This window comes from Flagellimonas myxillae, from assembly GCF_023502235.1.
GTDB lineage: Bacteria > Bacteroidota > Bacteroidia > Flavobacteriales > Flavobacteriaceae > Flagellimonas > Flagellimonas myxillae.
Map to the genome: position 1 here is coordinate 1268776 of NZ_JAMFLY010000001.1, position 57671 is coordinate 1326446.

Below are 57671 nucleotides of genomic sequence, written 5' to 3' on the forward strand. Positions count from 1 at the left end.
CGGTAATTTCCCGATGTTTCGGGGTATAGCCCATTTGTTGGATCATACGCTCCACCAAACTCCAGGTAGACCAAGGATTTTGCCCGGTAATCAGGTTTTGATCATGACTTACATTTTCCAAATACATGGTTCCTTCATTGAAATTGGCACCTTGCTCCACCATTTTATCCTGAAGAAGAAATGGAAAAACGGTACGGGCATCGGAGATCAAGAGAAGCTCCTCTTCGTTAGTAAACCCACTAACCGTTTTGTTCTCCAATAGAGGGCGACCATTATCCAAGGTTACATTCACCAAGGCAGCAGGGCCATGGCATACTGCACCAATAACCTTATTCGATTGATAGTATTTTTTTACCAAGGATTGAATGGATTTATTATCTGGAAAATCGTACATGGCCCCCTTGCCCCCTGCAAAATAGACCGCTAGATATTCCTCCGCTTTTACAGCCGTCATGGGAATGGTGTTTTCGGCTTTGTACTGCGCAATGGAATCATTTAAAAAGGCAAAGTCGAAGGCACCCATATCTTCATCGTCAATGACCACGGGGGGCTTCCCTCCTTCCGGACTTGCAATATCCACTTCAAAGCCATTGGCCTCAAAAGTGTAGTACGCCCGGGACAACTCGGTTAGCTCGTAGCCTGTACTTTTTCCGCTACTGCCCATAGTATCCGTGCTGGTCACAACCACCAATACTTTACCCCTATGCGAAACGGGATGTTCCGATAAATAGGACAGATTTTTTACAGTGGTGGTTTCAAGGGAAGCCTCCCTTGGGGGAATCAAGCTTTTGAACCAAAACCCAAAAGAGACTACTAGTACAATTAAACTAAGAACAAAGATTGACACCCATTTGAGTATCCGATATTTTTTAAACATAACATTTGATTTATAATTCTTGGCTAAATAATGGCCGGGAGCCCGCAAAAGCTGTCGAAATGATAATTCCGTCAGAGTAAAAGATGATTCTGGGAACCGAGCAATCCTGCTTTTAAATCAAAAAATCCAGCTAAAAAGGTTAATTGCAATTAGCATTCACCTGCTGGTAATCGGATAGTTTAAGGGTTGGAATATCTTGGCCAGTCTCGACTTGAATACAGTGCAAATCCGGGTTTCTGTTAGCGCTTAAATAGTCAAGTTTGTCAAAACCACTTACGTCCAAGTTTTCAAGTAGGTTGCTAAAACAAGAAAGGTATATGAGGTTGGCTTTGGACCCAAAATTGATTTGTGTCAATTTATTATCGCCAACATCGACCGTCTCCAAAATTGTATTCGCACTAAGATCCAAATCGGTAATCTGATTGGTGACCAAATAAAGACTTTCAAGACCGCTGGCCTGACTTGTGTCGATCGAAACCAACTCATTATGGCTCATTAAAATATTGGCCAGGGTTGGGTTTTCAATGGTGAATTCCTCGAAAAAGTTAAAGGAAAGGTTTAACCATTTTAAGTTGACTGCATTGGACAATCCAGAAATGGAAGACAGGTCATTCACTTTTAAGTCAACCATCAAAAGATCTTTGTTTTTGCTTAAATCTATGGAAGACAGGTCGTTTCCTGAAAGGTCCAAAGTGTCCAAAAGCGTATTATGGGTTAAATCTATCGTGGATAAGCGATTCCCTATGGCTACCAATTTCTTCAATTTTGTAAAGCCCTCTATTCCAGTCAAATCGTGAATTTCTTCGGAGGTTGATGCACTGGAAATTTCCAACTCTGCAACATTTTCAACATCAGCTTTTAATACTTTACTATCTAGTTTTCCTTCGGAATCAATTCCCAAGGCTATCAATTTTGCTTCAAATTGCGCGTCTGGTACCTTCAGGTACAGGGAAGCGTCAAAATTATCAGCATCTTCTGAGTCTGAGCAGGAAATAAACAATGAAATAAAGGGTAATAAAACGACTGTTTTCTTAAGGTTTGTAATCATGTTCTGTTTTGTTATTTGATTTTTAAGATGAAGGAACTTCGTACCAAAAACCATACCCAAAACCACCCGATTTTTGTAACCTTGGCAATGAGGAAATTAGCATTGTAGCGTGCTGTCTTTTTGACAGCATCTAAATTTTCTAAAGGAGTTTATGTATGCAAATTGCCCTGATGGGACTTGCTGACCAACCCAAAAATGATTAGGTCGATACTTACCGCTTAGGGTTGACTTTTGGTGTAGTCGTTTCCGGCAGCACTGGCCTCTTGGGACACTTTCCATTGGTTCCATTCAGCAACCATCTGCTTTAAAATGTCAGGATATGTAGCTGCTAAGTCCTCGGATTCCGAGGGGTCATTGGCAAGGTTGTACAGTTCAAAAGTGTGGCCGTCATCCTTGCTGTAGATTTTATAATCCCCATTGATTAAAACCGCTTGTTTATTAAATCTAAATGCAAGATTCTTATCCCGCTTTTTAGCGGCTCCTGAAACTATAGGCAACAAATCTACGCCATCAAAAGGTCGATTGAATCGATTCATGTCAATATCCAATATTTGTGCAATGGTTGGGAAATAATCAGAAGTGAAACATGGTGTTTGCACTTGCAATCCCGAGGGTATTTTTCCAGGCCATTCCATAATTCCAGGCACCCGTATTCCACCTTCATACAGACTTCTTTTCCTTCCCTTTAGGCCCTTTGTGGTTCCTTGGGTCCGTCCTTTTGTTGATTTACCTTCTGGCCCATTATCGCTGGTGAAAAACAAGACAGTGTTCTCGTCAACTCCCAATTTCTCTAAGGTATTGCGTAAGCGGCCAATCTGTTCATCCATGGCCGTGAGAGTCCCGTAAAAGTGTTGCTGATCTTCCGATAGGTCGCCGTAGGGGCTTCGATAGTTCTCGCCTGTTAGTACAGGGAGGTGCGGTGTATGGAACCAAATTATACTGAGAAAAGGTTGTTTGTTTTTGGAAGCATTTTCAATAAAGGGTATTACCCGGTCCATAATCACACGGGAATCGTCCCCATCAAGGTTTTCAGTAACTATTTCTCCCGGTCCTGTCCAATAGGAAGTATTAAATGGCTTTCCGACCTCCAAAGCCATGGACACGTCACCAGCTGATCTATCAGGGGTTACCATTGGGTCCCAAGTGGGTACCTTGGATTCCGTAACAAAACTGGTGTCAAAACCATGTTCCCATGGTGGTGCGTAGTGCTCGTGATGTTGAGGTCTTCCGCCTCGGTTCGCTTCAATGGTATCCTGGGTCAGGGTTCCCAAATGCCATTTGCCAAAATGCCCTGTGGTATATCCAACCTCCTTGACCATTTCGCCCAAAGTAATCTCCTCAGGTTTAATGTGTCCGCAATTCGCAGTACAAATACCATAACGAAGCGGATGGCGTCCAGTCATGACACTTCCACGGGTTGGGGAACAAACAGCCGAGGCTGAATAAAAGCGATTAAACACCACTCCCTTGGCGGCCATGTCATCCAGATTGGGTGTTTTTAGATGGGGATGACCATTATATCCGGTATCACCCCATCCTTGGTCATCAGTCATGATCAGGATAATATTGGGCCGCTCCTTGGTATTCTGACTTCTTTTTTCATTTTCGGCACAACTAATAAAAAGACTAGTAAGCAATAAGGCTTTCAGAATATAAAATGGTCTCATTTGAATATTGGTAGCTTGGTATTGGCAATTAAATATATAGTTTTTGATACAGACCATCTCCAAATCGTCTTCCAAAAGGCCAATCCTATTTTAAAAATTTGGATATTGTACCTTCTCGTTCAAACCATACGACATGGGTAACAAAATATCTCGTTTTATACTTATTCTTTGCTGGATTTGCTTTTCGATTTCCCTACAAGCGTTTCAACAAAAACCAAACATTATCCTTATCAATGTAGACGATATGGGATGGAAAGATGTTGGGTTTATGGGCTCGGAATTCTACGAAACCCCGAATATTGACCAGTTGGCGGGTCAAGGGATAATATTCACAAATGGCTATGCAGCAGCAGCCAACTGTGCCCCGAGCAGAGCCTGTTTAATGACGGGTAAATGGGCACCCCGCCATGGGATTTACACAGTCGCAAGTTCCGAACGGGGAAATTCCAAACATCGGAAAATCATTCCCACCAAAAACACCACAACCCTAGCAAGGACACACCAGTTGCTCCCAGAGGTATTGCAGAAAAATGGGTATGCAACCTGCCATGCAGGGAAATGGCACCTGAGTGATAACCCATTGGAATACGGTTTTGATGTTAACATTGGAGGTGGCCATAACGGGCATCCAAGCAGTTATTACCCGCCCTATAAAAATGTTAGCATTGAAGAAGGTAACAGCAAACACCTTACAGATTTGGTCATGGAAAAAACGCTGACTTTTGTAGATACCATAAACCGGCCCTTCTTTTTGTACTACGCGCCCTATGCCGTTCATACGCCGATTCAACCCATTGATAACTTGTTGGATAAATACCAAAACAAACCTGCGTTTAATGGACAAAACAACCCGGAATATGCCACTATGGTGGAAAACTTGGACCGAAATATAGGACTGTTGGTTTCCAAGCTTAAGAAGAAGGGATTGTTCAAAAACACCTTGATCGTTTTCACTTCGGATAATGGTGGGTTGTACGGAATTACCCAGCAAAAGCCGCTTCGGGCAGGTAAAGGGAGTTATTACGAAGGGGGCATAAGGGAGCCATTTTTGTTTGTATGGAAAGATAAAATAGCTCCAAATACTTCAAGTGACATCCCTATTACGAATCTGGATATTTATCCCACCCTCCTCTCGATTGCAAACATCCCTAATGCGGATATTGGATTGGACGGCACCAGTCTAACCCCAATATTTATGGGCAAAGGTGCAATAGAAGAACGTGCTTTGTACTGGCATTTTCCCATTTACCTACAAGCCTATGATGTGGAAAACAATGAGAATCGTGATGCTTTGTTCCGAACACGGCCCGGTTCCGTGGTGCGATATGGGGATTGGAAACTCCACTACTATTTTGAAAACAATGATATGGAACTCTATGACCTTGCCAATGATATTGGTGAGCGTAACAACCTTGTATTAACGGAATCTGAAAAAACGAAGGAGATGCTGGGTTATTTGAAAACATGGTGGGACGAAACCGGTGCGCCTATTCCACAGACCCCAAATCCTGAATATCAAGATTAAACTAGGCAGGTTGATATTGAAGGATTTCTGGATTTTTGGAATTCCATCAATTAGGTTTGTTCTTTTCCTCAATCCATTTGCCCATATACTTGGTAGCAGCCAGGCCCTGTTGTTGTAACATCTTGCCCACTAGATTTTGGGTTCGATGTATTTCCAATTGGTTTCCAAGATTTTCCAATACCTCTTTTAACTTAGCTTGCAGCTTTCGTTTTGCGTATTGGGAATTGATAATCAAGATTCCTTGGGTTTGAGCTTGCTTCCATTTTTCCTGGTTTTGGTACAGGTCTATGGCATCTTGGGCAAAAAGTTCCAGATTAGGGCAGATAACTCCAGGCCACATGACATTGTCGTGCATTCCCTCTGCTCCAATGACAGTGGTTATTGATGGAGTGCCATTTTCCATGGCTTCAATCAATTTTCCTTTAATGCCAGCTCCAAATTGGATAGGAGCCAATAAGAGTCGTGCCTTTTGAAGAACACAACCTAAATCCTCTATCCAACCGATAATTTCAAAGCCTTCTTTGGGATTGTGCATTTCCAACACTTGTTGTGGAAGGTATGCGCCATAAATGCAAAGCCTTGCTTTCGGCAAAGCTTTTCGTATGCTGGGCCAAATATTCTTTTTCAAAGTTTTTATGGCCTCCACATTCGGGGTATGCTTGCCGTTGCCCACGCAGACAAAATCCCTTCGTGTATCAAAACTAGGCCAAGACAACACATCATCAGGGTAAAGTTCCGCTGACATAAGGGGCAAATGCAGCAACAAATTCTTTGGTACTACAGCCTCTTGGGTAAGAAGCTGCATTTCATAAGTAGAAACCATCAACGATAAATCGGAACGATAAATGCTGGCCATTTCCCGTGAGGTCAAGGGGTGGTTCTTCCAATGATTCATACTGAACTCCTCTCCTACTTTATAACAATCTTCCCTGGATTTACGCAAGGAGTGCAAATCTTCAGTGTTCAAAACCCTAATGGCCTGGGGAGCACACTCCGCTACGCGCCATCCAAATTGCTCTTCGGTCATAAAGCGGTCAAAAACAACGATATGAGGTTTTAAGTCCTGGATAAATTCGTTAAAACTGGAATGGTTCATTTGCAAGCCTACTGACTCAATTTGCATTGCCTCCAAATTCAAGCTATATGGAGTTGGTGATGACGTGGAACCAAAAATAACTTGATAACCAAAATCCCTAAAGGTTTCCAAAAGCTGCATCATCCGCTGACCCGCAGCTGTAGTAGTTGGCTCTGGCCATACATGTCCGATGATGAGAGTCTTTTTCAACTTCAGTGATTAATTAACAATGAGCAATGTACAATAAAGGAAACTTTAAATTTGAAAGTGGAAAATTGGGATTGGGGCGGATGCTAGAGGTTTGAGGATCAAAATTAAATAACTAATAACCAAATAACTGATAACTGACATCTGATTACTGATTACTGATTACTGATTACCGAATAAACCAAATTGAACCCCTGTTTCCAACAGTCCAACTATCGAACAATCGAACAATCGAAAAAAACTACATCAAAGCTGCAAACTTCTTGGAAATACTGGACCTAAGCTTTCGTTCGTAGTCTTCTTCCAGCCATTCTTTGTAGTTCTTGGTGTTGTTCATGATGCAATAGGAATATTGTCGTACGCGATAAGCGATTTCCTCTTTGAGCTCCTTTGCCAAAATCCGGGCATCGAATACGTCCTCACTGTTTTCCACACAGATTTGGGCATGTTGTTCTATACTTCGTTCCAACACCTCCTTGGATTTTTTACCTTGGGCAAACACCTTTTTGTACTCTTCCTTGATATCAAAAGTGATATTTTCAGACTTGCTGAACTTGGCTTTCAGCTCGTCAGGCATTTCGTAGACAAACTCCCGCTCAATATCCTCATCATTCTTGATGTTCTCGAGATAAAAATCCGGAAAATGAAAGATTTCCTGCCAGTCCACCGGGGCATCCCAAGGGCCGAAACGGGCAATGTTATTTCCTAAATCTACCACAGAAAACTCATCTTTCCCTGGCAATACCCGCGAACCACGCCCAATCATCTGGAAATAGAGGGTAAGCGAGCGTGTAGCCCTATTTAGGATAATGGATTGTACACTGGGTTCATCAAAACCTGTCGTCAAAATACTTACCGAAGTAAGAATGGCTTCAGGGGTATTGGCAAACCAATCCAGGATTTCACGCCGCTCCGTGGCCGTGTTTTTATTGTCCAGATGTCGAATATTGTACCCTGCCTTTTTAAAAGTTTCGTATACATATAGCGAAGTACTTATCCCGTTGTTGAAAATCAATGTCTTGGTCCCTTTGGCAACATCCTCGTAGGCTGTGAGCAATTTTCCAAGCATGCTGTGGTTACCGTAAAACTCATCTGAAGACTTAACGGTATAATCCCCGTTGATACCTAATTTCAAGGTGCGCAAGCTAACATCGTAATTATAGAGATTGGCCTTGGCCAAAAACCTCTTTTCAATCAACGATTTAATGGACTCCCCAATGATCAGGTGCTTGTAATTGTCCTTCATGGGAAGTTTAATGTTGGAACTCAAGGGGGTTGCGGTAACTCCAAGTATGGTAGACTCCTCAAAATATTTGAAGAGCTTTCTGAAAGAGTTATAGTGCGCCTCATCAATAATGACCAAACCTATATTATTGAGCTTGACCTTTTCCTCTTGTAACCTATTATTGAGTGTTTCCACCATGGCCACAAAACACTGGTACTCGTCCTGGTCGTAGAGCTCCTTTACCTCGCTATTGATGATCTTATTGGCCACACCAAAACCGTGCAGCATTTTCGACGTCTGACCGCTTAACTCAATCCTATGGGTGAGCACCATTACCTTTTTGCCGGTCTCTTGGATGTACTTACGTGTAATTTCGGAAAAGACCACGGTCTTTCCTCCACCGGTGGGCAATTGGTACAGGATATTGGTGCCTTGGGGCAGCTCGTTGACGTGCTTGAAGATTTTCTTTAAATCTTCCTGTTGGTAATCGTATAAGGTTTTTTTACTGACTGCTTTTTCTATCTGCAACGGAAAAAATGGATTAAATGTTCCAAAATATCAAACCTTACAAAATTAGCGGTTTTTTATGCTCAGACACGCTTTTGTTGTCGCAATTATATCAAGATACTATCAACAATTCCCTAGGGCACTGATAATGAATCACTTTGGGGCTTTGTAATAACATTTTGATAACAATAACAGTTGGCGCTTGGAAAATTGTGTTTTAAAGTGTATTATGAATGCTTAAAATAACCGCAACCTTAACACAGCAATTTTTCATACCACATGAGGCAATTAAAGATAATCAAGCAGGTCACCAACCGAGAATCCAAATCCCTAGACAAGTACCTTCAGGACATTAGCAAGATTGAACTGATCACTGCCCAGGAAGAAGTGGAGTTGGCCCAAAAAATCCGTACTGGTGATCAAGCGGCCTTGGAAAAATTGACGAATGCAAACCTTCGGTTTGTGGTTTCGGTTGCCAAACAGTATCAAAACCAAGGACTTACACTTCCCGATTTGATCAACGAAGGCAATTTGGGCTTGGTAAAAGCGGCGCAGCGCTTTGACGAGACACGGGGATTTAAGTTTATCTCCTATGCGGTATGGTGGATTCGCCAATCCATTTTACAGGCTTTGGCGGAACAATCCCGTGTTGTGCGATTACCATTGAATAAGATTGGCTCAATCAACAAGATCAAAAAGACGTTTTCCTATTTGGAACAAGCGCACGAACGACCACCTTCGGCCGAGGAAATTGCTAAGGAATTGGATATGACCGTTTCGGAGGTTAAGCAATCCCTAAAAAATACCGGTCGGCATGTGTCGATGGATGCTCCGCTGAAAGAAGGCGAGACCTCCAGCCTTTATGACGTTCTAAATTCTTCAGAATCCCCGAAACCGGACAAAGAGTTGATGCACCAATCCCTGTATACAGAGATCAACCGGGCATTGGAGACATTGTCCCCTCGTGAGGCCGATGTGGTCCGGTTGTATTATGGCATTGGGGACCAACAGTCCATGACTTTGGAGGAAATTGGCAGTACCTTTGACCTGACCCGGGAACGGGTAAGACAAATTCGAGAAAAAGCAATTCGGAAATTACGACATACTTCCAAGAGCAAGATTTTAAAATCTTACCTTGGTTGAATACTACTAACTCAAACTATAAAGAAAAAGGGCTGCAAATTGCAGCCCTTTTTTAATTTTTTGCCCCGGTCCATTCTCATGGACGACTTATTTGACTAATGTTAAAATCGATCAACATTTGATTTAAATCTTGAATAAAGCTCAAGTACGCTGTGTTTTCTTGGTTTTGATTTTTCATGAACTAAGGTTTTGGGGTGTTTGTTCTATAAATAATCCAACTCTGCGAGTTCGTTTAAGCTCAAAATTTCATTTAATTCCTGAAGAAATGCCAAATATTCTTCACCGTAGGTATCGTATAACATAATATTTAAGTGGTTTTTGTTTGGGGTTATACTTATAACGTGAACTTAAGGGAAACATTATGAGGGAGCAATAAATTGTGGTAAAAACCGGAATTTTAGTGGTAAAAATTGTTAATTGGATTTGGTGGTGGATGTTGGAAGTTGGGAGAAAGGTAAAGGGTCAAAGCACTTTAAAGAAATTGGAATTTGGCGTTTGGGATTTGAGATTTGAGATTTGGAATTTAGCATTTGGGGCTAGGAATCCAGTATATCCAACGGAACGCCGAAATCCATGTCCAGGTCTGGGTCAATGTCGGAGGGCTCAATATCAAACTCGTTGTAGATAAAACAAAGGTCCATTGGAAGTTTGGTCTTTTCTGATGGATCCGAAATCCCAAGTTTTTCGAGTAGGGCACATCGAATTTCAAAGGCCTTACTACTGATTTTATGATTGGGGTCGGTTTCCAATTCTTCCAGTAAGGCTAGGTCTTTTATATCCCCGATCTCCAGCATTTGCTCAATGAGCATGAGCTTACAATCCAAATCGGAGGCATGCTCTAACAATGGATAAAACACACTTTGGTGATATTCGGGAAGGTTTTTGACCATCTTTTAAGTTACATATTTCTAAGGACATCAATTTCAAAGTCAACCAATTCCTCAACTTTCGGGTACTCCACTAAAAATTGTTGGTATAGGAAATTCAAGTATTTGATGTCGTTATCTGTCTTACAAACCGTGCTCATTTGCTCCGTAATCTCAAGTAAACTAACGGTTTTCATCATTTTGAGGCAGGCCTGTATTTTTTGGCATGCAAAGTCGACCCCCCTAAAATTCTCTGTTTGGAGGTGTACTTTTATCTTTCCGATGAACTCCAGAATGTTCTGCTTATAAATGCGAACAAGTTCTTCCAAAAGCTCCATCTGTCCCATACATTCGTCCAGAACAGGCCTTAGATTTACCTTTTGGGTAGTTATAAGAGACTCCAAATTCTGTTCCACACGGTTTGGGCTAGCTTGTTTTTTGGGCTCATCCAGGCTGGTGCCCTTCAAACGTTTTCCAACTTTATGAAGCGCCATGACCAACTCTCTTTGCCTCTGATCTAGGTTTGTTTTATCGAGCAAAGCAATCAAGGTCAACAGTTGTGTCACCACATTGGATTCCTTTGTGGACTCACTTTCCAAATGAGATACCCCTTGGATACCCACTTGTTCGCAAATCACGTCCAACTGTTTCATTTCAGGAACGCCAAAAACTTTGTCCTCCAAGCCAATTCTAAACTCATCAAAGGACCGTTTTAGTTTTCCTGCTTCCTCGGTTCCCAATTCCTCATAAGAGAAACTGCTCAACCCTATTTCCAATTTTTCCAAATACGTCAATAATTCCCTAGTTCCCAATATGCCAATGCTTAATCGTTCTTATTAGCCTGAATATGTACATTCCAAAGGGCATCAACAACTAAATGTTCCGTAGCGCTTCCATATTGTTGTCAAAATGCGTTATTTGTAGGTGTAAAAATCTGTACCATGCGATATTTCCCAATTTTGTTCTGTCTTACTTTACTATTTTCATGCGCCGAAAAGAAATCTGAGAAACAAGAGACTTTGGAAGAAAAAGCCCAACGCATCCATGAAAAGGTGATCACAATAGACACCCATGACGACATCAACGTGAACAATTTCACAGACAGTATCAACTACACCCAACGGCTGGATACCCAAATAAACTTGCCGAAAATGGAAGACGGGGGATTGGATGTCGCTTGGTTAATAGTTTACACAGGGCAAGATTCCTTGAATGCCGAAGGCTATGCAAGTGCTTCAGATAATGCCATTGCCAAGTTTGAGGCCATACATAGGCTTTGTGAGCAATATGCCCCGGATAAAATGGAGTTGGCCCTTACCTCTGCCGATGTTAGAAGAATTGTTGAATCTGGTAAAATGGTGGCCATGATCGGGGTTGAAAATGCCTATCCCATTGGGGAGGACCTTTCCAAGTTCGAAGAATACCATAAACGAGGTGCCCGCTACATTTCCTTGTCCCACAACGGGCATAGCCAGTTTTGCGATTCCAATACCGGTGAAGCAGATGATGAATGGTTACATAATGGTTTAAGTGATTTAGGTAAAGAAGCTGTAAAAGAGATGAATAGGATTGGAATCATGATAGACATCTCCCATCCTTCCAGTGAATCGATGAAGCAAATGGTGGCCCTGTCCAAAGCCCCAATTATTGCTTCCCATTCCTCCGCTAGGGCACTTTGTGATCATAGCCGCAATTTGGACGACGAGCAGCTCCTGCTACTCAAGGAAAATGGCGGAGTGGTTCAAACAGTTGCCTTTAGTTCGTATTTAAATGCCGAAAAACACGAAGCCAGAGCCGCTTATATGAAAGATGTGAACCAAAAAGTAGCAGATTCATTAGGGATCAATTGGTACGAACGTTCCCAATTCTTCTCCTTGAGCAAAGAAGAACAAGATGAATTCATGAAGAACTATCCCAAGGTTTTGAAATTGGGCAATGCCATGGCCGCGAAAGACCCCTCTGCCCCTGTTGCAGTAGGTGTTACCGATTTGGTGGACCATATCGACTATATGGTGAAGCTAATTGGTATTGATCATGTGGGGATTAGCTCCGATTTTGATGGTGGCGGTGGTATAGAAGGCTGGACTGACGCTTCTGAAACCTTTAACGTTACCCTGGAACTGGTCAAAAGGGGATATTCGGAAGAGGAGATAGCCAAGCTTTGGGGTGAAAACTTGCTACGGGTCTTGGATGAGGTCCAAGCGGTTGCGGCAAAATCTTAATGAAAACTTCCTAGGAATTTATCCCATAATTGGATTTCCTACTTATCAGACCTTATTTCCTACTGATAAGTGTTTGGGGTATAGTGAGTGTGGAACCTATCCGGGCGTTTAGTTGTTCTATAAAATAGGCCGATAACAATGGGGATTCCCTTTCCAAATTTTGGTGCACGAAGAAATGGATATTTGCCAAACCCTGATTTTTCCACTGCTCCAGGCGGTTAACCCAATCCACTACCCTATCATAATCCGATTCGTGGTTAGCGCCCACATAACGGATAAACGCTTCATTATTGCTCAAGCGCATATGCATCATGTCTCTCCTACCGGCCGTATCCACCAAAACATTGGCAATATTGTTTTCCTTCAGCAGATGATATAATTCATTGGAAACTTTTTCATCCGTAAACCAATCCGTATGTCTAAACTCCATAGCAAGAGGAAACTCCTTGGGCCAATAGTTGACAAACTGTTCCACCCTATCCCAATTTTTTGGACCGAAATTATTGTGCATCTGTAAAAAAATAGTACCCAATTTTTCCTTGAGTTGGGAGGTCACTTCCAAATAGCGATCGGAAATTTCGTAAACCTTATCATTCAGCCTTCTCAAGTGGCTTACCGCATTGGTCATCTTGGGAAAGAACTTGAACCCCTCCGGAGTTTTATCATACCATTTTTGATATTGTTCCGCTGGAAAAATCCGATAAAAAGTTGCATTCAGTTCGATGCTATTGAACTGGGATGCGTAATAGACCAACTCATCCTTGGTGCCCCTAGGGTAGAAATTTTTAAGGTCCTGACGGTTCCATTTGGCACAGCCCACGAAAATATCGGGAACACCCTTTTGGGAACGGGAAGACAGTAATAATGTGGTGTCAGGGTGGTCATCGGGAATAGTGAAATCAACGAGTTCTGGGTGATCTACCTTGCCAAATTTCATATGGATTAAGCGTATTTGAAAACGAAGTTATGAATAAAAAATCCCTGTTCATAACATCGTTAAAAACTATTGAGCACCCGTAATATGTGCGATTTACGATTGTGTAACTTTAATAAAACTTTCGACCATGGATTCAAGATCCGAACATCTTCTGGACATGCGTCCGGAGATTGGGCAAGGTAATTTCCACGCCGATATGAGCCCCGATGAACGTTTTCAAAACCAAACTTTACGTCCTATTATCAAGCTTCAAAACGATTTGATCATAGAGGTTTTCAAAAACTATATTAGAAAGCATAAAGGTGCTTTTTACGACCTTTCCCTAGAAAAAAGACTGCTTTACATTGAGAACTCCATCCAAAAGGATATTAAGTTCAGAAACTCCCTCAAGGGTATGATTATTGGGCATTTTACCGTTCAAGAGTATCGGAGCTATATCCTGAATTCCTCAGCCTTGAACAAACGTATGATGAACATGGTGATCAACCGGCTTAAGGATCAGGTGCAGCTGTTGGAAAACGAAGTATTAGTCTAATAGGGATTCCCCATTGAGATTGGTGGTGAGGATATCACTCATTAAATCGAAATAAGGGCGTATTGCCCTGAAGGACTTGTCCACTTCACTCAGAAAATTTTTGGACAACACCTCTTTGTCAGAGAAATTCCGGACAAAAATAAACTGCTTCTTTTTGATCAAGTCAATATCAGGATGTGCTTTGTCAAAACCTTTAGGAGCTGTTTTAACTTCATCCCCTTCTATTTCCCCCCAAACCGATTTCAGCGGGCTTGCTTGGATCACATTGCGAAATTCAGTAGCATCCATTTCAAGTTCTTTCCGGATTCGGAAAAGATCCTCCTTGTTGGGCTCCCAGAAACCTGTTGCAATAAAAGTGCCTCCTGGTTTAAGATGTAGGTAGTACCCGCCACGTAGGTGCGCACCCAATCTAGAAAATGAACCACCGAAATGGGTTTTATAGGGTGTTTTGTCCTTCGAAAACCGAACATCCCGATAGATCCTGAACATTTTCATTTTCTCAATCTCGTCATGCGCGTTCAGATGTTCCTTGATGTTTTCGTAGAAGGACTTTACATCCGCTTCGTGTTTTTTAAAAGTGGATTTATGTTCTTGAAACCATTCCTTAGTATTGTTCTGGGCAAGGTCTTCGAGAAAATTGAACGCTTCTTGGGATATTAAGGAATTATTCACAGTAGTGGTATCAGATGTTATTTTTAAGCTAAAGTTAGCCAATTCTATAACCGGGTGGTAATCATTTGCATATTTTTAGGCTTTATTTCTGAACATGGATAAGCAAACCATTATCGAAGAATTGAATAGGCACAAGAAATTACCCTATTTAGACTATAGACTTAAAGAAGAAACAGAGAATTTTACCAACCTCCTTTTTCACACTTTGTTCGATGTGAATACCCCGGTAGCCGAGAATTTGGAAGTTTTGGAAAAAAAATTCAGCCGACTAGTGGACCTCGCTTGCTGGGATTTGGAACGTCCGTGTGTAAAAGTTTGGGACAATTATGTACAGACATTGCCAAGCATTTTGGAGAAGCTAAATCTGGATGCCGAAGCCATTGTAAATGGTGACCCAGCCTCTATATCGCTCCAAGAAGTGTATATGGCCTATCCAGGGTTTTATGCCATTGCCATATATCGGTTGGCCCATGATCTTTACCAACAGGGATTTCCCTTGGTTCCTAGATTGATGACCGAGTATGCCCACAGACAAACGGGTGTGGATATCAATCCTGGAGCGCAGATAGGAAAATCGTTCTTTATCGATCACGCCACCGGAGTGGTTATTGGCGAAACTGCAGTAATTCACGACAATGTCAAAATCTATCAAGGGGTAACTTTGGGCGCACTTTACGTCGCCAAAAATCTTCAAAAAACCAAAAGGCATCCCACGATCATGTCCAACGTGACTATCTATGCCAATGCCACAATTTTGGGGGGCAAAACCGTAATTGGTGAGAATTCAGTAATTGGTGGAAATGCCTGGTTAACGGCTTCCGTCCCTCCCAACTCTACCGTTTTTCATACTTCCGAAGTTAAAATAAAGACCATTACGGATGTCTAAAAGCATTTTGGACCTTGTGGGCAACACACCCTTAGTGGAATCCAAGGTATTGAACATCAATCCCAATATTAAGTTGCTGTTTAAGCTGGAAGGTCAAAACCCAGGTGGAAGCGTAAAGGACCGACCTGCGCTCAACATGATCAGAAGCGGATTGGAACGTGGGGAAATCACCCAACGGACCAAGCTTATCGAGGCAACTAGCGGAAATACCGGAATTGCCCTGGCCATGATTGCTGGAGTATTTGGCTTGAACATTGAGTTGGTAATGCCCGAAAACTCAACTAAGGAACGTGTACAAACCATGAGGGCCTACGGAGCAAAGGTTACCCTCACTTCCTCGGATATAGGGATTGAGGGAGCAAGGGACTATGCCGAGGCCAAGGTGAAAAATGAGGGCTATAAAATGTTGAACCAATTCGCCAATGATGACAACTGGCGGGCTCATTACAAGTCAACTGGCCCAGAGATTTGGCAGGATACCCAAGGTGGCATTACCCACTTTGTTTCCAGTATGGGAACCACAGGTACCATAATGGGCACCTCCACCTATTTAAAGGAACAAAATTCCGATATACAGATTGTCGGGGTACAACCCACGGATGACTCCCGGATTCCTGGGATTCGGAAATGGCCGGAAGCCTACTTACCAAAAATCTTCAATCCACAAAAAGTGGACACGGTGATGGAAGTAAGTCAAACGGAAGCAGAGGAAATGGCAAAACGATTGGCCAAGGAGGAAGGCATATTTGCCGGAGTGAGCAGTGGTGGTGCCGCTGTGGTGGCCTTGCGACTGGCCAGTACCCTTGAACAGGGAACCATTGTTTCCATTGTGTGCGACCGGGGCGACAGATACCTTTCCTCGGATTTATTCTGATGATTATTCCAATTCCTTTTTTATCCCATTTTGATAGATTTCAAATTGGTCTAGGTCGTTATGTTGCCCATTCGGTATGGTGTACATTATTTTATCCTGCTGCTGGATGGATTTAAATAGTTTCTCTCCAGAAGCATAGGGTACTATCCTATCCTCGGTACCGTGAAAAATTCGGATAGGGGCGCTTACCGATTCCAAATATTTGTGGGAAGGTAACCGGTATTTCAGCATGTAATTTACAGGCAAAAAAGGGAATCTGCCTTGCGCCACCTCCAACAGGCTATAATAGGGAGTTTCCAACACCAATTTTTTGGGTTTGTTATTGGAAACCAAATGGGAAGCAATTCCAGTCCCAAGAGATCGTCCATAAACAATGATCTTTTCTTCTGGGTGCTTTTCTTTAGCTAAATCATAAAAGCGCTGCGCATCTTCGTACAACAACTCTTCACTTCGCTCACCGGTGCTTTTCCCATACCCCCGATAGTCCATTACAATTACCTCGTATCCCAACTCCGTAAATGTGGAAGCTATTTGCCCCCATCTGGATAAGTCTCCCGCATTCCCATGGAAATAAAGGATGAGTCCCTTTGGATTCTCCAAAACAAAGTGAAGCGCATTCAATCGAGATCCATCAGGAGTGTCCAAAAAAAGTTCTTCAAAGGGTTGGTCAAACGAATATTGATAATCTTGGGGCAACTGTGTTGGCAGGAAAATCAGTTTTTCTTGAAATGTGTAAAACATAAAGGAAATTAAAATTGAAGCGGTCAGCAGAACCCAAAAAATCCGTTTAAGCTTTTGCATTGGCTCTTTTTGAGGAGTGTTTTACGTGAAAACTAGAGCCTTCCAAATCCACACTTTTAGGTTTCGTCGTTAAAATTTCGGTCAACATTTTGTGATAGGATTCAAAGTTGTTCAGGTTTTTGTGCCCCCCTCCTATTACCGTATATAGTTTGGTCAACTTTGGTCGAATCTTGGAAAGTTTGACACTGGTTTTATAGGGAATCAGCTTGTCGTCGGTTCCGTGGATAATATGGATTGGGCAATTCACATATTTCAACCATTTGTAGGTAGGCATTGGAAATTTAATCAGTACGGACAAGGGCATAAAAGGGATATACTTTTTTGCCACCTTGCTTAAACTGTAATACGGGGCATCCAAAATCAACATTCGGGGATTGTTCATGGAAGCCAACTTGGCCGCGAATCCGGATCCCATAGACCGGCCATACAGAATAATATATTTTTCATGGACCTTTTCCTTGAGCTTATTGTAGATGACCTGCATATCGCGTTTTACCGCTTTTTGCGTTCTTCGACCAGTACTTTTTCCGAATCCACGATAATCTACCATGATTACGTCGTACCCGTGTCTCGTAAAATCCACTGCAAATTTGCCCCACCCTTTAATACTCTTGGAATTTCCCTTTAGGTAGAATACGACTCCCTTGGGGTTTTCCGTCCTAAAACGTAGGCCGTTTATAATGGCTCCGTCCCTAGTTTCCACATTGTATTCCTCAGTTTCCTGATTGTCGTAATAAAATTGGAAATCCTGGGGAAGTTTTTCGGGTTTGAAAAGGAAATAATCCTGAAGAAAATACAGTAAAACACTGATCAGCACATAGACTGCGATGACAATGATTAAGATAAATACCCAGTTTGCCATGTGCTGTGTTTTTCCCAAAATACAAAAAAAGAAATGTCGGGTTAAAAAATTTTGGAATTCAACGCCATCTTAATTGGATGCTTGGGATATTGTCCTATACAAAAACAGGCTCAAAAAAATGGGCAAAGTTGTTGTTTCACAACAGTTTTTTCAGCTTACCCAACATTGCTAACGGTTCATCGAATAGATAAAAATAAAATGATTTGGAATGCCGTTCTTTGGATACATATTGAGCGTCCCAAATCTCAAAAATACATGAACCTAGTGCTGAACATACTTACCTGGCGGAGAAACAATATCCTTGTCTTTATTGTCTTAGTGGCCTTGGCCATTTCTAATTTCTATGGTCTTTACACCAACAAGTTTTATTTTTTTAAACCGGACAACTACATATTTCCAATACTCTCCATAGTACATTTTATTTACCTCTATGTGCTCTGGTTTAAAATTACGGAAGGGGAATTGCCCGATCCCAAAATGAGAAATTTGGAATATATTCTCTACGCAATAATGATTGTATATGCGTTTAAAATCTACGATACGGTAAATATCCTTACCTCTTATACAGAAGTTGAGAGCTATGTAATGCCAGCCACCTTTAAACCAGTGGGTACGACTACCTTGGTTTTATACTGTTTATTGCCATTATTGACCTTGGTTTCCTTCCATCATCGAAAGCGGCTTGTCGGGCGGTATAATTTTGAGAACTACAACGACAATCTGAACATTTGGATGTAAGCCTTAAAGCCCTCGGATATAGCTTCCGTATAAATCCTTAAACTGATACCCCTGCGTAAACCGATGTTTACTCAATTTTTTATGGGCTACCAATCCCCAAAGCAATAGCTCTTTAATAAAATAGGTGTCCTCTTTTGCCAGTGAAGGATGGTACTCCCCAACAAGTGCATTTAACGGGGCGATGGAATCCAATTTATTCTGATATTCCTCATCGTTGTCTTCATCCAAGAGATCAAACCCTTCGCCCTCAAAAAACCAATGGATCAATTCGTCGTAGACAGTTTCCGCGTCCTTGCGTTCCAATTTGGCAATTTTGGGGAAATAATTGGGAAATAAGGATTTGATGGCTTCGTCAACCAAAATTTCAGCCACGGTTCCGGCTCCTTCCTGTTCACCCTCGTAAACCAGTTCAATTTTTCCCGTGATGGATGGGATTACTCCCATAAAATCGCTCAGTCGCACAGTGGTCTTTTTTTCCTTGGCCCGAATCATCCTACGTTCGGCCGCACTCAAGAGATTTTCAAAAGCCGTTATGCTCATTCGGGCACTCACTCCGCTTTTGGCATCTACATACTCACTTTTTCGTGCCTCAAAACTAATCTGTTCCAATACATCCAAGGCAAGTTCCGGCACATAGATCACATCCTTCTGTCGCGAATCCAACCTGGATTCTTGCAAGGTGATCTTTTTGGCAATTTCCAAGTTTTCCGGATAGTGGGTCAATATTTGAGAGCCGATACGATCTTTTAATGGAGTTACTATACTGCCCCTATTGGTATAATCCTCCGGGTTCGCCGTAAACACAAACTGGAGATCCAAAGAAAGGCGAAGTTTAAATCCCCGAATCTGTATGTCCCCTTCCTGTAGGATATTGAACAAGGCCACTTGGATTCTAGCTTGAAGATCGGGCAATTCATTTATCACAAAAATACTGCGGTTCGCCCTAGGGATCATCCCAAAATGAATGACCCTGTCATCTGCATAGGACAACTTGAGGTTCGCGGCCTTGATGGGGTCGATATCCCCAATTAAATCCGCCACGGTTACATCTGGGGTGGCCAGTTTTTCATAAAAACGTTCCTCCCGGTGAATCCATCCGATTGGGGTGTCATCCCCCTTTTCCTTAATCAATTCCGTTGCATATCTGGAGATGGGGGCCAGTGGGTCGTCATTGATTTCAGAACCCTCAACAATGGGAATCCACTCGTCCAGCAATTGTACCATCAGCCGGGCCAATCTGGTCTTGGCCTGTCCGCGAAGCCCTAAAAGATTGATATTATGTCGGGATAAAATCGCACGTTCCAATTCAGGGATAACGGAATTCTCATACCCCCAAACCCCTTGAAACGTATCCTCTCCCTTACCAATTTTGACCAATAGGTTTTCCCTCAGTTCGTCCTTGATACTTTTACTTTTATAGCCCGAAGCCTTAAGTTGGCCAAGGTTTTTAATCTTATTGTGATCCATTTTTATTCTGCGCTTATCGGTACAAATTGTACCGGTAGATTTTTATTCTATTTGATTCTTTTTCTTCTATTTTGTTCGTAATCTTCAAAAATCATTTCACCCAAACCCTTTAGTCCGGTATAAAAAGCCTTGCCCTTATTCGCTTTGGTAAACTCTCGTACAAACCGCATCAGGTAAGGGTCTTCGGCGATCATAAACGTGGTGATTGGAATGTGGAGTTTTCTTGCCTGTTGTGCCATGGTATAACATTTTTCAACAATGTAATCGTCCAGGCCAACGCTGTTTTTGTAATAATCCCCATTGGGAAGCCTCAAACAAGATGGTTTGCCATCCGTAATCATAAAAATTTGTTTGTTGGTATTCCGCTTCCTTCGCAGCATGTCCATGGCCAGTTGTAATCCGGCTACGGTATTGGTATGGTAGGGCCCCACCTTTAAATAAGGTAATTCCTTTATGGAAATGGGCCATGCATCATTACCAAAAACAAGGATGTCCAAGGTGTCTTTGGGATATCGCGTGGTGATAAGTTCTGCCAAAGCCATAGCCACCTTTTTGGCTGGGGTAATGCGATCTTCACCATATAGGATCATGCTGTGGCTGATATCGATCATTAGCACCGTACTCATTTGGGCCTGGTATTGTGTATCCTCAACCACAAGATCTTCCTCGCTTAGGGAAAAATTGTCCAAACCATGGTTGACCTGTGCATTTTTGAGGCTTTCGGTCATTGAGATATGCTCCAGGGCATCCCCAAAACGATATTCCCGAAACTCCCCAGTATGCTCATCTCCCCTGCCCGATTTTCCGGTTTTATGGTTTCCGGCACCGCTTCGTTTCAGTTTACCAAATATTTGGTCCAACGCCCTTTTACGCAACATGCGTTCCAGTTTGGCGGTTATCGACAAACTGCCGCCATTACCTTCGCCCTCTTCACCCTCTTCGCCTTCGCCCTGCTCCCCATCCGTATCAAATTCTTCCCGGATAAATCCCTTGGCCTTTAGGTCCTCAATAAAATCATCGATGGTGTAGTCGTCATCGGTAAGTTCATACTCCTTGTCCAGTTCCCGCAACCAATCCAAGGCTTCCTCTACATCACCGGAAGTATGTGTGACCAATTCTTGAAAAATCTCAAAAAGTTTTTCAAAAGGAGTTTGATGGGGCGCTTCATAAGTGGTGAAGCGAAATCCCTTTCTAGTGTTCATAGCCATTACATAAAAATACGGCATTTCTATGTAATCCAAAGTGGTTTAGAGAAACCTTAACGCTGGTTCCAGCTTGCTATTTATGCCTTTTTCGAAGGGTTTGCACAATGTCTTCCAACTCATATCCCTTAGCTTGGAGCAATATCAGAAAATGGAACAGTAAATCGGCGCTTTCGTTAAGAAATAGTTCTTCATTATCGTCCTTGGCCTCAATAACGGTTTCCACGGCTTCTTCCCCCACCTTCTGTGCAATTTTATTGATGCCTTTTCGAAATAGGGAAGCCACATAGCTGTCTGGATTTTCCTGATCGACCTTTCTTGAGGTAATAATGTTTTCCAAAGTGGAAAGAAAACCATAGTCCTGAATATTATCTTCGCCCCAACAGGTTTCGGTTCCTTTATGACATGTAGGTCCTGCAGGATTTACCTTGATCAACAAGGTGTCCTTGTCACAATCGTTACTGATACTGATCAACTCCAAAAAATTGCCGCTTTCCTCCCCTTTGGTCCAAAGGCGTTGTTTACTGCGACTGTAAAAAGTAACTTTTTTGGTCTTCAGTGTAGATGCTACTGCCTCTTGATTCATATAACCCAACATCAACACATTTTTAGTTTTTGCGTCTTGTACTATTGCCGGGACAAGTCCGTCGCCGTTTTTGTTGAAGTCTATTTCCATAATTTATTTTCTTGACCGTTCGCTATCACAAACGAACCGGTATTCCTTCTTCTTTTAATTCCGTTTTTAAATCTTTTATGGCGATTTCCTTAAAATGAAAAATACTTGCGGCAAGGGCAGCATCGGCTTTTCCATCTGTAAAAGTATCTGTAAAGTGCGAAATCGCTCCAGCACCTCCGGATGCTATGATTGGGATATTCACCAAATCCGATAATTTGGCAAGGGCTTGGTTGGCAAACCCATTTTTGGTTCCATCGTGGTCCATCGAAGTAAACAGGATTTCCCCTGCGCCCCTTTCTTCCACTTCTTGCGCCCATTCAAACAAGTCCCGTTCCGTAGGAACCTTACCACCAACCAAATGTACCTTCCAATGGCCATCAATTTGTTTGGCATCTATGGCCACCACAATACATTGGGAACCAAACTTTGCTACCAACTCATTGATCAATTCAGGGCGTTTTACCGCAGAGGAATTTATGGACACCTTGTCGGCCCCATTCTGAAGCAATATGTCCACATCTTCGATAGATGAAATTCCACCCCCAACGGTAAACGGGATATTGACCTTTTCCCCAACATGATAGACCAGCTCGGCTAAAGTTTTTCTTTTCTCCTCAGTGGCTGATATATCCAGGAATACCAATTCGTCGGCACCTTCTTGAGCATAGATTGCAGCAAGTTCCACAGGGTCTCCTGCATCCCTTAAATCTACAAAATTGACCCCTTTTACGGTTCGGCCATCTTTGATATCCAGACAGGGTATGATTCTTTTTGTTAGCATGTTCTTAAGTTAGAAGTACGACATATCAAGTACAAGGTGTTACTTGCTTATTTGGTTTTTTCGTGTTGTTTTGATTGATGCAACAATTATCGCCAGTATTTCTTGAGCCTCCTTATGTAACTCCTTGATTTCTTCATGATTCGAATCGGAGATTTGTAAAAAAAGTTCCAGCCAATAAGCGGACTCATCCGCTTCCTCTTCAACTATTTTCAATTTATTAATAAAATCTGCCGTGGATTTTGCTCGTTGCGAAGCTCTATAGTTGGCCCCCACCGAACTAGAACTGCGCAATAGTTGATTTACATAATTGGAGAACTCCCTAGTCTTTGGAAGCTTGGTGCAAAGTTCCCAACAGTTCACTGCAAATGTCTTGGTTCTCAATTTTAAATCCTGCATATTTCTAACCTCTAACCTCTAACCTCTAACCTCTAACCTCTAACCTCTAACCTCTAACCCTCATTCTTCGCATTCAAATCCATACCATCATAAAAACCCAAATCGGAATCGTTAAGCATTTTGGTCCAGAGGGCAATTTGTCCTGTGTGGTAAGAGAAATGCTCTACCACATGTACCATATTTCCAATGCCTGAAAACTCGAAACCTTGGACCGATCGTTTCCTCAACAACTCCCTCAAAGGGGTATTTGTAAACGCAAGTTTGGCCTTGGCCACCGTTTCACTCAGTTTTTGGAACAATTCCATTTTATTATAGCCTTCCAACATTGTAAATTCTTTATCCCGGTCTCGATTGTCCTCCAATCCTTCCAAGGATGCAATCCCATATTGCGTGATGTTGCCGCAGAGATGCAAGATCAAATTCCCGATACTATTGGTAAAGGAATTCGGTTTCTTCCAAATGGCATCTTCTGGAAGTTTATCCAAACAAATTTTGACCATACGCAGACTTTCATCCATTCTGTACGATACATTCTGTATGAATTCTTGTTGCAATTGTTCAACCTGTTCCATGTTCCAATATAAAGTTTTCAAGCTGCTTTAAACTTATCCGGTTTTCATAAATGGCCTTGCCAATTATGGTTCCCTCACATCCCATTTCAGCCAGTTTTGGAAGTTCATCATAGTCCGAAATGCCTCCGCTGGCAATAAGTTGTATCCCAATAACTTCTTTATCCTCGACGCCGCTACCACTAATTTTGGTTTCAATCTTCTTGGTCTTATCCAAGATTTTCTGGTAAAGGTCGTAACTGGGACCTTTGAGCATCCCATCTTTGCTGATATCGGTACAGATTACGTATTTAATTCCATTTTGTTGATAGGACCGGATGAACGGAACCAGGGACTTGTCGGATTCTTCCAGCCATCCTGAAACAGCTACTTTTTCGTCCATAGCGTCGGCCCCCAAAATGATCTTTTCCGGACCGTATTTGTGCAACCATCCCAAGAACACTTTTTTATCCTTAACGGCGATACTTCCCCCGGTAATCTGCGAAGCCCCAGATTCAAAGGCGATATGCAAATCCTCGTCAGACTTGAGGCCACCACCAAAATCAATTTTTAATCCTGTTTTGGAAGCAAGGGTCTCAAGAATCCTGTGGTTGACAATGTGCTTGGATTTAGCACCGTCCAAATCAACTAAATGTAAATATTGGATTCCGCTGTCTTCAAAAGCTTTGGCAACTTCCAACGGATTTTCATTGTAAACCTTTTTGGTATCATAATCCCCTTTGGATAGCCGGACGCATTTACCGTCAATAATATCAATAGCTGGAATAATCCTCATTTTTCAATCGTATTTTGCTTGGTCTTTTGCCATCCACATTTCGGAATCCCCTACTTTATTAAATCCAAAGGATTCATAGAGGCCATGGGCGTCCTTGGTCTTTAATGCAATGGTATGAACATCTTGAATATCCGGAACATTCAAAATGTGTTGCATTAGCTTTTTTCCCAAACCCTGTCCTTGGTATGGCTCAAAAATAATGACGTCCATGATATAGGCAAAGACCAATTTGTCTGTGATCATGCGTGCAAAACCAAGCTGTTCGCCCCTATCGGAATACATTCCAAAACAAATGGAATTCTCAATGGATGTTTTGGTCATTTCAAATGTCCTGTACCTACCCCAATACGATGCTTTGATAACATCATGTATTTTTTGGATATCCAATTTGTCCTTATCTGATGATATTTTATAGCCCATTTTAGAAGTTTTCCAAAAAGTTCTGCAATATTTGACTCCCTACATCACTGCTTTTTTCAGGGTGAAACTGAACCCCATAAAAATTTTCCTTTTGTAAAGCTGCACTATATTTAAAGGCATATTCACTGGAAGCAATGGTTTCATTTCCCAAAGGGGCATAGAAGCTATGTACCAAATAAATATGGGATTTTTCCGGAATGTTTTGGAACAAATCTGACCGAAGCCCCTCAATTTGGTTCCACCCTATCTGCGGAACTTTCACTGAATTGGGAAAGCGTACCACATCCAAGTCAAAAATCCCAAGCCCCGCGGTATCGCCCTCTTCGGACCAATTGCACATGAGCTGCATTCCCAAACAGATACCCAAAACTGGCTGTTTTAGCTGGGGGATGATTTTATCCAGACCACTGGACCTCAATTTTGTCATTGCAGAACTGGCTTCCCCAACCCCGGGGAATATCACTTTGTCCGCTAAGCGGATTTCTTCCACATCATCAGTCAGCACGGCTTCATAGCCCAAGCGCCGAATGGCGAATTTTATGCTTTGGATGTTTCCAGCTCCGTAATCGAGTATAACGAGTTTCATTTTATACTTACATTCAAATTTTCCGTGGTCTGCCACTAATTTCACGAATGGGTAGAAGGGATTTTCTCCTCAATTCCAACCAGCATCAGCCCTAAAGCATTCCCTTGGTTGATGGTAATACCATTTTATCCACATCCCTTTTTATGGCCACCTTTATAGATTTTGCAAAAGCTTTAAAAATGGCCTCTATTTTATGGTGTTCGTTGGTGCCTTCTGCCTTTACGTTCAAATTGGCTTTAGCCCCATCTGTAAAGGATTTAAAGAAATGGTGGAACATCTCGGTCGGCATATCTCCCACTTTTTCCCTTTTAAAATCGGCATCCCAAACCAACCAATTCCGACCGCCAAAATCAATGGCAACTTGGGCAAGGCAATCGTCCATAGGCAAACAAAAACCATAGCGCTCAATTCCCATTTTATCCCCCAACGCCTTATAAAACACCTCGCCAAGGGCAATACCGGCATCTTCAATGGTATGGTGTTCGTCCACATGGAGGTCACCTTTTACCTTGATTTCCAAATCCATTTGTCCATGCCTCGCCAATTGGTCGAGCATATGATCAAAAAAAGCAAGTCCAGTATGAATATTGCTCTTTCCCGTTCCGTCTAAATTCAGTTGTATCTGGATATTGGTTTCGTTGGTCTTTCGAGTGATTTCTGCAGTTCGGTTTTGAAGCTTTAGAAATTCATAGATTTTTTCCCAATCATTGGTTTCAAGGGCAATACAATCATCGAGTTCCTCTTTCTTCACCGTAATTTCTGAAGTGCCCAAATGTGTTTCATCATTGATGAAAATCCCCTTCGCTCCCAAGTTTTTAGCCAACTCCACATCGGTAAGACGATCACCAATCACAAAGGAATTCTCCAAATCATATGCTTCCGAAAAATACTCGGTCAACAGTCCGGTGCCCGGCTTTCTTGTATCGGCATTATCCTTGGGGAAAGTCCTATCGATAAAGACCTTATCGAAAACCACCCCTTCATTTTCAAAGGATTTAAGGATGAAATTATGGACGGGCCAAAACGTATCCTCGGGAAAAACCTCGGTTCCCAACCCATCTTGATTGGTGATCATGGCCAATTCATAATCCAATTCCTTGGCAATCCGACCCAAATATGTGAAAGCTTTTGGGTAGAAAATCATTTTGTCAAAGGCATCAATCTGCTCATCAACAGTTTCTTTGATGATGGTTCCGTCCCGATCAATAAATAGTACTTTCTTCCCCATTATTGTAGTTTTTTTAATGTGGCAATCAATATTTTATTTTCTTCTGGTGTACCTACCGTTAGCCTCAACGTGTTTTCACACAGGGGTTGGTTGCTTCTATTTCGAACCACCACCTGGGCATTGATCAATTGGGTATATCGGCTATTTGCGTCATCCACTTTAACCAACACAAAATTGGCATCGGAAGGATAAATTTTCTCCACAAACTCCAGGTTTTCCAAGGCATCCACAAGAGCGCTTCGTTCCGAAAGAATTTGTTGTACCTCCATTGTAACCGCATCCGTATCGGAAACCCTGATGTAAGCTCTTTCCTGGGTCAATTGGTTGACATTATACGGCGGTTTTATCTTGTTAAGCACCTCGATGATTTCTTTGGAAGCATAACAAATACCAAGACGAATCCCGGCCATACCATAGGCTTTTGAAAGCGTTTGGGTAACTATAAGGTTTGGAAAGTCGGAAAGCCTGGTCAACCAACTTTCGGAATCGGAAAAATCGATATACGCTTCGTCCACAACCACGATGCCGTTAAACCCTCTTACGATTTCGAGTACTGCATCCGTTTTGAAGGCATTGGCTGTTGGGTTGTTCGGGGAGCACAGAAAAATCAGTTTGGAGTTATTATCTGTAGCTGCCAAAACCTTTCCTGCATCGGGTTCAAAGTTAGGTGTAAGCAATACTTCCCTATTTTCCACGGCATTGATTCCAGCCAGAACCTTATACATTCCATAGGTGGGTGGCAAAGTGATGATATTGTCCTGATTGGGTTCGGAAAATGCCCTAAAAATCAAATCCAAAACCTCGTCACTTCCGTTGCCCAACAAAATGTTGTCCATGGAAACACCTTTTTGCTTGGCCAATAGCGCTTTTAGCGTCCGTTGTTGCGGGTCTGGGTATCTATTGACCCCATTTTCAAAAGGATTTTCATTGGCATCCAAAAACACCATATCCGTTCCATCTGAAACGTACTCATCCCGAGCGGAGGAATAGGGCTTTAATCCCTTTACGGTTTCCCTAACTAAATTTTCTATATTGAATGTTTTGAGCATATGATTATAATCTCGAGTCCGCTTGACCTAACAGGGGTTATTTTAGTTTATTCAGTCGGAGGGTTGCAGCATTTTTATGGGCCTGTAAACCTTCAGCTTCGGCCATAAGTTCAATTGCGCCTCCAATTTCTGCCATTCCTTCCTCAGTGATTTTTTGAAACGTCATGCTCTTCATAAAACTATCCAAATTTACCCCACTGTACTGTTTGGCGTAACCGTTGGTAGGTAGGGTGTGGTTGGTTCCAGAGGCATAATCCCCTGCGCTTTCAGGAGTGTAGTTACCAACAAACACAGAACCTGCATTGCTTATATTGTCAATGTAAAACTCCTCATTTTTGCTGCAAATGATGAAGTGCTCCGGCCCATATTCATTGATCAAATCCATGGCTTCTTGATCATCCTTCAACAAAATAAGTTTACTGTTTGCAATAGATTTTTCGGCAATGGTCCTTCGCGGCAATTTTTGGATTTGTGCATTCAATTCCAAAACTACTTCCTCAAGCAGTTCCCCAGAGGTGGATACCAAAATAACCTGGCTATCCGTTCCATGTTCCGCTTGACTGAGTAAATCTGAGGCCACAAAACTAGCATCTGCAGTAGTATCCGCCACCACCAAAAGTTCGCTTGGTCCTGCGGGCATATCTATAGCGACACCATATTTGGTGGCAAGCTGTTTGGCCACCGTCACGTATTGATTGCCAGGACCAAAAATCTTATACACCTGAGGTATGGATTCGGTACCAAAAGTCATTCCAGCAATGGCCTGGATACCCCCAACTTTGAAAATCTGGGTTACCCCACAAAGTTTGGCTGCATAAAGAATTGTTGCGTTTACCCTTCCCTCTCTATCTGGTGGAGTACACAAAACTATCTCTTCGCACCCCGCTAGTTTGGCCGGAACGGCCAACATTAAAATGGTAGAAAACAAGGGCGCCGTTCCTCCTGGGATGTAAAGTCCGACTTTTTGGATAGGGCGTTTTTCCTGCCAACATTGCACACCAGGCATGGTTTCCAAAACCACTTTATCCGTTTTTTGAGCCCCATGAAACTTGGCTATATTGTCCTTGGCCAAGGTAATGGCCGACTTTAAATCTTCTGGAACTTGTTTAATGGCCTCATCAAATTCTTCCGGTTGGACCACCAAGGATTTTAAGGTTACCTGGTCAAATCTTTTGGTAAATTCCTTTACGGCGGCATCTCCAGCGATTTTGACTTCCTCAAAAATTCCGGTCACTGTTCCTTCAATATCAGCTACAGGAGAGGTTGGCCGTTTTAGTAGTTCCTCCCAAGTTTCCCTATTTGGATAATCGAACCGCTGCATTAGATGACCATTTTTTCAATAGGACAAACCAAAATTCCCTCTGCTCCTGCTCCCTTAAGTTCATCTATTACCTCCCAAAAGGTATCCCGATTGATAACCGTGTGCACAGAGCTCCATCCTTCTTGTGCCAAGGGCAACACCGTGGGGCTTCGCATACCAGGTAGGATTGCAATAATTTCATCCAACTTGTCATTTGGAGCATTCAATAGCACATATTTGTTCTGCCTTGCCTGAAGAACGGATTTGATGCGGAACTGAAGTCTTTCCAATATCTTTCTGCCCTCTTCGGAAATCTTTGGGGATACGGCCAATACCGCCTCACTCTTCAGAATTATTTCCACTTCCTTGAGGTTATTTTTAAACAGGGTACTACCACTAGAAACAATGTCACAAATACCATCTGCTAAACCAATGTTCGGTGCAATTTCCACAGAACCATTGATAATATGCAGGTCGGCGGTGACACCTTTTGATGCCAAATAATCCTTTACCGTATTGGGATAAGAGGTGGCTATCCGTTTCCCTTCAAAATCCTTAATCGAATTGTATTCGAAACGTTTGGGAACCGCTAAAGACACCCGGCATTTAGAGAAATTCAGCTTTTCCACCACTGAAATGTCCTTTCCTTTTTCAACCAAAACATTTTCACCGATTATAGCAATATCCACTACACCATCCCTCAAATATTGGGGAATGTCACCGTTGCGTAGGTAGAACACCTCTAGCGGAAAATTTCGCGCTGTCGCTTTTAATTGGTCTTTCCCATTATCTATGGAAATACCGCAGTCCTTCAAGATTTTAAGGGAATCGTCGTTTAGCCTCCCACTTTTTTGTACTGCAATTCGAATCTTTGTCATTTTTCTATGGTTTTGTCCGGAAACCAAACAGGCTTAAAAACAAAACCCGTTTGATTTCTCAAACGGGTTAGAATATATTTTACAAACAACAATACATCTCTATCTCGCTTGAGGGCAAGTATAAAAATGATGATGTGTGTTTCTGTTTCTCATTACGGATTCAAAAGTAGTATATATTTTTTTATCAAAAAAGGGCGATTTAGTTATTTCCCAAAATCAAAGGTAATCCATCCCCGCTTGAGCCCACGACCACAATTTTTGAATTTGGAGATTCCGAAAGCTTTAAAGTAGCCTCGATTCCTTTATCCTGTAAAATCTTATCCGTTAAGGATGCGCTCAAAATTTTATTGGCATCTGCCTTACCCTGTGCTTCGATACGTTGGCGCTGCGCCTCTTTTTGTGCAGTTACAAGTCTAAACTCATATTCCAAAGACTCTTGTTCCTGCTTTAATTTTCTCTCAATGGCTTCTTTTATAGTTGGTGGGAGCGTTACATCCCTAACCAATACCTCGTCCAATGAGATATACTGCTTACCAACAATTTTTTCGGTTTCTTCAAAAATTTCTTGCTGAATGGCATCCCGTTTACTGGAATACAATTGCTCGGGGGTATATCTCCCCACAACACTACGTGCTGCCGACCTAATGGTAGGAAGAATAATACGTTGTAAATAATTTTCGCCAATTTCTTGATGTAGTTTTCCCAAATCATTATAGTTGGGTTGATACCAGGCCGAAGCATCCAATTGAATATCAAGTCCGTTCGAGGAGAGTACTTTCATCTTCTCGAAAATCTCCTGTCTTCGCACTTCGTAAACGTAGACTTTATTCCATGGGGCGACCAAATGAAATCCCTCACCCAATGGTTTTTTATCAGTAACAACCCCACCGCCAAAACGCTTCCAAAGCACGCCGGCCTCACCTGCACTAATGTTGACTGCAGAATTCGAAACGATAAAAATCAAAATAATAAAGGCAACAACTGTAGGTAGTGCAATTTTTGGTAATCTTTCCATGTGAAGTATTGTTTAAATTAATCCGTTGTATTTTCTAATGAACCATTCCATTGATAGTGCCAAGGCTATTATACCCAACAGCACCTTAAAATCTATTAAAGATACGACATTTTGCCTGCTTTTTTGGACGGGAGCGTAGCGTTGTGAATTACTAAGTTCGCTTATTAATGCATCCATTTGGTCAGGGAAATATAGGTTTCCGTTGTTGTTCTCGGCCAATTGGCTAAGTTGAGCAAAATTTGAGGAAAGCACCTGATTTTCGGGATTAAAATCAAGAATCTTAAAACTCCCGGACTTTTTCACATTATCGTCCAGGACGGTAACCGTAAATGTATATTCACCCGCTTGTAAATCGCTTAGGTCAACTTCGTAAAATGAGCCTTTAAAGACCAATGGAGCTTCCCGAGTAAATCCATTTTCCGTGCCTGTAATCTCAATTCGAAGACTGGCATTGGAATCAAACCCATAACTCTCGTCGTAATAGGAGGCCCGAATCCTAGCAAGACTGCTACCGTCAAAAACAATATCATAATCGAGCTCCAGGCGGCTTCTACGATCGCTATTGGACAAATAAACCATGAGCTTGCCCACAAAATTGTCAAAATCAGAAAAATTTTGGCTGTTCCGGAAATTTTGGGCCCTCCATCTCCAGATGTTTTCGCCAAACAGCACGGCTTCCCTTCTATTTCCTTCAGTTAACAATGCAAACAAAGGAGTTTCAAGGTCAACTCCTCGAATCCGCTGGAACATAATGGTTTCCGTTTCCTTCTTAAAATCAATATCCCCCAATTGTCCCTGGAGGGGCGGAAAACCATCCACCGAAAATTCCCCTAGCCCAAAAACTCCAAACCCTTTGTTCAAAACAGGCAGGAGTTCCTCTCTTTGATTCAGTCGCTCTTTAAAAAAACTATTTTGAACCTGATTGACAAAGAGCCAGTCTGTCTGGGTCCCCGCGATGGTAAACTTGTTCCCTCCAACGCGTTCGATATAATCGTATACATTTTTAAATCGTCTATTGGGCTGATACAAAATAAACAGGCCCACATCCTGAAACTCCTCCTCGGCATCCTCGGGTTTCAATAAAACAACGGTTCGTTGCTCGTTGGTTTCTATGGATTTTTTAAGCGCCCCAATATCCGGGTGCATAAGACTTGCCACAATCGCAATTTTTGTCTTTTCATCTATGACCTCTATGGCAGTTTCTCTAGTGTTGTTGGAGGTGTTTCGTTCATTTTCCAAGGCCTGGGCTCTAATTTGCAAGGATTTGACACCAACGCTTTGTGCCTCGATAAGGGCATTGATTGTCTGACTATTTTTTGCGGCATTGAATCTTACGGATTCCCTATGCACTGTTTTCCCGTCCATCACCACGGAAACCTGACGGGACACTTCCCGGTCTCCTGTATAAACGAGCTGTGCCTCGACCGGAAATTTATTATTGAGAAAGGCATACTTGTTCGTGTTTACCCTGCTAACCAATATATCTTCATAATGTGTTGTATCGCCAACCACAAAGGGATGCACAATGGCATTCCCATTGAGATTCAGATGCGCATAATCCCTTCCCAATGTCTGGTTGCCATCCGTAAGCAATACAATTGTTTTGTGGGATTTTCCAAAAACCTCTCCTATACCGGTTAGGGCTTTGGAAATATTGGTGTTCCTATCGTTGAACGAAATTGAATCCAGTAAGCTTAATTGCTCCGCGAACCCATATTTCTGGATATCGAAACGATCTTCCATATCCGGATTTGAAACCAATAGGGCCAACAATTCGGATATTTCCGTTGAATCCACACTTTGCGCCATGGAGGAGGACTCATCCACAAGTACCACAAGATTGGATTTTTCAACAAAGTAATCCTGTTTAACAAATTGGGGATTAATTAAAAGTAGAAGCGCTCCAAATACGGCCAAAAACCGCAATGCAGCCAAAATTATCTTTTGGGAACCTTTTCTTGGGTTTTTATGGAAGTACTGAAAAAATACAACGGTAAGAGCGACAATGGCCGCCAATATAATAAGTAGTACCGTTTGTATTTCCATTCAGCTTAGGTTAGCATGCCGCCGTCCACATTCAGCACTTGGCCCGTTACATAAGCGGAAAGGTCTGAAGCCAAAAACAAACAGGCATTGGCCACATCTTCAGGGCTTCCGCCGCGTTTTAAAGGAATAGCATCCCTCCAACCCTGCACTGTTTTTTCATCCAGTTTATCTGTCATTTCGGTCTCGATAAACCCAGGTGCAATGGCATTACAGCGAATATTTCTAGAGCCAAGCTCCAAGGCCACCGATTTGGTGAAGCCTATCATACCAGCTTTGGAAGCAGCATAGTTGGCCTGACCGGCGTTACCTTTTACTCCCACCACACTACTCATATTAATTATGGATCCTTTACGCTGCTTCAACATGGTGCGTTGCACGGCTTTGGTCATGTTAAAAACGGATTTCAAATTGATTTCTATCACTTTGTCGAAATCATCCTCGCCCATTCGCATCAAAAGATTGTCCTTGGTGATTCCAGCATTGTTAATCAACACGTCGATGCCACCAAAATCTTCCAAAACTTGTGCAACAAGTTCTTCGGACTCGGCAAAACTACCGGCATTGCTTTTATAGGCCTTGGCCTTAACCCCCATTCCGGAAAGTTCCTTTTCCAATTCCAATGCGGGAGCCTCACTGGAGCTATAGGTGAACGCCACATTGGCGCCTGCATTTCCGAATACTTCTGCGATACCTTTACCAATTCCCCTGCTCGCTCCGGTAATGATCACATTTTTGCCTTCCAATAGTTTCATAATATTCCAAGTTAGTTTTGAACGGTTGATATTCAAATATAGTTGTTGTTTTAGGTTTTAGCGAAAAAAAATCCCGTTAGAAACGGGATTTACAATAGTTTTAACGGTTGTGTTACCCAACTACTTCCTTGACTTTTACCCCAATCTCAGCGGGGGAGTCAACAACATGGATTCCACATTCGCGCATGATGCGTTTTTTGGCCTGGGCGGTATCATCACTTCCACCAACAATGGCTCCTGCGTGCCCCATGGTTCTACCTGCCGGGGCGGTTTCGCCAGCAATGAAACCTACAATGGGCTTGGTGCTTCCACTTTCCTTGTACCACTTGGCGGCATCAGCTTCAAGTTGGCCTCCAATTTCACCAATCATGACCACACAATCCGTTTCAGGGTCGTTGATCAAAAGCTCTACAGCCTGTTTTGTGGTTGTTCCGATAATAGGGTCACCTCCAATACCAATAGCAGTGGTAATACCCAAACCTTGTCGGACTACCTGGTCGGCTGCTTCGTAGGTCAACGTACCCGACTTGGAAACAATACCAATATTTCCTTTTTTGAAAACAAATCCAGGCATGATTCCCACTTTTGCTTCTTCAGGGGTGATTACTCCTGGGCAGTTTGGACCTACCAAGGTACAATCCAAATCCTTGATGTAATCGTTGGCCTTTACCATATCGGCAACGGGAATACCTTCTGTGATTGTAATAATAACTTTGATTCCAGCACTGGCAGCTTCCATGATGGCGTCCGCAGCAAAGGCTGGGGGTACAAATATGATAGTGGTGTCCGCACCTACCTTATTGACCGCTTCCTCCACGGTATTGAAAACAGGTTTGCCCAAATGCTCTTGGCCACCTTTTCCTGGGGTAACCCCACCAACAACATTGGTTCCATACTCGATCATTTGACCTGCATGGAAAGTTCCTTCACTTCCGGTAAACCCTTGGACGATAATTTTTGAATCTTTATTTACTAGGACACTCATATTTTCTATTTGTTAGCCTCGACAAAAGTATGTCATTGGCTCTAAAAGTTAAAGTATTTTATCAGCTATTTCCGGTTATCTTTTTTAGCATGGCCGGAAGGTTTTTTATGGTGTTGATTTCCCTCATTTTGGTACGGGCTTCTTCAGCTGGGCTACCAAAATAAGCCTTGCCTCCTTCCAAACTCTTAGCCACCCCGGATTGGGCGTAAACCACTGCGCCCTTTCCAATGGTAATGGCGCTTATAACACCTACCTGACCCCACAATATAACTTCATCCTCGAGAACAACACAACCTGCAATACCGGTATGGGATGCAATTTGACATCTTCTTCCGATTACCGTATCATGACCTATTTGAATCTGGTTGTCCAATTTGGTCCATTCCTTAATTGTGGTATCCCCGGTCACTCCCCTATCAATGGTACAGGATGCGCCAATATCCACATGATCTTCGACAACCACCCTTCCACTGGAGAGTAGGCGTTCAAAGCCAACCTCCCTTTTCTTATAGTAAAAAGCATCCGACCCCAATACGGTTCCACTATGTATAGCAACATTATCTCCGATGATACAATTGTCATAAATGGAAACGTTGGCATGAATTAGGCAGTTTTTGCCGATTACCACATTGTTTCCAATAAACACATTGGGTTGGATTACCGTACCCTCTCCTATCTGGGCAGATTCGGCTATTGCAGCACTGGAACTTTTAAAAGGGGCAAAATGGTGGGTCAGCTTATTGAAATCACTGAAGGGGTTATCCGAAATCAATAGGGCCTTGCCCTCAGGACACTCGACCACTTTGTTGATCAGCACAACTGATGCTTTGGATTCCAAGGCCTTATCGTAGTATTTGGGATGGTCCACAAAAACGATATCCCCTTTTTCCACCACATGAATCTCGTTCATGCCCAGCACCGGGAAGTCCTCACTCCCAACAAATTTGGAATCAATTATCCCCGATATCTCTTTTAGGCTATAAGGTCTAGGAAATTTCATTCCGGCTTATTCTTTTACCCGCTCCTGGTAATTGCCCTTTTCGGTATCCACCTTAATTTTGTCCCCTTCGTTAATGAACAAAGGAACATTAATGCGGGCACCTGTTTCCACAGTGGCCGGTTTAGTGGCATTGGTCGCTGTATTTCCCTTTACCCCAGGTTCTGTATGCGTTACTTCCAAAATCACGCTCGCCGGCATCTCAACGGACAATGGCATACTGTCTTCCGTGTTGAAAAGGATGGTCACAACCTCTCCCTCTTTCAACAGATCAGGGGCATCCAAAGAATTCTTCTCCAAGGAAATTTGATTGTAGTCGTCCGTATTCATAAAGTGATAGGTATCACCTTCTGCATATAGATATTGGTACGAACGGGTTTCCACCCTCACATCTTCAATTTTATGTCCTGCAGAAAAAGTATTGTCAATGACTTTTCCGGTGGTGACACTTTTGAGTTTGGTTCGTACAAAAGCTGGTCCCTTACCCGGCTTCACATGAAGAAATTCAACAATCTTGTAGATGTCGTGGTTGTATTTAATGCACAGTCCTTTTCGTATATCGGATGTATTTGCCATAATCTTAATTTGAACTAAAGTATCCTTTCATGATTCCACGTTGGGAATCTCTTATAAATTGAAGAATTTCGTCTCTTTCAGGAGTTGCCACCATCTCGGCCTCTATAATGGAAGCTGCCTGGGTATTGTTATAGTTTTGTTGATATAGAATCCTATAGACATTTTGGATTTCCCTTATCTTTTCTGATGTAAATCCTCTTCTACGCAATCCAATGGAATTTATTCCCACATAGGAAAGAGGCTCTCGTGCTGCCTTTACATAAGGGGGAACATCTTTTCTTACCAAGGAACCACCAGTAACAAAAGCGTGGTTACCTATGGATACGAATTGGTGCACCGCGACCATTCCCGCCAAAACCACGTTGGTTCCTATGGTCACATGACCCGCCAAAGTGGAATCGTTGCTAAAAATACAGTTGTCACCAATAAAGCAATCATGGGCAATATGACAATACGCCATAATAAGGCAATTTTTTCCAATGACTGTCTTCATTCGGTCTGCGGTACCTTTATTGATTGTTGCACATTCCCTAATGGTTGTATTATCTCCTATGTGAACCGTAGTTTCTTCCCCTTGGTATTTTAAGTCCTGAGGCGTGGCAGAAATAACGGCACCTGGAAAAATATTGCAGTTTTTACCAATCCGTGCACCTTCCATTATGGTTACGTTGGAACCAATCCAAGTCCCCTCGCCAATGGTAACATTATTATGTATAGTGGTGAAGGGTTCAATCACCACATTTTTTGCAATTTTTGCCCCCGGGTGGACGTAAGCTAGCGGTTGATTCATATTATTCTCCCTTTACTTTAGTGATTTGAGCCATGATTTCTGCTTCCGAAACCAACCTTCCGTTGGCGTAAGCCCTACCCACCATCTGGCAAATTCCTCTTCTGATTGGAGACAATAGGTCTAACTTAAAAATAAGCGTGTCCCCGGGCACTACCTGATGTTTATATCGAACGTTGTCGATTTTCAATAGGTAGGTAAGGTAATTTTCTGGGTCGGGAACGGTGCTCAACACCAAAATACCACCAGTTTGTGCCATGGCCTCAATTTGCAAAACTCCTGGCATTACAGGTGCTCCCGGAAAGTGCCCTACAAAAAAGGGCTCGTTCATCGTTACGTTTTTTAACCCAATTACATGTTCTTCGGATAGTTCCAAAATCTTGTCAACCAGCAAAAAAGGTGGTCTATGTGGGAGCATATCCATTATCTGGTTCACATCCTTTACGGGCGGTGCACTCAAATCTACATCAGGAACATAGTTACGGCGCTCCTGTTTTATAATCTTTTGAAGTTTTTTGGCGAACTGTGTGTTTACAAAATGTCCTGGTTTGTTCGCAATAACCTTTCCTCTAATTCGGGTTCCGGCCAACGCCAAATCCCCAACAACATCCAACAGTTTATGTCTTGCTGCCTCGTTTGGGTGGTGCAGGGTTAAATTGTCTAGTATACCATTGGGTTTAACCGAAAGTTTTTCTTTTTTGAATGCCTTTTCCAACTTCTTCATAGTGGAATCGGAAATTTCCTTGTCCACATACACAATGGCATTATTCAAATCTCCGCCCTTGATCAAACCATGCTCCAAAAGCATTTCCAATTCGTGAAGGAAACTAAAGGTACGGGCATCAGCAATTTCTTCTTTAAAATCGCAAATGCGTTGTAAGGTAGCATTTTGGGTGCCCAACACTTTGGTCCCAAAATCCACCATGGTCGTAATTTTGTATTCCTCGGCAGGAATCACCGTAATCTCGCTTCCGGTGGCCTCATCCTTATAGGAAATAACATCTTTTACAACGTATTCCTCTCGATCCTGCTCCTGATCTACAATGCCTGCTTTTTCCAGCGCTTCCACAAAAAACTTGGAAGAACCATCCATGATTGGAGGTTCGGGAGCATCTAGTTCTATAAGAACGTTATCGATGTCCAATCCGACCAAAGCAGCCAAAACGTGCTCGGAAGTTTGGATTTTTACTCCATTCTTTTCCAGATTGGTCCCTCGTTGTGTGTTCACCACATAATTGGCATCTGCCTCAATGATGGGCTCCCCTTCCAGGTCCACACGTTTAAAAGCGAAACCATGGTTTTCCTTCGCTGGAACAAATGTCATCGTAACATTTTCCCCAGTGTGCAACCCTACTCCTTTTAGGGTTACATTGTCTTTTATAGTGCGCTGCTTAACGCTAGTCTTGCTCACCGTCAATCTTTTTTTCTAAGTTGGAAATTTGATTTACCAGTTTGGGTAAATTTTTAAAGTGTACGTAAGATTTATTATAATCGCCATAATTCAAGGCAGGGGACCCTTGAAGGACTTCATCATCTTTTACATTGCGTCCGATTCCGGATTGTGCTTGAATTTTCACCCTATCACCAATGGTAATATGGCCAACAATTCCTACCTGCCCACCAATAAGACAATTTTTGCCAATCTTGGTAGAGCCTGCTACTCCAGTTTGTGCTGCAATAGCGGTATTTTCCCCTATCTCAACATTATGGGCAATTTGGATTTGGTTGTCCAGCTTAACCCCTTTCCTTAATATAGTGGAACCAAGGGTTGCACGATCAATGGTTGTTCCCGCTCCAACATCGACATTTTCCTCCAAAATCACATTACCCGTTTGCGGAACCTTACTGTACTCCCCGTTGGAGTTGGGGGTAAATCCAAATCCGTCAGCACCGATTATTGCACCACTATGGATTACACAATTGTTTCCAATAATGGATTCTGAATATATTTTTGCCCCGGCAAAAACCAGGACATTGTCGCCCATGGTCACATTGTCGCCAATGTAAACATTGGGATATATCTTTACATCCTTGCCAATCTTCACATTGTTGCCCAAGTAGGAAAACGCCCCGAAATAGAAGCCTTCGCCATAGGAAGCTGATTCTGTAATAAAGGAGGGATTCTCAATGCCCACCTTGTTGTTCTTTACTTGATTGTAATATTCCAATAGCTTGGAGAAGGACTTGTAAGCGTCATCTACCTTAATAAGTGTTGTGGATAAATCTTGCTCCGGGATAAAATCCTTATTTACAATAGTGATTGAGGCCTTGGTAGAGTAGATATAGGAGGTGTACTTCGGATTGGCCAAAAAAGTTAAAGAACCCTTTTCCCCTTCTTCAATTTTCGATAGCTTATGTACTGCTATTTGAGGATTTCCCTCAACTTCTCCCTCTAAAATTCCGGCAATTTGGGTAGCTGTAAATTTCATTTCTGCAAAAGTAACAAAATTTGTTAAACAGCCTCCTTTGGGTAGCAGCAGTAATATTTGGTAACCGTCTTTGACAAAGCCTTTAAACTCAACTGGTCAGATTCCTTTAAAACATCCGTCACTTTGCCATTCTTTTTTAAGATGGATATGGCTTGATGGTTTTGGCTATAGGCCCTGTTGGAAATCTCACCTTGGAACACAAAATAGGATGCCTCCCCTTCTGAAATATCCCAATTTTGGGCAGTGCTTTTCAGTTTGGCTTCAATCCGCTCTGTTGGAATGGGCTTATTTTTGATTTTGACATGCAGCAAATTTCGGTTCAGCAGCATGGTGCACAATTCAGAGAGCACCAAATCGTCATGATGTTGCCAAGATTTTATTGCAGATATAATATCCACATCATCCAACTGTGCAAATTTCACCAAAGTCGATTCCTCCAATTGGGAAACTGCTTCCCCTTTAAGGAAATAAAGGAAGTTTGCGCTGGCAGCTAGGGTCACTCCCTCGTTCACCAAGGTTCTGGCCCTTTCCATAATTCGAATCAACATTTGTTCCGCACCAAGCCCAGTTTTATGAAGATAGACTTGCCAATACATAAACCTTCTTGCCATCAGGAATTTTTCAACCGCGTAGATTCCCTTTTCCTCGACCACCAAGTTCCCATCAACAACATGCAACATGGAAATTAGGCGTTCCGAATTAATGTTGCCCTCCGTTACCCCAGAATAGAAACTGTCCCGTTTTAAATAATCCAAGCGGTCCATGTCCAACTGACTTGACACCAACTGGTTTAAAAATAGCTTAGGGTATTCTCCTTTAAAAATAGCTATTGCGGTATCCAACTTGCCTTCAAATTCCCGATTCAGGGCATTCATAAATTCCAATGACAGGCGTTCATGGTTCCAACCAGAGACCACAAATCCCTCTAGGGCATGGGAAAAAGGGCCGTGTCCAATATCGTGGAGCAGGATTGCACATAGCAGTCCTGTCTCCTCCTCCTCACTTATCTCAATATTTTTCCAACGCAAAGTCTGTATGGCCTTGGTCATTAGGTGCATGCTGCCAAGGGCATGATGGAATCTGGTATGATGTGCACCGGGATAAACCAAATAGGACATTCCCATTTGCGAAATGCGTCGTAACCGCTGAAAATACGGGTGTCCGATAAGCTTAAAAATAAGTTCATTGGGAGTTCCAATAAAACCGTAAATTGGATCGTTAAATACTTTGAGCTTATTGGTCTGTGCCAAGGGCTTTGTGTTTAATTCCGCAAAGATAACCACTATATGAACAAGATCACAATTCTGTGGGTCGATGATGAAATCGACCTATTAAAACCCCATATCCTTTTTCTTGAAAACAAAGGCTACAAAGTAGTGACCAGCCAAAGCGGACAGGATGCCCTCGAAGAAATACAAAATGCCTTTTTCGACATTGTATTTCTGGATGAGAACATGCCAGGTATCTCCGGTCTGGAAACCTTAAATGAAATTAAGAAGCACGATGCCTCCATTCCTGTGGTAATGATAACCAAGAGTGAGGAGGAATATATTATGGATGAGGCCATTGGTTCCAAAATAGCGGACTATTTGATCAAACCAGTGAATCCCAACCAAATATTACTGTCCCTTAAGAAGAGTCTGGACAATTCCAGATTGGTATCCGAAAAAACCACGGCCAATTATCAACAGGAATTCCGAAAAATTGCCATGGACCTTTCGATGGTGAACACCTATGAGGAATGGGAAGAGTTGTACAAAAAACTCATTTACTGGGAACTTCAACTCGAGGAAATCGAGGATTCCGGAATGTTTGAAATATTGGAATCCCAAAAGGTGGAAGCCAATGCCCAATTCAGCAAGTTTGTGGACAAGCATTATCAAGACTGGTTCCAGGATAGCGACGGCCCTATTATGTCGCACACATTGTTCCGTAAAAAAATACAGCCGGAATTGGAGGACTCCAAGACCTTGTTGGTGGTTATAGATAATTTGAGATACGACCAATGGTTGGCCTTTGAAGAAACCCTGGCCGTTCATTATAAGAAAAAGCAAGAGAGCTCCTATTATAGTATCCTGCCTACAGCAACACAGTATGCGCGAAATGCAATCTTCTCTGGTTTGATGCCACTGGATATGGAAAAACGCCATCCAGATTGGTGGAAAAACGACACGGACGAAGGGGGTAAAAACTTGTTTGAAGCTGAATTTTTGGGAGCACAGTTACAGCGACTTGGACTGGATATCAAATGGGAATACCATAAAATAAGTAATCTAAGGCAGGGCAAGCAATTGGCTCAAAACTTTAAATCCCAAAAGGACAATGACCTTACCGTGGTGGTCTACAATTTTGTGGATATGCTTTCCCATTCGAAAACCGAAATGGAGGTCATAAAGGAATTGGCCGCAAACGACAAAGCCTACCGTTCGCTTACCTTGAGTTGGTTCAAAAACTCTCCTCTTTTGGAGATTGTACAGAGTGCACAGGCAATGGGTATGAAATTGATCTTAACCACCGATCATGGGACTATCAACGTAAAACAACCGTCCAAGGTTATTGGGGATCGGGAAACCAGCTTAAACCTTCGTTACAAAACCGGGCGAAGTCTTACCTATAATAATAAGGAGGTGCTGGCGACCAAGAATCCACAGAACATCCATCTTCCGAACATCAACCTGAGCAGTTGCTTTATCTTTGCCAAGAACGACATGTTTTTTGCTTACCCAAATAATTACAACCATTACGTAAGCTACTATCGAAACACCTACCAACATGGTGGAGTTTCGTTGGAGGAAATGATCGTACCTTTTGTAGTTTTGGACCCAAAATAATTTTCGTTGAAACGAACATTCCAACTATCAGATATCAATTCGGTAGCACAAAGCCTATTGGAAAACCTTCCGCATAAGGCCCTCTGCTTTTATGGCGAAATGGGAACAGGAAAGACCACCCTTATTCGGGCCATGGTCAAACACCTAGGAGGTATGGACGAGGCCAACAGTCCAACCTTTGGCTTGGTGAACGAATACCACGACCAACAGGATGATCTTTTGGGATACCATTTTGATTTTTATCGCATAGAAAGTGAAGCCGAGGCCCTGGACCTGGGCCTAGAGGATTATCTAAGTTCGGATGCTTGGCTATTTATGGAATGGCCAGAAAAAGTTAGCGCCCTCCTACCTACCAATACTGTATCCATTTACTTACAGTTCATCGATGAAAACACGCGTTCAATCGAGTATAGTGTTGATTGACCTTTAATAGATTTAACTTCTTGCAACATTTCGATAAACCGTATCGATTTCGGTAAAAAGTTCCCTTTTTTGGATAAAGTGCAAATTTTATCGATGAAATGCATTGTGGGTAAGGAAATTTTCCTACATTTGTTATTGAAATGAATTCATTTATTAACCAAAAACTCTTTTACGATGAACACTAAAAGATTATTTTTTGGATTGATGGCTGTTGCCTTTTTAGCGATGACTGCAGTTTCTACTGACGTTATTAAAGTTGATGAGGACCAAACAGTTCAGATTGACAGGGATAAGTTTAAAAAACTGTAAACTGATTCTTTCGTTTTAAAAGCCCTTCATTTGAAGGGTTTTTTTGTTTACAATAATTTTTTCTTTTTTATGTTATTTATATAATCATGAAGGAAAGAAAACATATAAGGTACAAGCTCATTTTTGAGGGCTTGCTAGCTCTTTTTATTGCTGTTAGCCCTGTAATATTTTACTCCTATAAATATATAGCCGATGGCAAGCAAGAATTAGATATCTTATTTATAACCTTTACGGCGAATGGATTTGCGGATGTTGGAACGGCGATTTACTATTATTTAATCAAATTAGTACCCCTACTTCTCTTAGTTATTTGGTTTACTACATCAAAACAGTGGTGGTATCATGCCATATTGATTCCGATTGCCATGTATAGCTTTCAGCTGTTCAGTGTCTTTACTTATGATTCAAAGCCGATTGACGAAAATGAGATATTTTATGTCATTGCCGTAACCATGGTGATAGTGCCCGTTGTTTATTTCATCAGGGTAAAATTGGTGGATAAACATGTACATGGTATCGATCTTGAAGCCATGAACACTGAACTTCAGATTCTGAAAGAAAAAGAAGAACTTCGAAAGGAACGTGAGAAACTGGAACAGCGCCAGCACACCCTTTCAAAAAAAATGTAAATTTGTTTTAGGCCATAGGGCCGCTTTCAGATTTGCATTGTATGGACCAACCCTCCTCACCATTTAGTAAGCAACAACTTTTACCGCAGGAAGAGACCCTTGAAATCCTCAAACAAAAAGGGGAACTGTTCATTGGTATTCCCAAGGAAAACCAATATCAGGAAAAGCGAATATGCTTGACGCCCGATGCCGTTAATGCGATTACCGCCCACGGACATCGTGTGCTTATTGAATCTGGGGCCGGGGAAGGTGCCAATTTTTCCGATACGGACTATACGGATGCCGGGGCCGAGATCAGTCGAGATACTAAAAAGGTATTTTCATGTCCGATCATTCTCAAAGTGGAGCCCCCTACCCTTTCCGAAATAGATTTGATCAATCCCCAGACCATCATCATTTCAGCCTTGCAGATCAAAACACAGTCAAAGGAGTATTTTGAAACCCTGGCCAAGAAAAGATTGACCGCAATTGCTTTTGAGTACATCCGGGATGAGGATGGTAAATATCCGGCTGTTCGTTCGCTTAGCGAAATCGCAGGAATCTCATCCATCCTGATTGCATCTGAATTAATGGCGACAACCAATAAAGGCAATGGATTAATGTTTGGTAACATTAGTGGAGTACCCCCTGTAGAAGTTGTGATCATTGGAGCCGGAACAGTGGGGGAATTTGCAGCGCGCTCGGCCTTGGGCCTAGGTGCCAACATTAAAGTGTTCGATAATTCCATTACCAAACTGAGAAATATACAGACCAACCTGAACCAAACGGTCTATACCTCCACCATTCAGCCAAAGAATCTTTTAAAGGCATTAAAGCGCTGTGATGTGGCCATCGGAGCTGCTCGGGGAAAGGACCGTTCCCCCATTGTGGTCTCCAGTTCCATGGTGGAGAATATGAAAAAGGGAGCTGTGATCATTGATGTGAGTATTGATATGGGCGGCTGTTTCGAAACCTCAGAGGTAACCACCCATGACAAGCCCACAATCGAAAAGTTTGATGTGATCCATTATGGGGTGCCCAACATCCCTTCCCGGTACCCAAGAACCTCTAGCATTTCCATAAGCAATATCTTTACCCCATATTTGCTGAAAATTGGCGAAGACGGTGGGTTGGAACATTCCCTACGGTTTGATAAAGGGTTGCGCAATGGACTTTATATGTACCATGGCATATTGACCAACAAGTCCGTTGGGGATTGGTTTGGGCTTACCTATAACGACATTAATTTTCTGATTTTTTAAGGACGAATGGCATTTTTAAGACGATTGGGATGGTATCTAGTAGGGCTGTCCATAGGTATCATATTTCTTGTTTTCTTTTTAAAAAAGAAATCCGGCGAAACCGGCATCGAATTCTGTTATTTTCCGAATTGCAGGGTATTAAAGGATATGCGTTCCAAACCATTGGTCTTTGGGGATCAACTGCCCGAGCAATTTAAGGATACCCTATTAATAAAATCATTCCTTACGGATGGGGATATTGATTTTGGGCAAAGTGATACAAAGTCTGAGCCTTGTAAAAAATATGCAATTACAAAAGAAATTCGAGATAAATTGTATGTAGGGATTTTTAAAAATTGCCCTAATCAGGTTTTACTCGAGTCCCTTAGTTTAAAGCATCATTAACCCCTGTCAAATTTTGAAATATGCTGAAACTTCCCTGCATTATTTCTTGTCTTCTAACCACTTTTGTAACCATTTATGCACAAGAATCCGCCGAAAAGCCCTTGATGGACCTAGACTATGATGAAATAAAAAATGTTTGGATTGAGGACTTAGATGCTTATAAAGATATTTATTTTGACTATCACATAGCTAAGGCAAAAAAAGAAAATGACACATTACAATGGGCCCATGCGTATCGATATTTGTCCAGAATTTCGGACTTGGAACAAGGAATTAATTATATAGATACCTCGATAGCTATTGCACAAAGCATCCAACTCATAGACCAAGTTGAATTTAGCAAATTTATGGCTCTAGCAATGTATTCCAAGGCCGCCATTTACTATTTAAACTATGTTGATGAGCAAGCCGTGGAAGCCTTTATTGAAAGTTATCGCTGGGCGAAAAAATCGGAAGATATTTACTTTCAGTCTATAGTATTGTCAGAAATCGCCAATGTTAAGGCGGAGTTTGGACAAGAGAACGAAGCCATATTACTATTGCAGCGAAATCTGAAATTTTTGGAACAACATCGGGATAAAATGGAGAGATGGAAAGAAAGTTATCTCCAAAGTATTCACAATATGGCCAGATGCTATGCTTTTGCTAGGGAAACAGATTCGGCCAGAGTATATGTCTCGGAAGCACTAGAATTACTTTCACAACTTGAGGACCAAACTGATTACGAAAGTCTGATTACCCTAGAGGCTCAACTCAACTATTACGATGGCCGTTTTGAGACTTCAAGAGACACCCTGAAAAAGTATGTACGGCTAAGTCATGATGGCTCCAAAGCGGATAAATTATTCTATCTCGCCAAAATTGAAGAAAAAATAGGAAGTCCAATCCTAAAGCGAGAATACTATGAAAAGTATGATAGCATAATGGCGTCTTTAAACTACCCGTTTTTTGACAATGCCAATGAAGTGTATCAGGGCTTACTCCAAGATGCCATTGAAAGAAATGATCAAGCCTCAGAGAAAAAATATTTACAACGACTTATCTATTACGACAGTGTAATGACGCGTATTCGGACCCGGTTGCAGGAGGTAACGTTGAAAGATTTTGATATTCCCATGCAAATGGAAGAAAAATCCCGTTTGACACAAAAGATATTGTCTAAAAACAAATTGATTTATTTGTTCTATGCCCTAAGTGGCATTTTGTTGGTTAGTGGTGCCGTATACTATTTAAAGTATCGTAACACCAAGAAAAAATTAACCCTCGTCATGTCCCAGCCAGTGAAAGTTGAACAGGTTTCTATACAAGATGCTGCCCAAAGGAGTTCGATCGACCCCGAAATTACAAAGCCAATCCTTGACCGTTTGAACACCTGGGAAATCGACCTCGGTTTTTTGGATAGTTCGGTTAGTCAACATAGTCTTGCCAAAATACTAGATACCAACAGTAGTTATTTATCGCAAACCATCAATCATTCCAAGGGTCAAAATTTTGCAAGTTATTTAAAGGATCTGCGAATTACCTACGCCATTAACGACTTAAAAGCAAACCCCAAATTGGCCAAATCCTTGTCCATGATACAGATTGCGGAACACTATGGATTTAATTCCATTCCCGTTTTTGCCAAATCACTAAAGAAAAAAATTGGGGTTACTCCGGGAGCTTTTATCAAGCAGGTGGGTAAAGAAAGCGGTGTTTCCTAAAATATCGACCTAGGTTATTTCCTTCCCGCAATCAACTCCTTAAGATACCATCGGAGATTATCAATGTCATATTCCAATTGATCATCCACCATTATTACAGGATACTGAACACGCTTGACATCAGGTACCTTCTGCCTAATTAGCTCAAACATGACCTTGGAATAATACTCGTTGGAAGATGCATCCAAATAGGCAAAGGGAATTTTCTTTTTTTCCAGCATTTCCTTGGTGTATATGGATCTTGGACATCCTTCTCCATAAAAGACCACCAGAGTACTTTCATCGGCATTCAAGGTACTAAGCAATTCTTGTTTGATACGTTTTTTTTGCCTTGTCAGCTCTTTCTCCGTGGGAGATGATTTGTATGTATAGTTTGTCTGATAAGACCAAGGTTTATCTTTTGGAATGGAAAGTACGATCATTTGCTCAGAACCTTTGGCGGGAATCAATTTGGTAATAGGGCCATCATAACCAATCAAGTTTTTCTGGGTTATGTTGAGTATAATCTGAGTTCTTAATTCTGAACTGTTATGGCCGATAAAAATCAAACTGCTATCCGTCTGCTGTGTAATTAGTTTTACCTCTTCACTTTGGGAATGCAATGGTAGTATTGACAAAACCAAGAATAAAAAAGAATAGAAAATAAGTTTCTCTTGATTCATCTATATCTACTCTTTATTAGGAACAACAATATCTTGCAAACCATTAGGGTGAAGTGGAGATGAATCATCTTTAAGGAAAAAAACCACTCTTATAGAGTCCCCTTTTTGAATATTTAATTTTTTTATCCTCTTGGATTGTTTGGAGATAAAACTTGCTTCAATCATGAATTTACCAGGAAGGACTCGTAAGAATTTGGTTTCTAACTTACCCTCTTTATTTATGATAATATTGTTGACATAATAAAATGCGGGACACCTTTCCATTGGGGTTTCTAAATGATATGCATCAATAATCAAATGGGATGAATTATTATCCTTTGATTTGTAAAATTTAATTGTATATTCTTTTTCAGCATTAGCACCTTGACCGAAACAGCTTACATTGAGAACCAAACACGCAATAAATATGTAAATGTTAGCACCCTGCATTTTTCCCCTTCTGCGTTTTGTTGTTTCCATTTGTATCTTTCCCTATTAATTCTATTGTAAATATATCCTTTATTCTCTTTCGATCAGATGCCGAAGGTACTGCAGACTTGAACCAAGGGGTCTCCTCATATAAAGTATTTCCATTAGAATCTTTCATTATGTTTCCACTAGAATCTCTTTTTTCCCAATCTGTCAGACCACCCCAAGCCATATCATCATAGAACTGATTTGAAAAACTGTATCCCTGACTAATACCATATTCTCTTAAAGATAAGCCTATATCTTTAACAAAATTTCTGGCCATTTCCGCGTGATGAGTAGCATTATTGTTAGGATAGGTTTTATTTAAAAAATCATTGTAAAGACTTGCATACGTTTTGGACGCATTGATATAATTTGCTCCAAATGATGCGACAATATAAGCATGTACCGATTCATGAAGCATCGTTCGTGCCCAAGATAATTCGGTAGCATTTTTCCATCTTTGGGAATCAAATATAGTGGTCACTGTACCCGTTGATCTATTGTATCTATTGCTTGTTTGGCCTGTTCCTCCGGCTAGACTCCCGTCCAATACTTCCCAATTGAAATCCGGAGAATTCCCTGCAAATTTCACAATAATATTTCCAACTCCCGTTTTCGATTGTTTTAAGTTATTCAATATTTTTTTTAGGCATTGTGCTAAGGCTAAGTCATCAATTCTGTCCTCAAAAAGTGTTATTTCATTTATTGGAACACTGACCCATCCTTCTGGGCATGGATTTTTATCCTTTCCTGCAACTACAGTTTTTTGCTCCCCTCCTGTTGGAGCCAATGGGGGCATATAGAACGTACCCTGACCTACGGAAACTGACCCTTTACTCCTGGTTTTGGTTACCGAAATATGTGGACGACTATAACTAATATTAGACCCTCCTGTTCCGGAACTTCCTGAATTGGAAGTTCCGCCGCTTGTGCCTCCGGCTGAACTAGAACTTGAATTGCCAACAGTGGTGGTATTTGGTTGACCAACGTCTGGAAAGCAAATAACTGATGGATTCTCCTTGGAACTTAACCCAGTTATACTGGCAAACCCATCAATCGAATAAATATTTACGGTACCATCAAATTCCTTTTCGTCATCCTTGGCAAAACTATGCACATCACCATTTTCAAAATTGTACTCCACAACAAAAGGAACAATTGGGTTGCCATCCACCCGTTTGGTAACAATGAGATTATAAAAAGATCGGGATGATGGGTCATCGGTATGAATCACAACTGCAAAACTTTCGTTATTAACAGAGTCCCTTAATTTGAGGACCGATTCCTCGTTAATCCAGTATTTTGCATCTCCTTTTTCCGAATAAGACCGCGCCAAATTTGATTTACCTGAAATGCCATTTAAGGCTTCCGATAATTCAGGGACGGAGTTAAAGTCAACTTCTTCAACAACAACGATAGACTGATCAAAAATTTGGGGAGCGTCAATCGCTATGGATTCCTCGTTCTCACAACTAATGGTAAGAATTGATAGCAATATAATTCCAAATAAAAAGAAGCTAATTTTTTTCATAATGTTCACTTTGATTTAACCTTTTGTGCTTTTAACACCATAAAAGTCCTTCGAGATATATGATTTGACAAATTGGTTTTGCTCCAATTTATAAATCGACGTATCTATTTATAAATTGACTAAGATTTTTTGGTGAAAATGGATGGAATTTGGGATATGGTTAGAAATTTACATCCCAAAAAGGTTTCCTAAGAAGATGTTCTCAAGGCTAAAATTCGATCACTAAGCGTTAGGTATATCTATAAATCCAATTTCCTGCGCTCCTTTTCTTTTTGGAGCAGTGCAAGTTCCCGGGTAGTTTGACCCGCAACGGAAGTGTTTTCCTCCGCCCTTCTAATGAGATAGGGCATAACGTCCTTTACAGGACCATAAGGCACATACTTGGCCACATTATATCCAGCTTCCGAGAGATTAAAGGAAATATGGTCGCTCATGCCATACAGCTGTCCAAACCAAATATTGGTATTGTCTTTTTGAAGCTGCTTTGTTTCCATGATCTCCAATAGCTTTAAGCAACTCGCCTCGTTATGCGTCCCTGCAAAAATGGAAAAGGTGTCCAAGTGATCCATGATATAGGTGACAGCAGCATCGAAATTTTCGTCTGTAGCTTTTTTGGACTCACATATCGGACTTTGATAGCCCAATTCCTCTGCCCGGTCGTTTTCTTTTTCCATATAGGCGCCCCGAACCACTTTTAACCCAACTTTAAACCCTTCAGTTTCGGCAATCTGTTTCAAATCCTTTAGGTAATCCATACGGTCCCATCGGTACATCTGTAGCGTATTGAACACGACGGCTTTATCCTTGTTGTATTTCCGCATCATGTCCACAGTAATATCATCTGCGGCCTGTTGCATCCAACTCTCCTCGGCATCGATCAATAGTCTTACATCAAGATCATGTGCCTTGCGACAAACTTGGTCATACCTATTCAGTAGGCGGTTCCAAGCTGCAGTTTCCTCCTCGTTCAGGCTTACTCCTGCACTTATTTTTTCATACAATTCGAATTTTCCAAAACCCGTGGGTTTAAACACCGCAAATGGAATTGCATCCTTTTCTTTCACAAAATCCAATACCTCCAGTGTTTTCTGTAGGGCGAAATCGAATTGATCTTCCACTTCTTTACCTTCCACGGAGTAATCCAAAATGGAACATACCCCTTTTCCGTACATCTTATCGATTATGGAAATACAATCCTCCTCGTTCACCCCTCCGCAAAAATGGTCAAATACTGTGGCCCTGATCAATCCTTCTATAGGCAAATGGGCTTTCAAGGCGAAATTGGTAACAGCGGTTCCAATCTTTACCAAAGGTTCGTTGGCGATAAGTTTAAAAAGGAAATAGGCGCGTTCCAATTCGGAATCGGTCTTCAGTTGAAAAGCGATTGCAGTATTCTCAAAATTCGGGTGCATTATTAGGAATTTATTAAAGATCCAAAGATAAGTAGCCGTTTTGGAACACTATCTATAAAAATAGTCTTTATTTAGCAGTGCAAATACTATTTATGGAGTCCATCAAATCGCATTCATACGAGGTTCATTTGGAAGAATTGGCAGAAGCTGCTCTTAGACAACATGTTGCCAAAAATAACTATTCCAAAATCTTTCTTTTGGTGGATGAGAATACCAAAGTACACTGCTTGCCCCTACTCCAAGAAAAGATGAGAGGGGAAGTGCCGGTGGATGCCATCTTTGAAATCAAATCAGGGGAAGAACACAAACACATCAACACCTGTATGTTGGTTTGGGAATGGCTGTCCGAGCAAGGAGGTGACCGAAAGAGCCTTTTGATCAACCTTGGCGGAGGCGTTCTTACGGATTTAGGCGGATTTGTGGCTTCGACCTTTAAACGTGGAATCGATTTTATCAATATCCCCACCACTCTATTATCCATGGTCGATGCCTCGGTTGGTGGAAAGACTGGGGTAGACCTTGGGGTCCTTAAAAACCAGATAGGGGTCATTAACCAACCCCAGATGGTACTTGTTATTCCTGAATTCCTGGGCACCTTGGAGCAACGACAACTTACCAGTGGTTTTGCCGAAATGCTGAAACATGGTTTGATCAAGGATGAAGCCTATTGGAGAGCCCTTCGGGCAACGGAGGATTATGGGAATGCGGAAACCATTCAAAAATCCATAGGCATAAAAAATGAGGTGGTTACCGAAGACCCCACAGAACTTGGCATTCGCAAAATCTTAAATTTCGGACATACGCTGGGCCACGCGATTGAATCGTATTGCTTGGACAATCCGGCAAAGAAAAGTCTATTGCACGGGGAAGCCATCGCAGTTGGTATGATTCTGGAGGGATTTCTTTCCCATAAATTACAGGGACTTTCCGGTTTATCACTACAGGAAATCAAAGATACCTTTCTACAACATTTCGAAAAGGTCGAATTTGATTCCAACGATATTGATGCAATCATCGAGCTTTTAAAGTATGACAAGAAAAATTCGCATGGCGATATCAATTTTGTCCTGCTCCAAAATATCGGAAAGGCGGTTACGGACATCAAAGTTCCAACCGAATTGTTTGATGAGGCCTTCGCTTACTACAAAGAATCGTAAGTACGTATACTAAAATTTGTTGTTTACAACTCTTTAACTCGGTCAGCTATAAAAATTTTTAGCTTAGGATAGGAAACCAATAACCTATCCACCATGAAACGCATACTTATAGATTACAAAAAGCTGGACCACAAGGCTGCTGCAATTTTAATCGACTCCTACCCCTATGGCTATGGGGATGAGGATATTATCACCCTAAAAAAACCGAATGGGGAAATCATAGAAGCTGTCGAGGTAAAAACGGAAGACACCATTTATTTGGTAAAGATCAGCAAGAGTCTTTCCAACTTTATCTCAAATTTTGAAGAGAGTATCGAAAAAGAATTGGGTAATTCTTCAAAAACGGAAGCAATTTTGGAAACCGGTGAAGAGAATGGCATCCATCCGGAAATGGACTCAGATCAAGATCAAGAAAACGAAGGCCTATAGCGGAACTTTACTTTTTCCAATCCAAATACCGCTCCCGGATAATTTGCATGTGATGGGCCTGGTGTCCGCAGATAATAAATCCCATCGCCCTGGTACTCATATCCGAACCGCTTGCATTCCCCATGCGCTTTAACGCTTCATCGTCAAAGGAGCGAAATAAGGCAATGGAAGCGTCCCGTACCGTTTTGTATTCTTCCATGATGGATTCCTTGGTTTTTGCATTTGCCTTCGATTCCGGAACGTAAATGTTCTGATCAAAACCGGCCAAGGGCATGGAATCATTCCGTGCAAATCGTAATGCCCTGTATTGAAATACCCGTTCCGCATCAACAATATGCATCAACACCTCGGCCAAGGTCCACTTTCCTATATCATACGAAAAGGCAAATTTGCTATATGGAATGTCCTTAATAAAGGTTAGCAGCACATCCCTGCCATCCACCAATTGGTCCAAAAGTTTAACCTCCCCTCCCAAAGCCTTTATATAGGTATGGTAAAATGGGTTGTACTCAGAAGGTGAAAGTTCCGAACTCAACATATTACGCTAAATATTTCCGATTACTACAGCTCGTTAAAGATGGTATGCATCAATCGTTTCTTATCGTTGATGCTTTCTTCCAATGAAATCATGGTCTCGGTTCTACTGATCCCATCAATATCGTCTATCTTGAAAATAATATTCTTGGCATGGGTGGTATCCCTTGCCCTGATCTTACAAAAGATGTTGAATTTCCCAGTAGTGATATGGGCAACAGTAACATAAGGAATCTGGTTAAGCCGCTCCAGCACAAATTTGGTCTGGTGCGTTTTCTCAAGAAAAATCCCCACATAAGCAATAAAGGAATACCCCAGTTTAACATAGTCCAAGGTAAGTGAAGATCCCTTGATAATCCCGGATTCTTCCATTTTTTTAACTCGAACATGAACCGTACCAGCAGAGATCAATAGTTTTTTGGCAATATCCGTAAATGGGGTCCGGGTATTGTCAATTAGCATATCCAATATCTGGTGATCGATTTCGTCTAACTTTACTTTGCTCATAGTGTGAATATTTTGATCAAAATTAGTTAATTAAGAAATTATATGTAAAAAAAATGGCTTTTTTTTAAACAAAATGTAACAAATGGCCATTTATTTCATTTTTAACTGTTGATTTTGAGCACTAAAGAAAGTAGATTCCCACTTTCTATTTGATTCCGATCGTTTTTAAGGGAACAATCCAAGGATTTATGACCATATCTTCCCACCAATTTGCCAACGTCAATCACTTCTGGGACGAAATCGACAGCAGATTGGTTTAGCGTTTCCACAAAACGTATGCCCACCCTGTCATCAGCATCCAATGTAGAATTGAGCAGATGTCCATTTGTAATGATGATATCGTAGAAACATTTTCCATTTTCCGGAATCTCAAAATAGGCTTCATGGGAAATTTCATCGACCCCGTCATTTGAAATAGTATCCAAAGCCGTCACAAGAGTATGGAAAATGTATTTTCTGGTTTCCTCCCTTTCGTAATCCCCTTGAAAATGACCTGCTTCAAACAAAATCGTAGGTACACCCAACATTTGAAAGGTATCACCAATGCAATTCTCATTAAATCCATCATCATATCTTCCCACTTGACCGGGTATCTGTTTTTGGAGCGCATGGTTCATGGCAACAATAAGCTTCATGGCGATGGCTCGGGTTTCATCCACAGTACGTTCAGGATTGTTGGACGGGGATAAAAAGGAGATCGTAGCCGGTTTATCCGTGCGTCCGGCACTGAACATGGTGCGTTGGTCGTGTAGGTTAAAACAGAAATCAGGCTCAAATTGCTCAAACAGTTGTCGCAACACCTTACTTTCCGGTTGGGTCCTGTTCTTGGCATCCCTGTTCAGGTCAACTTCGTTCGCATTTACACGGGTATACGCATATGCGCCATCTGGATTTAATATGGGAACAATAGCTATGGTACAATGGCTTAAAATCGTATTGGCCACTTCCCCAGTGGAATTCAAAAAATTCACCAAATCCAAAACCGCTTTTGTGGTTGTGGATTCGTTCCCGTGCATTTGGGACCACATCAAAACTTTAGTAGGACCATCCCCCAAAGTCAAACCAAATATGTTCCTGTCTTGTACGGAAGAGCCGATAACTTTCAAATTGTCGAGACCCACATTTTGGGCCCAGTTTTTTTCAAGATGTTCCCAGGTCACATAGCGCCATTGGACAGATTCCTCTTTGTATTTTTTATGATGGTACATACGTTGCTCACGATTTGAGTTTACAAAAGTAATCCATCCAAATTTTACAATTGTATACAATTTGATTGGAGAACTGGTATTATTGTAAACAGTAATATCATGCACTTGATACATTGATAAACAAAAAATAAGAACATTCTATAGGAACTCAATAAAGTGCTATATAAGAGATAATTATGGTATTTTATAATAACTAAAAGTTGAACTTATTACCTGCATATCAATCAAAAGTTTATTGCCAGTCGCGCCAAGCCTTCGTAACTTTGTACTGTTAAGTTTAGTTTTGTGAACGACGAGGTAGCCCATAGAATAAAATTGGTCATCGAGCATTATGGCTTGAGTGTTTCCACCTTTGCTGACGCCATTGGTGTTCAACGATCGAGCATCTCCCATATCTTGAACGGACGAAACAGACCTAGCTTGGATTTTGTATTGAAAGTGGTCAAATCCTATCCGGAGGTAAACCTCTATTGGCTACTCATTGGAAAAGGAAGCTTCCCTGCCAATGAAGAGCAGGAACACCCTTCTACCCCAAATAAAGACAAGACCGAAAAAAATATGCCCAAGGGGAAACCGGAACCTGTGCGCATGGTTGTTTTTTATGCCGATGGAACTTTTGAGTCTTTCGATGCAAAAAAGTAAGTGTCCATTCTGGTGCATTCCGTACTTTACATTTACTTTGCATCCATGTTGCAAAAACTTTTATTCCTTATCGTACCATTCTTGATTATTTCTTGTCAGCAGCCGCCTGAACGAAATTGTACTGATTTTAAAAACGGGGAATTCTCGTTTACCACGGAAATCAACGGAGAACAAAAAACAACCACCTTTACGCGAAATGGAGATTTGGAGGTGGATTTTTTTGAAGGAAAACAGGATTCTTCTTCTGTGAGATGGATAAATGATTGCGAATATGTCCTCAAGAATCTAAACCCAAAAAATAAAGCAGAGGAAAAATCAATCCATATAAAAATATTGACAACTTCAGATTCTTCTTATACATTTGAATACAACGCTATTGGCGAAAAAAGAAAATTTAGAGGAACAGCAATTAAAACACACTAACCATGTTCGAGATTTTTACTAGTCCAGATGCCTGGATGGCATTACTGACCCTGACCTTTTTGGAAATTATATTGGGAATAGATAACATTATTTTTATTTCCATAGCCGCGGGCAAACTTGAGAAGGGAGATCGTAAAAAAGCCACCAATATTGGATTGATCCTAGCGATGGGAATGCGGATCTTATTGCTGTTTGGTATTACCTGGCTCACGAACATGAAGAAACCCTTTTGGATCATAGACGAATCCTGGATCCACGGGGGCATCAGCTGGCAAGCATTGATTTTATTCTTAGGCGGGCTGTTTTTATTGTATAAGAGCACCAAGGAAATCCATGAGAAAATAGAGGATCGTGGACATGACGAGCGTGAGGTGACCAAATCCCGCTCCTCTTCCCTTACCAATGCCATTGTTCAAATCACTGTGATCAACATTGTGTTTTCCTTTGATTCCATCTTAACGGCTATAGGAATGACCAACGGGATTTCCCCAAATCCCAACGATGCATTAATACTTATGATCACTGCAGTTGTGATTTCGGTATTGATCATGATGCTGTTTGCAAATCCGGTTGGGAATTTTGTAAACAGACATCCCTCGGTTCAGGTCCTTGGGCTTTCTTTTTTGATTTTGATTGGATTTATGCTGGTGGCAGAAGCTGCCCATCTCTCCCACCTAGTGGTTTTCGACAATGAGGTCGGCGCTATCCCTAAAGGGTATTTGTACTTTGCCATATCATTCTCTTTAATGGTCGAGTTCTTCGACCTTCGAATGAAGAAAAACAAGGCTAAGGGCCAAGAAGCGCTTGAAAAATAAACTTTAGTTTGGTCTATGGTAAGCCAGTTCGGGATGCAATTGTTTGTGCTCCTTGAATTTACGTTGCTGCTGCTTAACGGTGAGCGTACTACCATCATGGCTCCATCCGGGAGGGCCAAAAACATACATGAGCTTGTGGGATAATTTCTTGGATTTTTTCATGTCGTTCCAGATATCCTTGAATTCATGCGTTAAAATCACCACGGGATTGTAAGATTCTGGAGAGTGGATCACGCCATATTTTACATCGACGTCGTCATCGAGTTCTTTCCAGGTTCCAAACATTTTATCGAAGATGTTCAAAAAGCCGCCATGGTTTTTATCCAAATATTCCACGTTCTGGGCATGGTGTACCTGGTGCATGGTATGGGTGTTAAAGATTTTTTCCAAAAACCCAAGTTTCGGAACATAAACAGAGTGCAGTTGAAATTGCCACAGCGCTTCAATCCCCAAACACACCACAACCATTTCTGGAGGAAACCCGATAGCTGGCATCCACATGTAAAAAAGCGGTTTGTACAATATGGTGAACCAGCCGTTTCTTACAGCAGTCCCCAAATTGTAATTGTCAGAGGAATGATGTACAATATGTGCAGCCCATAAAATTCGAATCTCGTGATTGGCCCTGTGGAACCAATAGTACGTAAAGTCGTCTGCCAACTGGCACAATAACCAAACAAACCAGGCATATCCAAAGGATTTATAACCTAGAAAGTTACGACGAACCCCTTCGATTTCAGGATTGCATAACTCGTAAACGCCTTCAAAAAGAACAATGGCAAATGCTACTTTGAACA

Annotated in this window: 60 protein-coding genes (2 of these 60 only partly in view); 18 read left to right on the forward strand and 42 right to left on the reverse strand. The window is 41.7% G+C overall.

Annotated features, from left to right (window positions below):
* The 3 genes from M3P07_RS05820 to M3P07_RS05830 all read right to left on the reverse strand — a co-directional run.
* On the reverse strand, nucleotides 1-877 hold the 5' portion of the coding sequence (locus tag M3P07_RS05820; protein WP_249968954.1) for a type 1 glutamine amidotransferase domain-containing protein. 230 nt of this gene lie to the left of the window's left edge; the window shows 877 of its 1107 coding nt (coding positions 1-877); its start codon is at nucleotides 875-877; the stop codon falls past the left edge of the window.
* A gap of 139 nt (nucleotides 878-1016) precedes the next feature.
* On the reverse strand, nucleotides 1017-1925 hold the full coding sequence (locus M3P07_RS05825; protein WP_249968955.1) for a leucine-rich repeat domain-containing protein: 909 nt from the start codon (nucleotides 1923-1925) through the stop codon (nucleotides 1017-1019).
* Between the two features lie 218 nt (nucleotides 1926-2143).
* Nucleotides 2144-3592 (reverse strand): sulfatase family protein, encoded by a 1449-nt coding sequence (locus M3P07_RS05830; RefSeq protein ID WP_249968956.1) that lies wholly within the window; start codon nucleotides 3590-3592, stop codon nucleotides 2144-2146.
* Nucleotides 3593-3725: 133 nt separating this feature from the next.
* On the opposite strand from M3P07_RS05830, the gene M3P07_RS05835 reads away from it, so the two are divergent.
* On the forward strand, nucleotides 3726-5117 hold the full coding sequence (locus M3P07_RS05835) for a sulfatase (protein WP_249968957.1): 1392 nt from the start codon (nucleotides 3726-3728) through the stop codon (nucleotides 5115-5117).
* A gap of 46 nt (nucleotides 5118-5163) precedes the next feature.
* On the opposite strand, the gene M3P07_RS05840 is transcribed toward M3P07_RS05835, so the two are convergent.
* Both M3P07_RS05840 and M3P07_RS05845 read right to left on the reverse strand, forming a co-directional pair.
* Complete coding sequence (locus M3P07_RS05840) at nucleotides 5164-6402, reverse strand: glycosyltransferase (RefSeq protein WP_249968958.1); 1239 nt, start codon at nucleotides 6400-6402, stop codon at nucleotides 5164-5166.
* A 238-nt stretch (nucleotides 6403-6640) separates the two neighbouring features.
* Entirely contained in the window at nucleotides 6641-8152 is a 1512-nt protein-coding gene (locus M3P07_RS05845) for a DEAD/DEAH box helicase (RefSeq protein ID WP_249968959.1), read from the reverse strand.
* Nucleotides 8153-8410: 258 nt separating this feature from the next.
* Between M3P07_RS05845 and M3P07_RS05850 the strand changes: the two genes are divergently transcribed.
* The gene (locus M3P07_RS05850; RefSeq protein WP_249968960.1) at nucleotides 8411-9274 is read left to right on the forward strand and encodes a sigma-70 family RNA polymerase sigma factor; all 864 of its coding nucleotides are present in this window, start codon (nucleotides 8411-8413) and stop codon (nucleotides 9272-9274) included.
* A gap of 536 nt (nucleotides 9275-9810) precedes the next feature.
* On the opposite strand, the gene M3P07_RS05855 is transcribed toward M3P07_RS05850, so the two are convergent.
* Both M3P07_RS05855 and M3P07_RS05860 read right to left on the reverse strand, forming a co-directional pair.
* Nucleotides 9811-10164 carry a hypothetical protein gene (locus M3P07_RS05855; RefSeq protein ID WP_249968961.1) on the reverse strand — a complete coding sequence of 118 codons (354 nt, stop codon included), beginning with the start codon at nucleotides 10162-10164 and terminating at the stop codon, nucleotides 9811-9813.
* An 8-nt stretch (nucleotides 10165-10172) separates the two neighbouring features.
* Nucleotides 10173-10952, reverse strand: coding sequence for a hypothetical protein (locus tag M3P07_RS05860; protein ID WP_249968962.1), 780 nt, complete (start codon nucleotides 10950-10952; stop codon nucleotides 10173-10175).
* A gap of 129 nt (nucleotides 10953-11081) precedes the next feature.
* Between M3P07_RS05860 and M3P07_RS05865 the strand changes: the two genes are divergently transcribed.
* A complete protein-coding gene (locus M3P07_RS05865; RefSeq protein WP_249968963.1) occupies nucleotides 11082-12362 on the forward strand; it encodes a dipeptidase in 1281 nt (426 codons plus the stop codon).
* Nucleotides 12363-12414: 52 nt separating this feature from the next.
* Here the strand turns inward: M3P07_RS05865 and M3P07_RS05870 are convergent, their stop codons facing one another.
* Nucleotides 12415-13299: a DUF72 domain-containing protein gene (locus M3P07_RS05870; RefSeq protein WP_249968964.1), complete on the reverse strand. Its 885-nt coding sequence runs from the start codon at nucleotides 13297-13299 to the stop codon at nucleotides 12415-12417.
* Nucleotides 13300-13426: 127 nt separating this feature from the next.
* On the opposite strand from M3P07_RS05870, the gene M3P07_RS05875 reads away from it, so the two are divergent.
* Nucleotides 13427-13834: a glyoxalase gene (locus M3P07_RS05875; protein WP_249968965.1), complete on the forward strand. Its 408-nt coding sequence runs from the start codon at nucleotides 13427-13429 to the stop codon at nucleotides 13832-13834.
* Here the strand turns inward: M3P07_RS05875 and M3P07_RS05880 are convergent.
* The gene (locus tag M3P07_RS05880) at nucleotides 13826-14506 is read right to left on the reverse strand and encodes a DUF2461 domain-containing protein (RefSeq protein WP_249968966.1); all 681 of its coding nucleotides are present in this window, start codon (nucleotides 14504-14506) and stop codon (nucleotides 13826-13828) included. The two genes, M3P07_RS05875 and M3P07_RS05880, sit on opposite strands and share 9 nt — an antisense overlap.
* A 94-nt stretch (nucleotides 14507-14600) precedes the next feature.
* On the opposite strand from M3P07_RS05880, the gene epsC reads away from it, so the two are divergent.
* Entirely contained in the window at nucleotides 14601-15392 is a 792-nt protein-coding gene (gene epsC, locus M3P07_RS05885; protein ID WP_249968967.1) for a serine O-acetyltransferase EpsC, read from the forward strand.
* Nucleotides 15385-16266 carry a cysteine synthase CysM gene (gene cysM, locus M3P07_RS05890; RefSeq protein ID WP_249968968.1) on the forward strand — a complete coding sequence of 294 codons (882 nt, stop codon included), beginning with the start codon at nucleotides 15385-15387 and terminating at the stop codon, nucleotides 16264-16266. The genes epsC and cysM overlap by 8 nt, the downstream gene beginning before the upstream one ends.
* A 3-nt stretch (nucleotides 16267-16269) precedes the next feature.
* Here the strand turns inward: cysM and M3P07_RS05895 are convergent, their stop codons facing one another.
* Nucleotides 16270-17007: an alpha/beta hydrolase gene (locus M3P07_RS05895; protein WP_249968969.1), complete on the reverse strand. Its 738-nt coding sequence runs from the start codon at nucleotides 17005-17007 to the stop codon at nucleotides 16270-16272.
* A 46-nt stretch (nucleotides 17008-17053) separates the two neighbouring features.
* Nucleotides 17054-17929, reverse strand: coding sequence for an alpha/beta hydrolase (locus tag M3P07_RS05900; RefSeq protein WP_249968970.1), 876 nt, complete (start codon nucleotides 17927-17929; stop codon nucleotides 17054-17056).
* Between the two features lie 255 nt (nucleotides 17930-18184).
* Here M3P07_RS05900 and M3P07_RS05905 point away from each other — a divergent pair, with 255 nt between their 5' ends.
* Nucleotides 18185-18667 carry a hypothetical protein gene (locus M3P07_RS05905; RefSeq protein ID WP_249968971.1) on the forward strand — a complete coding sequence of 161 codons (483 nt, stop codon included), beginning with the start codon at nucleotides 18185-18187 and terminating at the stop codon, nucleotides 18665-18667.
* A gap of 3 nt (nucleotides 18668-18670) precedes the next feature.
* Here M3P07_RS05905 and M3P07_RS05910 read toward each other — a convergent pair whose 3' ends face one another.
* From M3P07_RS05910 to M3P07_RS06020, 23 genes are all read right to left on the reverse strand, one after another.
* Complete coding sequence (locus M3P07_RS05910; protein ID WP_249968972.1) at nucleotides 18671-20134, reverse strand: magnesium chelatase; 1464 nt, start codon at nucleotides 20132-20134, stop codon at nucleotides 18671-18673.
* 47 nt (nucleotides 20135-20181) lie between these two features.
* Nucleotides 20182-21342 (reverse strand): vWA domain-containing protein, encoded by a 1161-nt coding sequence (locus M3P07_RS05915; protein WP_249969448.1) that lies wholly within the window; start codon nucleotides 21340-21342, stop codon nucleotides 20182-20184.
* A 70-nt stretch (nucleotides 21343-21412) separates the two neighbouring features.
* Nucleotides 21413-22012 (reverse strand): bifunctional phosphoribosyl-AMP cyclohydrolase/phosphoribosyl-ATP diphosphatase HisIE, encoded by a 600-nt coding sequence (gene hisIE / locus M3P07_RS05920; RefSeq protein WP_249968973.1) that lies wholly within the window; start codon nucleotides 22010-22012, stop codon nucleotides 21413-21415.
* Between the two features lie 25 nt (nucleotides 22013-22037).
* Complete coding sequence (hisF, locus tag M3P07_RS05925) at nucleotides 22038-22793, reverse strand: imidazole glycerol phosphate synthase subunit HisF (RefSeq protein ID WP_249968974.1); 756 nt, start codon at nucleotides 22791-22793, stop codon at nucleotides 22038-22040.
* 39 nt (nucleotides 22794-22832) lie between these two features.
* Nucleotides 22833-23189: a four helix bundle protein gene (locus M3P07_RS05930; protein ID WP_249968975.1), complete on the reverse strand. Its 357-nt coding sequence runs from the start codon at nucleotides 23187-23189 to the stop codon at nucleotides 22833-22835.
* Between the two features lie 53 nt (nucleotides 23190-23242).
* Entirely contained in the window at nucleotides 23243-23761 is a 519-nt protein-coding gene (locus M3P07_RS05935; RefSeq protein ID WP_249968976.1) for a DinB family protein, read from the reverse strand.
* Nucleotides 23748-24533 (reverse strand): 1-(5-phosphoribosyl)-5-[(5-phosphoribosylamino)methylideneamino]imidazole-4-carboxamide isomerase, encoded by a 786-nt coding sequence (locus tag M3P07_RS05940; RefSeq protein ID WP_249968977.1) that lies wholly within the window; start codon nucleotides 24531-24533, stop codon nucleotides 23748-23750. Before M3P07_RS05940 ends, M3P07_RS05935 begins: the two co-directional genes overlap by 14 nt.
* A gap of 3 nt (nucleotides 24534-24536) precedes the next feature.
* Nucleotides 24537-24953: a GNAT family N-acetyltransferase gene (locus M3P07_RS05945; RefSeq protein ID WP_249968978.1), complete on the reverse strand. Its 417-nt coding sequence runs from the start codon at nucleotides 24951-24953 to the stop codon at nucleotides 24537-24539.
* Nucleotide 24954: 1 nt separating this feature from the next.
* Nucleotides 24955-25539 (reverse strand): imidazole glycerol phosphate synthase subunit HisH, encoded by a 585-nt coding sequence (hisH, locus tag M3P07_RS05950; RefSeq protein WP_249968979.1) that lies wholly within the window; start codon nucleotides 25537-25539, stop codon nucleotides 24955-24957.
* A 91-nt stretch (nucleotides 25540-25630) separates the two neighbouring features.
* A complete protein-coding gene (hisB, locus tag M3P07_RS05955; RefSeq protein ID WP_249968980.1) occupies nucleotides 25631-26767 on the reverse strand; it encodes a bifunctional histidinol-phosphatase/imidazoleglycerol-phosphate dehydratase HisB in 1137 nt (378 codons plus the stop codon).
* Entirely contained in the window at nucleotides 26767-27816 is a 1050-nt protein-coding gene (hisC, locus tag M3P07_RS05960; RefSeq protein WP_249968981.1) for a histidinol-phosphate transaminase, read from the reverse strand. The genes hisB and hisC overlap by 1 nt, the downstream gene beginning before the upstream one ends.
* 37 nt (nucleotides 27817-27853) lie before the next feature.
* Nucleotides 27854-29137: a histidinol dehydrogenase gene (gene hisD, locus M3P07_RS05965; RefSeq protein ID WP_249968982.1), complete on the reverse strand. Its 1284-nt coding sequence runs from the start codon at nucleotides 29135-29137 to the stop codon at nucleotides 27854-27856.
* Nucleotides 29137-29994 (reverse strand): ATP phosphoribosyltransferase, encoded by an 858-nt coding sequence (gene hisG, locus M3P07_RS05970; RefSeq protein ID WP_249968983.1) that lies wholly within the window; start codon nucleotides 29992-29994, stop codon nucleotides 29137-29139. The genes hisD and hisG overlap by 1 nt, the downstream gene beginning before the upstream one ends.
* 199 nt (nucleotides 29995-30193) lie before the next feature.
* Entirely contained in the window at nucleotides 30194-31009 is an 816-nt protein-coding gene (locus M3P07_RS05975; RefSeq protein ID WP_249968984.1) for a prohibitin family protein, read from the reverse strand.
* 12 nt (nucleotides 31010-31021) lie between these two features.
* The gene (locus M3P07_RS05980; protein ID WP_249968985.1) at nucleotides 31022-33055 is read right to left on the reverse strand and encodes a VWA domain-containing protein; all 2034 of its coding nucleotides are present in this window, start codon (nucleotides 33053-33055) and stop codon (nucleotides 31022-31024) included.
* A gap of 5 nt (nucleotides 33056-33060) precedes the next feature.
* Nucleotides 33061-33807: a 3-oxoacyl-[acyl-carrier-protein] reductase gene (gene fabG, locus M3P07_RS05985; protein ID WP_249968986.1), complete on the reverse strand. Its 747-nt coding sequence runs from the start codon at nucleotides 33805-33807 to the stop codon at nucleotides 33061-33063.
* 112 nt (nucleotides 33808-33919) lie between these two features.
* Nucleotides 33920-34792 (reverse strand): succinate--CoA ligase subunit alpha, encoded by an 873-nt coding sequence (gene sucD / locus M3P07_RS05990; protein ID WP_249968987.1) that lies wholly within the window; start codon nucleotides 34790-34792, stop codon nucleotides 33920-33922.
* A 61-nt stretch (nucleotides 34793-34853) separates the two neighbouring features.
* Nucleotides 34854-35792 (reverse strand): UDP-3-O-(3-hydroxymyristoyl)glucosamine N-acyltransferase, encoded by a 939-nt coding sequence (locus tag M3P07_RS05995; RefSeq protein WP_249968988.1) that lies wholly within the window; start codon nucleotides 35790-35792, stop codon nucleotides 34854-34856.
* 6 nt (nucleotides 35793-35798) lie between these two features.
* Nucleotides 35799-36365, reverse strand: coding sequence for an elongation factor P (gene efp, locus M3P07_RS06000; protein ID WP_249968989.1), 567 nt, complete (start codon nucleotides 36363-36365; stop codon nucleotides 35799-35801).
* Between the two features lie 4 nt (nucleotides 36366-36369).
* Nucleotides 36370-37155 (reverse strand): acyl-ACP--UDP-N-acetylglucosamine O-acyltransferase, encoded by a 786-nt coding sequence (gene lpxA / locus M3P07_RS06005; RefSeq protein WP_249968990.1) that lies wholly within the window; start codon nucleotides 37153-37155, stop codon nucleotides 36370-36372.
* A gap of 1 nt (nucleotide 37156) precedes the next feature.
* The gene (locus tag M3P07_RS06010) at nucleotides 37157-38563 is read right to left on the reverse strand and encodes a bifunctional UDP-3-O-[3-hydroxymyristoyl] N-acetylglucosamine deacetylase/3-hydroxyacyl-ACP dehydratase (RefSeq protein WP_249968991.1); all 1407 of its coding nucleotides are present in this window, start codon (nucleotides 38561-38563) and stop codon (nucleotides 37157-37159) included.
* Nucleotides 38550-39581 (reverse strand): UDP-3-O-(3-hydroxymyristoyl)glucosamine N-acyltransferase, encoded by a 1032-nt coding sequence (gene lpxD, locus M3P07_RS06015; protein ID WP_249968992.1) that lies wholly within the window; start codon nucleotides 39579-39581, stop codon nucleotides 38550-38552. Before lpxD ends, M3P07_RS06010 begins: the two co-directional genes overlap by 14 nt.
* A 23-nt stretch (nucleotides 39582-39604) precedes the next feature.
* Complete coding sequence (locus tag M3P07_RS06020; protein WP_249968993.1) at nucleotides 39605-40831, reverse strand: HD domain-containing protein; 1227 nt, start codon at nucleotides 40829-40831, stop codon at nucleotides 39605-39607.
* Between the two features lie 36 nt (nucleotides 40832-40867).
* Between M3P07_RS06020 and porX the strand changes: the two genes are divergently transcribed.
* The 6 genes from porX (at nucleotide 40868) to M3P07_RS06050 (ending at nucleotide 47101) form a co-directional block, all read left to right on the forward strand.
* Nucleotides 40868-42412, forward strand: a complete 1545-nt coding sequence (gene porX / locus M3P07_RS06025; protein ID WP_249968994.1) for a T9SS response regulator signal transducer PorX — start codon at nucleotides 40868-40870, stop codon at nucleotides 42410-42412.
* Nucleotides 42413-42418: 6 nt separating this feature from the next.
* Nucleotides 42419-42835 carry a tRNA (adenosine(37)-N6)-threonylcarbamoyltransferase complex ATPase subunit type 1 TsaE gene (gene tsaE, locus M3P07_RS06030; RefSeq protein ID WP_249968995.1) on the forward strand — a complete coding sequence of 139 codons (417 nt, stop codon included), beginning with the start codon at nucleotides 42419-42421 and terminating at the stop codon, nucleotides 42833-42835.
* 174 nt (nucleotides 42836-43009) lie between these two features.
* Nucleotides 43010-43144, forward strand: a complete 135-nt coding sequence (locus tag M3P07_RS17750) for a hypothetical protein (RefSeq protein WP_284042092.1) — start codon at nucleotides 43010-43012, stop codon at nucleotides 43142-43144.
* Between the two features lie 86 nt (nucleotides 43145-43230).
* Entirely contained in the window at nucleotides 43231-43773 is a 543-nt protein-coding gene (locus M3P07_RS06035; protein WP_249968996.1) for a hypothetical protein, read from the forward strand.
* Between the two features lie 41 nt (nucleotides 43774-43814).
* Nucleotides 43815-45014: an alanine dehydrogenase gene (locus M3P07_RS06040; protein ID WP_249968997.1), complete on the forward strand. Its 1200-nt coding sequence runs from the start codon at nucleotides 43815-43817 to the stop codon at nucleotides 45012-45014.
* 404 nt (nucleotides 45015-45418) lie between these two features.
* On the forward strand, nucleotides 45419-47101 hold the full coding sequence (locus M3P07_RS06050) for a helix-turn-helix domain-containing protein (RefSeq protein ID WP_249968999.1): 1683 nt from the start codon (nucleotides 45419-45421) through the stop codon (nucleotides 47099-47101).
* 14 nt (nucleotides 47102-47115) lie between these two features.
* Here M3P07_RS06050 and M3P07_RS06055 read toward each other — a convergent pair whose 3' ends face one another.
* The 4 genes from M3P07_RS06055 to M3P07_RS06070 form a co-directional block, all read right to left on the reverse strand.
* Nucleotides 47116-47763 (reverse strand): glutaredoxin family protein, encoded by a 648-nt coding sequence (locus tag M3P07_RS06055; protein ID WP_249969000.1) that lies wholly within the window; start codon nucleotides 47761-47763, stop codon nucleotides 47116-47118.
* 6 nt (nucleotides 47764-47769) lie between these two features.
* On the reverse strand, nucleotides 47770-48222 hold the full coding sequence (locus tag M3P07_RS06060) for a hypothetical protein (protein ID WP_249969001.1): 453 nt from the start codon (nucleotides 48220-48222) through the stop codon (nucleotides 47770-47772).
* A complete protein-coding gene (locus tag M3P07_RS06065; RefSeq protein ID WP_249969002.1) occupies nucleotides 48179-49747 on the reverse strand; it encodes a hypothetical protein in 1569 nt (522 codons plus the stop codon). The genes M3P07_RS06060 and M3P07_RS06065 overlap by 44 nt, the downstream gene beginning before the upstream one ends.
* A 239-nt stretch (nucleotides 49748-49986) precedes the next feature.
* Nucleotides 49987-51159, reverse strand: coding sequence for a proline dehydrogenase family protein (locus M3P07_RS06070; RefSeq protein WP_249969003.1), 1173 nt, complete (start codon nucleotides 51157-51159; stop codon nucleotides 49987-49989).
* A 92-nt stretch (nucleotides 51160-51251) separates the two neighbouring features.
* Between M3P07_RS06070 and aroB the strand changes: the two genes are divergently transcribed.
* Both aroB and M3P07_RS06080 read left to right on the forward strand, forming a co-directional pair.
* Nucleotides 51252-52316 carry a 3-dehydroquinate synthase gene (gene aroB / locus M3P07_RS06075; RefSeq protein ID WP_249969004.1) on the forward strand — a complete coding sequence of 355 codons (1065 nt, stop codon included), beginning with the start codon at nucleotides 51252-51254 and terminating at the stop codon, nucleotides 52314-52316.
* Nucleotides 52317-52409: 93 nt separating this feature from the next.
* Entirely contained in the window at nucleotides 52410-52745 is a 336-nt protein-coding gene (locus M3P07_RS06080) for a hypothetical protein (RefSeq protein ID WP_249969005.1), read from the forward strand.
* A gap of 7 nt (nucleotides 52746-52752) precedes the next feature.
* Here the strand turns inward: M3P07_RS06080 and M3P07_RS06085 are convergent, their stop codons facing one another.
* The 3 genes from M3P07_RS06085 to M3P07_RS06095 form a co-directional block, all read right to left on the reverse strand.
* The gene (locus M3P07_RS06085; protein ID WP_249969006.1) at nucleotides 52753-53283 is read right to left on the reverse strand and encodes a DinB family protein; all 531 of its coding nucleotides are present in this window, start codon (nucleotides 53281-53283) and stop codon (nucleotides 52753-52755) included.
* A gap of 23 nt (nucleotides 53284-53306) precedes the next feature.
* Entirely contained in the window at nucleotides 53307-53786 is a 480-nt protein-coding gene (locus M3P07_RS06090) for an Lrp/AsnC family transcriptional regulator (RefSeq protein ID WP_073176813.1), read from the reverse strand.
* A 101-nt stretch (nucleotides 53787-53887) separates the two neighbouring features.
* Nucleotides 53888-54994 (reverse strand): M14 family metallopeptidase, encoded by a 1107-nt coding sequence (locus M3P07_RS06095; RefSeq protein WP_249969007.1) that lies wholly within the window; start codon nucleotides 54992-54994, stop codon nucleotides 53888-53890.
* A gap of 285 nt (nucleotides 54995-55279) precedes the next feature.
* On the opposite strand from M3P07_RS06095, the gene M3P07_RS06100 reads away from it, so the two are divergent.
* From M3P07_RS06100 to M3P07_RS06110, 3 genes are read left to right on the forward strand one after another with little or no spacing between them, the layout of a single operon-like run.
* Nucleotides 55280-55636 carry a helix-turn-helix transcriptional regulator gene (locus tag M3P07_RS06100; protein WP_249969008.1) on the forward strand — a complete coding sequence of 119 codons (357 nt, stop codon included), beginning with the start codon at nucleotides 55280-55282 and terminating at the stop codon, nucleotides 55634-55636.
* Nucleotides 55637-55681: 45 nt separating this feature from the next.
* Nucleotides 55682-56059: a DNA topoisomerase IV gene (locus M3P07_RS06105; RefSeq protein WP_249969009.1), complete on the forward strand. Its 378-nt coding sequence runs from the start codon at nucleotides 55682-55684 to the stop codon at nucleotides 56057-56059.
* A gap of 2 nt (nucleotides 56060-56061) precedes the next feature.
* Nucleotides 56062-56874 carry a TerC family protein gene (locus M3P07_RS06110; RefSeq protein WP_249969010.1) on the forward strand — a complete coding sequence of 271 codons (813 nt, stop codon included), beginning with the start codon at nucleotides 56062-56064 and terminating at the stop codon, nucleotides 56872-56874.
* Between the two features lie 3 nt (nucleotides 56875-56877).
* Here M3P07_RS06110 and M3P07_RS06115 read toward each other — a convergent pair whose 3' ends face one another.
* Nucleotides 56878-57671 carry the 3' portion of a sterol desaturase family protein gene (locus M3P07_RS06115; protein ID WP_249969011.1) on the reverse strand. Its footprint extends 163 nt past the window's final position, so the window shows 794 of its 957 coding nt (coding positions 164-957); the start codon falls outside the window, past its right edge; it ends in the stop codon at nucleotides 56878-56880.

Bases quoted from the DNA above. Each gene is read 5' to 3' on its own strand.
- M3P07_RS05875 (WP_249968965.1), top strand. From the start codon at position 13,427: ATGGATTCAAGATCCGAACATCTTCTGGACATGCGTCCGGAGATTGGG.
- M3P07_RS05995 (WP_249968988.1), bottom strand. From the start codon at position 35,792: ATGAAATTTCCTAGACCTTATAGCCTAAAAGAGATATCGGGGATAATT.
- M3P07_RS05910 (WP_249968972.1), bottom strand. From the start codon at position 20,134: ATGGATCACAATAAGATTAAAAACCTTGGCCAACTTAAGGCTTCGGGC.
- lpxD (WP_249968992.1), bottom strand. From the start codon at position 39,581: ATGAAATTTACAGCTACCCAAATTGCCGGAATTTTAGAGGGAGAAGTT.
- M3P07_RS06110 (WP_249969010.1), top strand. From the start codon at position 56,062: ATGTTCGAGATTTTTACTAGTCCAGATGCCTGGATGGCATTACTGACC.
- M3P07_RS05900 (WP_249968970.1), bottom strand. From the start codon at position 17,929: ATGGCAAACTGGGTATTTATCTTAATCATTGTCATCGCAGTCTATGTG.
- M3P07_RS05940 (WP_249968977.1), bottom strand. From the start codon at position 24,533: ATGAGGATTATTCCAGCTATTGATATTATTGACGGTAAATGCGTCCGG.
- M3P07_RS05895 (WP_249968969.1), bottom strand. From the start codon at position 17,007: ATGTTTTACACATTTCAAGAAAAACTGATTTTCCTGCCAACACAGTTG.
- M3P07_RS05870 (WP_249968964.1), bottom strand. From the start codon at position 13,299: ATGAAATTTGGCAAGGTAGATCACCCAGAACTCGTTGATTTCACTATT.
- M3P07_RS05980 (WP_249968985.1), bottom strand. From the start codon at position 33,055: ATGGAAATACAAACGGTACTACTTATTATATTGGCGGCCATTGTCGCT.
- M3P07_RS05905 (WP_249968971.1), top strand. From the start codon at position 18,185: ATGAACCTAGTGCTGAACATACTTACCTGGCGGAGAAACAATATCCTT.
- M3P07_RS05935 (WP_249968976.1), bottom strand. From the start codon at position 23,761: ATGGAACAGGTTGAACAATTGCAACAAGAATTCATACAGAATGTATCG.
- hisF (WP_249968974.1), bottom strand. From the start codon at position 22,793: ATGCTAACAAAAAGAATCATACCCTGTCTGGATATCAAAGATGGCCGA.
- M3P07_RS05915 (WP_249969448.1), bottom strand. From the start codon at position 21,342: ATGGCTATGAACACTAGAAAGGGATTTCGCTTCACCACTTATGAAGCG.
- efp (WP_249968989.1), bottom strand. From the start codon at position 36,365: ATGGCAAATACATCCGATATACGAAAAGGACTGTGCATTAAATACAAC.
- M3P07_RS06040 (WP_249968997.1), top strand. From the start codon at position 43,815: ATGGACCAACCCTCCTCACCATTTAGTAAGCAACAACTTTTACCGCAG.
- M3P07_RS06105 (WP_249969009.1), top strand. From the start codon at position 55,682: ATGTTGCAAAAACTTTTATTCCTTATCGTACCATTCTTGATTATTTCT.
- hisG (WP_249968983.1), bottom strand. From the start codon at position 29,994: ATGACAAAGATTCGAATTGCAGTACAAAAAAGTGGGAGGCTAAACGAC.
- lpxA (WP_249968990.1), bottom strand. From the start codon at position 37,155: ATGAATCAACCGCTAGCTTACGTCCACCCGGGGGCAAAAATTGCAAAA.
- hisIE (WP_249968973.1), bottom strand. From the start codon at position 22,012: ATGGAAATAGACTTCAACAAAAACGGCGACGGACTTGTCCCGGCAATA.
- M3P07_RS05945 (WP_249968978.1), bottom strand. From the start codon at position 24,953: ATGGGCTATAAAATATCATCAGATAAGGACAAATTGGATATCCAAAAA.
- M3P07_RS05930 (WP_249968975.1), bottom strand. From the start codon at position 23,189: ATGCAGGATTTAAAATTGAGAACCAAGACATTTGCAGTGAACTGTTGG.
- M3P07_RS05835 (WP_249968957.1), top strand. From the start codon at position 3,726: ATGGGTAACAAAATATCTCGTTTTATACTTATTCTTTGCTGGATTTGC.
- M3P07_RS17750 (WP_284042092.1), top strand. From the start codon at position 43,010: ATGAACACTAAAAGATTATTTTTTGGATTGATGGCTGTTGCCTTTTTA.
- fabG (WP_249968986.1), bottom strand. From the start codon at position 33,807: ATGAAACTATTGGAAGGCAAAAATGTGATCATTACCGGAGCGAGCAGG.
- M3P07_RS05825 (WP_249968955.1), bottom strand. From the start codon at position 1,925: ATGATTACAAACCTTAAGAAAACAGTCGTTTTATTACCCTTTATTTCA.
- M3P07_RS06055 (WP_249969000.1), bottom strand. From the start codon at position 47,763: ATGAATCAAGAGAAACTTATTTTCTATTCTTTTTTATTCTTGGTTTTG.
- M3P07_RS06060 (WP_249969001.1), bottom strand. From the start codon at position 48,222: ATGGAAACAACAAAACGCAGAAGGGGAAAAATGCAGGGTGCTAACATT.
- M3P07_RS06035 (WP_249968996.1), top strand. From the start codon at position 43,231: ATGAAGGAAAGAAAACATATAAGGTACAAGCTCATTTTTGAGGGCTTG.
- M3P07_RS05975 (WP_249968984.1), bottom strand. From the start codon at position 31,009: ATGGAAAGATTACCAAAAATTGCACTACCTACAGTTGTTGCCTTTATT.
- M3P07_RS06050 (WP_249968999.1), top strand. From the start codon at position 45,419: ATGCTGAAACTTCCCTGCATTATTTCTTGTCTTCTAACCACTTTTGTA.
- porX (WP_249968994.1), top strand. From the start codon at position 40,868: ATGAACAAGATCACAATTCTGTGGGTCGATGATGAAATCGACCTATTA.
- M3P07_RS06080 (WP_249969005.1), top strand. From the start codon at position 52,410: ATGAAACGCATACTTATAGATTACAAAAAGCTGGACCACAAGGCTGCT.
- hisD (WP_249968982.1), bottom strand. From the start codon at position 29,137: ATGCAGCGGTTCGATTATCCAAATAGGGAAACTTGGGAGGAACTACTA.
- M3P07_RS05830 (WP_249968956.1), bottom strand. From the start codon at position 3,592: ATGAGACCATTTTATATTCTGAAAGCCTTATTGCTTACTAGTCTTTTT.
- M3P07_RS05855 (WP_249968961.1), bottom strand. From the start codon at position 10,164: ATGGTCAAAAACCTTCCCGAATATCACCAAAGTGTGTTTTATCCATTG.
- hisH (WP_249968979.1), bottom strand. From the start codon at position 25,539: ATGAAACTCGTTATACTCGATTACGGAGCTGGAAACATCCAAAGCATA.
- hisC (WP_249968981.1), bottom strand. From the start codon at position 27,816: ATGCTCAAAACATTCAATATAGAAAATTTAGTTAGGGAAACCGTAAAG.
- M3P07_RS06090 (WP_073176813.1), bottom strand. From the start codon at position 53,786: ATGAGCAAAGTAAAGTTAGACGAAATCGATCACCAGATATTGGATATG.
- M3P07_RS06070 (WP_249969003.1), bottom strand. From the start codon at position 51,159: ATGCACCCGAATTTTGAGAATACTGCAATCGCTTTTCAACTGAAGACC.
- M3P07_RS06095 (WP_249969007.1), bottom strand. From the start codon at position 54,994: ATGTACCATCATAAAAAATACAAAGAGGAATCTGTCCAATGGCGCTAT.
- cysM (WP_249968968.1), top strand. From the start codon at position 15,385: ATGTCTAAAAGCATTTTGGACCTTGTGGGCAACACACCCTTAGTGGAA.
- M3P07_RS06065 (WP_249969002.1), bottom strand. From the start codon at position 49,747: ATGAAAAAAATTAGCTTCTTTTTATTTGGAATTATATTGCTATCAATT.
- aroB (WP_249969004.1), top strand. From the start codon at position 51,252: ATGGAGTCCATCAAATCGCATTCATACGAGGTTCATTTGGAAGAATTG.
- M3P07_RS05865 (WP_249968963.1), top strand. From the start codon at position 11,082: ATGCGATATTTCCCAATTTTGTTCTGTCTTACTTTACTATTTTCATGC.
- M3P07_RS06085 (WP_249969006.1), bottom strand. From the start codon at position 53,283: ATGTTGAGTTCGGAACTTTCACCTTCTGAGTACAACCCATTTTACCAT.
- hisB (WP_249968980.1), bottom strand. From the start codon at position 26,767: ATGGGGAAGAAAGTACTATTTATTGATCGGGACGGAACCATCATCAAA.
- sucD (WP_249968987.1), bottom strand. From the start codon at position 34,792: ATGAGTGTCCTAGTAAATAAAGATTCAAAAATTATCGTCCAAGGGTTT.
- epsC (WP_249968967.1), top strand. From the start codon at position 14,601: ATGGATAAGCAAACCATTATCGAAGAATTGAATAGGCACAAGAAATTA.
- M3P07_RS05850 (WP_249968960.1), top strand. From the start codon at position 8,411: ATGAGGCAATTAAAGATAATCAAGCAGGTCACCAACCGAGAATCCAAA.